Origin of the sequence: Hydrogenovibrio sp. JE_KL2 (assembly GCF_009296185.1) — a bacterium.
In the GTDB taxonomy this organism is placed as follows: Bacteria; Pseudomonadota; Gammaproteobacteria; order Thiomicrospirales; family Thiomicrospiraceae; genus Hydrogenovibrio.
On the sequence record NZ_WBJR01000003.1, the window covers coordinates 230,687 to 288,357 of the forward strand.

A 57,671-nucleotide genomic window follows, 5' to 3' on the forward strand; every position below is an offset into this window, starting at 1 on the left:
TTTTTAGTGTAGAACTTGGTGGATTTCATCCATTAATCGCTGTAACGCGCCGGTCTGTTTTTTGAAACATTGATAAGCTTTTTCGGCGGCTTCACTTCTCTGCTCGCCATTTTCCGCCAGTGCAATAAGCTGTTGTCCAAGTTCTTCTGCATCGTTTGAAATGATGACCGCATCATCTTGTTTGAAAGAGTCATATAGTGCTTGAAGGTTTTTGTGATATTGGCCGGATAGCACAGGCTTTTTAAGCGCAGCAGGTTCCAATATATTATGCCCGCCAAAGTCGACAAGACTCCCGCCAACGAACGAAACATCCGACACTTGAAACCACAGCATTAATTCACCAATAGTATCAGCCAAATACACTTGCGTGCTTTCGGTAATCGTTTCATTCTTGGAGCGTATGGCTGTGGTGGTTGGGTCAAGAAGTTGTGCGACTTCCGCAAAACGGTCGGTGTGACGTGGTACCAGAATCAGTAAAGCATCCGGTTGATGTTTTAGCAGAGCTTGATGTGCTTGTAGCATCAGCTCTTCTTCATGTTTGTGCGTGCTGGCCGCGACCCAAATGAAGCGTTGCTCAGCTTGGTTTTCCTCGCGCCAGAATTGAGCTTTTTCTGCCAAATCATTCGGCACTTCAATATCAAATTTGAGGTTGCCTAGCACTTTGATTTTAGCCGAATCCGTGCCTAATGCTTTAAGGTTGTTTTTGTCCTGCTCGAACTGCGCTGCGATGAGGTGGGTTTGATTCAAGGCATTTTTGACCAGTGATCCGCCATATTTTTGATAGGCTAGAAAGGACTTGTCTTTGAGACGGGCATTAGCCAGAATTAAAGGGATGTGTTTGTCGGCACAAGCCTGGTAGAGGTTTGGCCAGATTTCCGTTTCAATCATAATGACCAGCTTTGGCTGAATCTGATTTAAAAATCGGTTAACGGCAAAAGGATAGTCGTAAGGAATCATTTGGTGCTGTAGCTCAACAGGCGCAAATTTCAATGCCTGAATGGCTCCCTGTGTTGAACCACTGGTCAGGGTGATTGGTAGTTCAGGGTAAGTTTCCTTAAGAGATTTTAGCAGCGGAAAAATTGAGCGGGTTTCGCCTACCGATACTGCATGAATCCAAATGCCGTTTTGTTTGAATGTGGTTGGGTTGAACCCAAAGCGTGCTGAAAGGCAGTGAGGAATACTTGGGGTTTGTTCGTCTCGAGTTCGTTCGGCTTTCCTGCATCGCTTGGCGGCCTTATAAAGTACCAGTGGAAAGGCCAACCAAAGTAACAAGCGATAAAGCAGAGCGTTCATAATCGACAGAGAGCTTTAATGAGGATTTAGGTCGTAAATTTGAATGACGCCTGCAACCTGATCGTTTTCTTTGACCAGCAGAGATGTGATCTTTTTTTGATTCATCATGTCTTCAGCATCGGATAGACGGGCATCGGCATCAATGTTTTTCGGGTTCAGGTTCATGATGTCGGCAGCCGTTTTTTCCATCAAGCCAATCAAGTCAGCTTCCATATGACGTCGCAAATCACCATCAGTGATAATGCCTTTGCCATTATCCACAATACATAATCCCAAACGACCTTCTGTCATGGTGTGAATGACGGTTTTAATATTATCGGAACCTTTTACGAAAGGTAGGTTTTCCGATTTCATTTCATGGCGAACACGGGTTAAAAGCTTGCGGCCTAGACTGCCACCCGGATGGAAGCGGGCGAAGTCATGTGGTTGGAAGTTTCTAGACTCCATTAGTGCCACGGCAAGTGCATCGCCCATCACTAAAGTCGCGGTGGTCGATGAAGTCGGCGCTAATTGAAGAGGGCAGGCTTCCTGTGGTACAGCGATATTAAGGTGAAAATGGGAGTTTTGTGCCAGTGTTGATTCAGGCTTACCGGTAATTGAGATAATGACATTGCCATTGTCTTTCAGGAAAGGCAACAGCTTGATAACTTCCTCTGTTTCGCCTGAGTTTGAAAGCGCAATAAAGACATCATTTGGCGTCACCATCCCCAAGTCGCCATGAAAGGCTTCACCTGGGTGCATGAAAAAGCATGGCGTTCCGGTACTGGCAAGCGTAGCCATGATTTTCTTACCGACCAAGCCGGATTTTCCCATGCCGCAAATCACGACACGACCTTTGGCAGCAAGAATGGCCTTTACGGAACCATCAAATTGGTCGTCTAATAAGGATTCGAGATGTTTGATGGCGTCCGCTTCGATTTGGAATACGCGTTTGGCAGTTGAAATCGTGTCCATAGTATTTGTCCAATGACTCCTGATTGACTAGAACTTGTAACCTATGTGGAGGTTATGGAAATCAAGTCCCGGGTTAGGGACTTCAATGTTTGCGTTTGAAATATGTAAATAGCGGTAACCCACTTCAAAATGTTTTGTGGTAAAACCAATCCCCAGAATATCACCAAATTGGAACTGAGTTGATTTGTATTCGTCTTCAACGTTGATGTCAGATATAAAATGTGGTCCCGCACCGGTTTCAATGTATGGGGTAAAACCATCTAATTTCCAGTTGTAATGGAAAATAGGGGTAAGCCCAATAATCCAACCACTTTTGTTTTTGGGATGTTTACGCGTTGAATGCCATTCATTGGCGCTGACTTCCCAGCGACCATTAATGCTGAATCGATCACTATCGTATAGCGCATTGTTCCAATCTGCTCCTAACCCAATGCGGGTTTGCTTGAGCGTATCGTCAGCGCCAGAGTCTAGAGAGAGTGTTGTGCGAGAAGTGTCAATATCTGGATGCAATGAGCAAGGTGCTTGACCTTCGTAGCAGGCAAATCCTATGGATGCAATCGCAGACACGATCGTTAAGTTCATGAGAGCACTATTGGTCGAATCAGCCTTAGCGTAGGGTGATGAAAATACTACGCAGATCGTTAAAAGTGCTGAGAAAACTGTATTTTTTGGATGTTTTATTGGGGAATTGGTCATATTTTTAAAATTACGGGTTTGCTAACGATTGCGCCGGCCTGTGATAGAATAGGCAGTCGTTAAAATTTGAAATTACCGTATTCTAATCCAATCACGGAATGAATGAAAATCGAATTCAATTAAATCCATTGTTCTAGAGCTTTTTATGCACGATTTTTCTAATGCCAAAATTCTAGTCGTCGGGGATGTGATGTTAGACCAATATTGGTCTGGTTCTGCTCGACGCATCTCTCCAGAAGCCCCTGTTCCAGTTGTAAAAGTCAATAAAGATGAAGTCCGCGCCGGTGGTGCAGCGAACGTTGCGATGAATATTGCGGCACTGGGTGCTCAAGTGACTTTGATTGGAACCATTGGTAATGATGCGTTTGGCGATCAGTTAACACAAGTGGTTTCTGATGCTGGCGTTCGACCAGTGTGGGTAAATTCCGAGAGTGGTACGATTTGTAAGTTGAGAGTGCTGAGCCATCATCAACAGTTGATTCGTATGGACTTTGAAAACGCCATTCCTGAAGCTACAGCTCAGGGCGTAGTGGAAAAGGTTGCTGCCGAGGTTGCTAATTTTGATGTTTTGGTGATTTCCGACTACGCCAAAGGTACGCTGCAATTTGTTGAGCAGATCATTGCAAAAGCAAAACAAGGCAAAGTTCCCGTTTTGGTTGATCCTAAAGGATTGGACTTTTCACGCTATCATGGCGCGACTTTAATTAAACCCAATCAACATGAGTTCGAGCAGATTGTTGGCGAGTGTGCCGATACGACGGATTTGATTACCAAAGCGGAAGAACTGATTAAAGCACTAGGATTGGACGCGCTATTGGTGACACGTAGTGAAAATGGGATGGCATTGGTTGAGACCGATAGCAAGCCTTTCCTGTTAAAGTCAAAAGCCCAAGAAGTGTTTGATGTTACTGGTGCAGGTGATACTGTTATGGCGGCACTCGCAACAGCGTTCGCCAGTGGGTTAGGGCTAAAAAAAGCCATGCAATTGGCGAATGAAGCGGCCAGTATTGTTGTGAGAAAGGTTGGCACTTCAACCGTCACCAAGGCGGAATTGGATGAGCAATTGAATGCTGCAATGCGCCACCAGGGCTATGTCGCCATGAGTGCCGAAGAAGTTAAATCCTTGGTTGAGCTTTCTCAAGAGAAGGGAGAGCGCGTTGTTATGACTAATGGCTGTTTTGATATATTGCATAGTGGGCATGTCCGTTATTTGAATGAAGCCGCAAAACAAGGTAACCGCCTCATTGTCGCCGTTAACTCAGATGATTCTGTCAAACGTCTTAAGGGTGCGTCGCGTCCGATTGTTCCATTGGATAGCCGTATGGAGCTTTTGTCTGCGTTGAGCTGCGTGGACTGGGTGGTGCCATTTGATGAAGACACGCCGGAAAACCTTATTTGTTTCCTGAAGCCCGATGTTCTAGTGAAAGGGGGCGATTATCGCCCTGAAGATATTGCAGGTTCAAAGTGCGTTTGGGAAAATGGTGGGGAGGTTGCGGTGCTTTCTTTTTGGGAAGGGTATTCAACCACAAAGCTTGTCGAAAAAATTCAAGAAGATTAACGTCTCAAAAAGGAATTGCATGGATATCGAAGCCGCCTATCACGAGCATCAAAAAGCGATTGAATCAGTACTGAAGTCCGGTGACCTATTGAAAGAAGTGGTAGAAAAGATGGTCGCAGCGCTGGAATCGGGCGCTAAAGTCTTGTGGATGGGGAATGGCGGTAGTGCGGCAGAAGCACAACATATGGCTGCGGAACTGATGGTACGTTATGTCATCAATCGCCAGCCGTTGGCATCCATCGCTTTGACAACAGATACTTCCCTATTGACCGCGCACTCCAATGACTTTGAATTTGAAACAATCTTTTCCCGCCAAGTTGAAGCGCTTGCTCAACCGGGTGATGTGGTGATTGGTATGAGTACTTCCGGTACCAGTGCCAATGTGCTAAAGGCTATGGAAGTGGCGCAACAAAAGGGCTGTTTGACGATTGCTTTGATCGGAAGCAGGCCTTCACCATTGTCGCAAACGGCAGACTATTGTTTCCCTATTCATTCTCAACAAACTGCGCGTATTCAAGAAGCGCATACTTTCTTAAATCATTTAATCTGTGAAGGCTTGGATGCCCATTTCGCGGGCTAAATATCAGCTCACAGAACATTTTTTAGGAAAATATAAATCAGTGAGACTGTCGCTGACGATAATTTTTTAGATGTAAGTTGTGATGATTACTTAATAGAGAGTATAGCGTTATTATATTCAGCTGCGTCTTCCAAGCGTGTAGAGATACACACGAGAGCTTCAATTTCTAGGTTAAATTAAATAAAAGGCCGCTGAAAAGCGGCCATTTTACGACCTTCCAGAAATTTAAATTATTGTTTGTGGTCAAACTCCGGATAAGCTTCCATGCCACATTCTTGAACATCCATTCCTTCGATCTCTTCTTCTTCAGAAGGACGCAAGCCCATTACTTTGTCAATGATGAATAAAACAATCAGCGAAGCAACGAACATCCAGATAAAGATTGCCGCCGAACCAATTAACTGTCCCATGAAGGTTGCATCATTGTTACTGAATAATACGGCGAAAATCCCCCAGATACCAGCGGTACCGTGGACAGAGACGGCTCCGACCGGGTCATCCAGTTTTACTTTATCCATCAAAACAACTGATAGAACAACAATGACACCACCAACAGCACCGATAAATAGGGCTAAGCCAGCTGAAGGTGCTAGTGGTTCCGCTGTGATAGAAACTAGGCCGGCTAAAGCGCCGTTAATGACCATTGTCAAATCAGTTTTTCCAAACATAAATTTGCTTAACAATGCGGCAGCAATCATACCGGCAGCGGCAGCGGCATTGGTGTTAACAAAAATCTTGGAAACCGAATTGGCTTCACTGACGTTTGAGACCATGAGTTCTGAACCGCCGTTAAATCCAAACCAGCCCATCCACAAGATAAACATTCCCAAGGTTGCCATTGGCAAATTTGCTCCAGGTATGGCGCGGATTTCACCATTTAAACCATATCTACCGATGCGCGGTCCAACCATGATGACTGCTGCAAGAGCGGCAGCTGCACCAGCCATATGAACGACAACCGAACCGGCGAAGTCTTGAAAACCAAGCTGATCTAACCAGCCTCCACCCCATTTCCAGTAACCTTCCATAGGATAAATGAATGCAGTTGTAACAACAGCAAAAACCAAGAATGGCCATAGCTTCATTCGTTCAGCAATCGCCCCTGAAACAATAGACATAGTTGCCGCCGCAAAAACAGCCTGGAAAAAAAAGTCAGACATTCCTGAATAGTAAGGGGCATTATCGCCACCAGCAGTAACAGCTGCTACCGTGTTGTCAGCGCCTAAAAAGAAACTTAAGTTAGGTAAATAAGCGTTAATTGGGTCGCCAGGGTACATAATGTTGTAGCCAACAATTAGGTACATTGTGCAAGCGATACTGTATAAAAGTGCATTTTTAGTTAAGATTTCGACCGTGTTTTTGCTTCTGACAAGACCTGCCTCGAGCATTGCGAAACCAGCAGCCATCCACATCACAAGTACCGCGCTGACTAGAAAATAAAAAGTATCTAGAGCGTAAGATAATTGTAGTAAGTTACCTTCCATAAAATTTTCCTCAAATGATTGTTTTCGTCGTGTTCATTTTTTAGAGAGCTGTATCGTCCTCCTCAGCTGTTCTAATACGAATAGCCTGTTCAACTGTTGAAATAAAGATTTTCCCATCTCCAATTTTGCCAGTACGAACAGTATCAGAGATGCAGCTGACTACCTCTTCTAACTTGTCATCAGCGATAACGAGTTCCAAAGATAATTTAGGAACGAAGCTAATCTGGTATTCTGCGCCGCGATAAATTTCTTTGTGACCTTTTTGACGACCATAACCTTTAACTTCAGTGACTGTTAAACCGTAATCACCTAAGTTAGATAGGGCTTCTCTCAAATCAGTTAGCCTGTATGGGTTGATGATCGCATTGACTAATTTCATAAGCGATTTCCTTGAATTATTTGAAAGAACAAACTGCCAACTAAAAATTGACAGTTTGAAGGGTGGAATGGAACAAATTCCGGATAAACAAAAGAATGTTTAATGCCAGGAAAAAAAGATTCTTATAAAACAGTGATATAGCTAACTTATTTCAATTTAGTTTCTTTTAAAGAACTAAAGTCGCACCAAGATAAAATAAATAGATTTTTATTATGGTGCATTTTTTCATCAATCATGAAGTTCGGAATTTGGTAGGTACTTGTTGTAGCGTTTCGATATTTGAGTGAGGTAGATAAAGGCGCCTCCAAGCTTCATAAAGTATTTGGGTTTGCCGTAGCGATAAACCATTGCATCTCCATTAGTTTACTAAGAGTGTTCAGTGTTATTAATGATGATAAAAAGGGCTAGATGAGAAACTGGTACCACAAATGGAAGTCAGTCTTTTAGAGGATTTAGGCAAAATATTTCCCCATTTTTAAGAAGATACACTTTGTATTATTTTGTTTGCGGGAAGAATGATAATTAAATTGAGGGTTGTGGATGCGCATTTTGCCGATGGCAACGCGTGATGGATAAGCTTTAGAAAAGATTCAATTGGTCGGGACAGTAGGATTTGAACCTACGACCCCCGCCACCCCATGACGGATTTTTGGATTTAAGATCTAGTTTTTTACTTAAAAAACAAATAGTTACATATTATGTTTTTTCTTGTCAGCTATTTGTCAGCAAGAATTTGTACGTATATATACTAAAATAAACAAGAATAAACCGAATTCTATAGGTTAAATTTAGTCATGACTGATCATGCTTGGAGCAAAGAGGTAGCGGTATTTCTCATTCCCACCCCATCGCTGAGTAAAGAAGAAAAAATTGTGGCAATGGATTTCAATATGAAAGACGGGATATTAAATATTTGGAGCAATCAAGCATTGCTACTTTATACACTTTATTTTTGGTGACAAATTTCTCTAAAACCCCTCCAAGAAACCAGCTTTTAGCAATTGAAAATACAGATTCAGTGGCGAAGTTTTTACCTCAAAATTTATGAAGATTAGATTACTTCTGTCGTTTAGAAGGAGTTTTTTTGGTAGGATTGCTTGTGGCGCATTATGTATAGTTAGAAGTTAAGTGTGGGTATTGGAATGCTAGGATTATTGGGGTTAATCTTTTCTGTAGGTGGTCTAGCATTTGCGGTTTATGACCATTGGCCCGCGTCATATAATGAACTAATGCATAAAGACTTTTGGTTGGCCGTATCCGGTTGGTTGGCAGCACTTTTCTATTGCGCTTATTCATGTTATTTAAAATACTGTATTGAGAAAAAAAATATGACGATCAATTCTCTCAATAATCAAGGCCTAGAGATTGAAAGAAAATTAGCTTCAAAGCAAGAAGAATTGCATAGGTCAAATGGAACTATAGATTATTTGCATAGTTGCTTGAAGAAAGAGCTGAAGACAGAGTCCCCAAAACCTAGAACACCAAGTGGAGAATAAGATGAAATATGAAGATTATTGTTATTTCCCAAAAATTAGAACACGTCAGGCGGAATTACTAGGTTTTGAGCAGTTAGAAGAGGGGACGAGAGCATCGATTTTACCATTGTTTTCTGTAACAACTTTGGGGCAGAGAAAAACAGTTTCTTCAGTTTTGGATGGGGTTAAAGAAAAATTTTTTGAACGACTAGATTATTTTTTACTCGAATTTGAAAGTAATAAACACGTTAAGTGTGAAGATCTTGATTATTACTTATCTGAAGAAAATAATTTTGAAAAGTGGGTTTCTTTGCATAAGGAAATTGATGCGAAATCGAATCTTATTCCTGGATTAATTCCTGCAAGCTTTATCAATAATAGACGCCAGTATGTAAAACACATTCAAACGATGGAAGAGAATTTTGATCATTTTTTCATAAAAATTGATCCAATGAGAAAAAGAGATGTAACTGCAGCCGTTACAGTAGCTAGTATTTGTAACAAGCTTGAAAACAAGCTTTTTATTATAGATGTTGGTCAGATAGATAAGTCAAGAATAAGTGTTATTGAGCAAGCTATTATTTTTGTTATTAATGAAATAAGAGAAATAGATTCGTCAATTAATATTGTGGTTCAGGGGAGTAGTTTTCCAAGAAGTTTTGCTGATTATGGAAGAGAAGCAGGAACTATCCCTATGTTAGAGTGGGACTTGTTTTCTCGACTTGGTGGAACAGAAGTTTGTTTTTATGGTGATTATGCTTCAATTCATGGGGAGTTTTATGAGGGAAGCTATGCTTCTTTTGTGGCGAGAGTGGATTTGCCTGCCGAGAAGATGTGGGTTTTTGAAAGAAGAACAGCTCCTGATCAAGAAAACATAAATAGAGAGCAGTTGTACATTTCAGCGGCTAAGGCAATAAAAGAAAACGATTTTTGGGATCCAGAATTGGATTGCTGGGGGAAAAAGATTGTTGATGTTGTGGCCTCTGGAAGAGTTGAAGGATTTAAATCCCCTGCAAAGTGGATTAGTGTCAGGTTAAACCTTCATATAGAAAGAATGCGGCAGTATATAGAGGCCGGTTTGCTGGATGGAGGTTCTTCTATAAATACTGACGATGAATTCTTAGATGAAGTTGATGATGATGCTTGGTAATACTTACTTAAAGTTAGGGGTACGCTTAATTGGTCGCATTTTGTTTTGTGTTGACTGAGCTAGTATATTCGCTATAAACATATCATCTTCTTTTTTTGCATTTGTTAGTGTGTTGTCTTGCGTTTTACTAGAAGATGCGGATAAGTGGTGAAGGCAACTAGGTTTGTAACCATTATTCTTGATGCTTTTCATAAAAGCATTATGGCGAGAACGATAGTTTTGCTTTAATGTTTCTATGGACAAGGTTCTGATGTCCTTGATAGATAGCACATTACTACAGAGCTCATAAAGCTCAGATCTAGATAAACTGTTTTTTACATTTACTTTTTTTTGTTTAAGTTTACTTAATATTTCTTTTTGGTTCACAAAAGAAAGTAAGTCGTTAGCACTCTTTTTGAGGGTTATTTTCCCTTTTTGAGCAACTTTGAATCGTAATTTCTGGCCATCATTTTCGAACTCAATTACAGACGTGCTCGGTGAGGCAATCTCTAAGACTTTACTTGTGAATTTGGGTGCGCAAACTACGAAGACTTTATCAAAACGTTTATGGTAAAGTTTTAGTTGGCCTTCTAAGCGATCTAGAGAGTCATATTCACTTTTAATTTCAAATCCTAATAATTTTCCATTAGCGACAGCAATATCAATTCTTCGTGCGAAAGAAGTTCTGCTTCGGTCTGCAACGGGTAGCTCATTAATAACTACAGCATCATTTAAATAACCGTTTTCTTCAAGCCATTCAATTAAATGCAGTTTTATTGTTGATTCTGTATGTCGCATAGAATTTAGTTGGATTTTCATTTTTAAATTATAAAAAAAAAATTGGTTATTTTCTTCTATTTTAGAAAATTAAAATTAATACAGGGCGGATTTCAAGTTGAAATGAAGAGTGTGGAGCTAAAGGCCTTACCAAACTACTCTGGCAATACAAGATAAAACAAAGTCTAAGTAGAAAAGGTAGCTCTTGGGACAATAATTCAATGGAACGCTTCTTTATAAGCTTGAAAACCAAATGGGTTCCGACCTCAGGCTATCAAAACCTACAGGAGCGAGAAGTCATATTGGAAATTATATTCTGGGGTATTACTCACAAGTAGGGCCTAATGTATTTACGGTGGTAAAGCACCAAACAAAGCAGAGCAGATTTATTGGAAAAATTGCTCCAAAGACGTGGTCAAATTTACTTGACCACTACACAAATTAAAAGGAGTGTGTGTCTTTTTCAACAAAGGAGAGAGCAGCCGCAAAAAAATTACTAGAAATGAAATTTAAAAGAAAAATAAAAGATTACGAAATTAGCAAACTTCTTTCAAAAATCTAAGGCTGTTTACTTTTTTCTCGTAAGCTTATATCCTGAACATATTGGTATAGTTTTTTTAATTTAAAAAACTTACAATACGGAAAAATAAATTTCCAAGCAAAAGAAGTAAGCTTAATGTTACAGAATAAAACAGTGCTATAGAATGGTTAATAACTCGTTCAAGATATTTCCTGAAAAACCGTCTTCTATAGAAGATTGGATGGGATTCAAATCAGATGGTACTTATCAAAGAGTAATAAGTAGTGTTCCGTTTTCTCGTTTAAACGACATCTCATTTCTTGGGGCGCTTGACTATACACAACAAACACAAATAAGCAAAAATGAACGAAATCGAGCAGTTCATTCTTTGTATGTTGCTGCATTAGCAAACTATATCTCAACAAAAAGAAACTACTCTGAAGACCTAAAAAAACATTTAATTATTGCTGCACTACTGCATGATATTGGTCACCCTCCTTTGTCGCACAGTGTCGAACCATACACAAAGCAATTTTTAGGTCTTGGACATCACGAATTAAGTGAAAACATAATTCGAGGTCTTGCGCCAAAAAGCAAACCTTTAAATAGTTACTTGAACAAAATTGTAGATATTAATTTTGTACTGGACTTAATTAACCAAAATTCAACTGAAGAAGGCTCTGACTTATTTAACAGTCCAATAAATATTGACACAATTGATGGTATTACAAGAGCTTACGCATATCTGAAAAACACCCAAAAAGTCGATATGGCAGAGAGTCGTTTAAAAATCGCAGAAGCATCTTTTTTGCATAATAGTTCATGTAATAATCAAAATATCCTTGATGAATTTTGGAGCAAAAAAGATCAGGTCTACAGGCTTTTAATTAATAGCAATGAAGGTTTACTATCAGATAAGGCAAGTGAACTATTTTTCCATACCCTCTCTTGCTCAGAGACGATTTCTGAAGGTGATCTTTATTCTTCTGAGCATTCATGGAGAAAGCAATATAAGAAGCTATTTTCTTCATTATTTGAAATAAGAGCTCGTGGTAGAAATGAAATCCCGTCTTGGCTAGAAAATAAAACAATTGATTACAAAGCACGTGTTTATAAAGTTGAAAATGTTCAGGAACAATTTAATCGTTACTCTTGTGTTAAACAAACCAAAGAACATAATTTTGGAAGAAAGAATATTTCTAAAAAGCTAACTGCAACTCCATTATTTCAGTGAGTAAAACATGGATTTTTTACAATTCACAAAGCCATTTGAAATTATACACGCACACAATAATTTCACTATTGAAAAACTAAGCGAGATTAGAGATGCTTTAGCTGTCGCACTAAACAGCAGCGCCTATAAAGATAATTTCACGATAGTCACTACTGGTTCATATGGAAGAGGAGAAGCGTCTCAGGAATCAGACATTGATTTAATTATTCTTGTTAATGACGAAAATATAGTTGAAGACAATTCAATCATCCAATCAGAGCTAAAACAAATAGCGGACATAATTTCGACTCTTGTCCCTGCTCCTACAGGATCAACAGGAACATTTGGAACTGATGAAATCCATTCGTATGATGAATTGACTAAAAATATTGGCGGAAACAAAGATACCAATATCACCATGACTCACCGTGTTTTATTACTGCTAGAAGGAACATGGCTTTTTAATGAAAATGGCTTCAAAGAGCTTCGAGCAAACTTATTATCAAAATATATTGCAGATGAGCAACCTGCAGGACAAATAACTAGCTTTCTGCTGAATGACATTATTAGATTTTATAGAACGATGACAACCGACTTTGCAAACAAAGTGTTTGAACGTGGTCAGTCATGGGGCTTAAGAAGCGTCAAACTGAGTTATTCAAGAAAGCTACTATATTTTGGTGGCATAATAGCTGTCGCCGAAGCAGTGAATCATGAAAAACGCTCAGAAAAAATAGCCGCCATATCAGATCTTCTAGATGTATCTCCACTTGAAAGGATATGTCGAATCAATAATTCCAATGAACATACGAAAGAAGTATTTGAGGCATATGAGTATTTTCTAAAAATAATTTCTGATGCCGAAAAGAGAAAGCAGTTAAGTGAATTAAAAAAAATTGACAGAAATGAATCACCCGCATATCTAGAAATACGTGAAACTAGAAAAGAGTTTTCACAAAAGCTCTCTTCATGGTTGTGCAATCATTATCAGGACGACCACCCGATTCACAATGCACTACTTTTCTGATTTTGATGAACAAACTACTGTTTATAAGACACGCAGAAACAGACTTTAATAAACAAAATCTCTGGATGGGCTGCACAGACCACCCTCTCAATCAAACAGGAATGCTCCAAGCTCAATACACTGCGCTTGAACTTTCATCTACTAGATTAGATGCAATATACTCTAGCCCTCTTTCAAGAGCAGTTACCTCTGCAGAAACAATACAAAAGCACAACCTATCAAACCCTCCAATTTTCATACTGGATGGTCTAAAAGAACGCAACTTCGGTAAATTTGAAGGAAGAAAAAAGAGCGAGAAGAATAGAGAATTGCTGGAACTTTCAGATAGTGTAGAAACCGTCGATAATGTCAAAAAACGTGTAAAAGAAGCTCTTGCACAAATACCAAGACATGGTAATTACCTTATTGTCTCACACTCTGCCATATACAGAATTATACGTTCTGAGCTTGGCTTTCAATCTGCTCCAGACGTCCACAGTTTGCTGAATATGCAGTGCGTAGAGATTGTAGCGGTAAAATGAAGCACGCCAAGACATTTTTGATTACATCGAAATGTTTTACAATCCTAAACGACGTCATTCTTCTAACAATCAACTCTCACCGGTTGAATACGAGAAGCAGTACGAAATGAGGCTAAAAAGTCTCTAGGTTTTTAGTGGCGATTCATCATATAGTTTTAGAAGCCAATCTAAAACGCCTTTATCCTTTATCTGTTAGTTTCTTCATGTTTGTCAGCAACTTTGTCAGCAAATGAGTGAAACAGAATTATCTTACAATAAACACGAATAAACAAAAGGACAGAATGGGAAATGGACGGGTTTAGTGTAAAGTGTTGAAAAACAAGATATTTTGTTGTTTTTTATTGTTTATATTGATTTATTCAATTGGTCGGGACAGTAGGATTTGAACCTACGACCCCCGCCACCCCATGACGGTGCTCTACCAGGCTGAGCCATGCCCCGAGAATTGAAGACTGTATTATAGGGTTCGGCTGGAAATTATCAAGTTTTTGTCTGCTACCGACGGCGAATTAATTGCTGCCGCGAAGATGGCTTGGTGGTTTACCTGTCCAACGTTTGTAGGCGCGGGAAAAAGAGCTGATATTTCCAAACCCAAGTAAGAATGAAATCTCACTCAAAGACAGGTTGCTGTCCTTGATATAGGTTGCCGCTAAATCTTCCCGCACTTCGTTCATTAACGTTTTAAAAGTGGTGTTTTGCTCTTTTAAACGTCTCTGTAGGGTTCTGTCGTTGATATGTAATGCTTGTCCAACCGTTGTATCGGTGACATTACCATTAGGCAGTTGTTTGATGATCTCGGACTTCACTTGCTCGACAATGTTCTTGCGATCCATTTTCGCTAGGTATTCAATCATCACTTGGTCATGAAGTTTTGCCAGTTGTGGCTGTGCACCTTCAGACATTTCCAGCGCATCCTTCATGTGGATGACGAAACGATTGTCTTTAGCGCCAAAGAAAACTGGGCATTTGAAAAGTGTTTCAAACGCGGAAGTATCTTCTGGTGCACTATGCTTAAGGTGAATTTCCGCAGGTTGAAAATGTTTGCCAAAGTTCGCGCGACACATGGCGAGCATAATCGCCATGAAACCATCCGTGCGATAGGGCAACTGTCTCGCAACACTTCGATAGTGCAAAACCAAACTTAAGTATTTTGGCGTTTCTTCAAGCTCAAAATATGCGCCTTCAGTGACAACACGGGAGTAACGTTGAAAACGTCCGACGGCATTTTTAAGATTTTCGCTCGAAAGCCATGCATAGCCTAACGCACCCATTTGAGAAGGGTGCCAGCATTCTACAGCTTTTAAACCAAATGCAGGGTCTTGGATTTGCGTTGCGGCTTCCGCCCAGATATCGTCCAGCGTCGAATAAGGCAATCGGGCATTGGGGTCATTCAATCTTTTGGGATCAATCTGTAACTTCTTCAAAATCTCTACGGGGTTAATGCCATAGGATTCGATCAGTTTTAGAGAAAGCTTGGATGTTTGAGCGGAAAAGGTTAGCGCCATGTTGGACTCATTTTTAATGCATAGATTTTATTTTAGAGTTTTTTACCCAAAAAGAAAAGAGAGGTGTCGCGTTTTGTTTAGCAGCTGAACTAAGAGTGGGTGTGACGGACGGAAAATGCCCAAACCAGAAAGCGTTTGATATAGGGAAAGTAGCCAATCAAAACATAAAAGATTGAGCCGAAAACAACACCCAGCATTACGTTCCCAAGAAAGAAGGGCTGCCAGATAGTTGGGAAGACGTCACTAAACCATTGTGATGAGGCGATAGGAATGTTCTGAGCATGACCTGCCAATTCCGCTGATGAAGGTGTGTTCAGCACCCAGCTACCAAAGCGATAGCCGCCATACCAAATGGGTCCCATGGTAAGTGGATTGGTAATCCAAGCCAAAGCGGTCGCCAGTGGAATGTTGGCGCGAGCATAATAGGCAATGATTGAACCCAGCAGCATTTGGAAGGGAATCGGCAGCATCATACAAAACGCGCCGACAAAGCCTGCCCGTGCAAAAGACATACGGTCACCTGCCCAATAGACGGGGTCTTTAAACTTCGGGAAGTACTTGTTGAGGAAAGGCGAGCGTTTGACTTTGCGTCCGATTTGCACGACTTTTAAATGCAGGTAACGTTTCATGATTTCATTATATCGCAGGCGGTGGATTCAAACCGTGAAGTAAAGAGTAAGTTAGGAAATGTTGCAGACCCCAACCTGGCAGATTTTTAACAAAATCTACCAGGTTGGGGGGCGTGGTTTAGTGGGCTGTGGTGCCGAAGATACGATCAATATCTTCTTTGGTGAGTCGTAGGTGGAAGTTGCACATTTCGTTGTGCACGACGATTTCACCTTGTTCTTCCAGAAGCTTTCTGGCATCAGCTTCGCCAAGAGAGCGAATCATCATTTCAATGCGCTCAGGGTCTTGGGGACAGTTGTACTCGACCGTGTTAGGTTTAAATAGCTCAATGACTTCTTCATGGAACAGTCGGTGGAGTAAGGTTTCGGAATCAAGCGAAACCAACTCTTCGGTGGTCAGGGTTTCGGTCAGGGTGCTGATACGATTCCAGCCATCGCCATCTATATCTTCTTCGGTTTTGCCCGATGAAGGAGGCATTTGCTGGATGAGAACGCCGCCAATCCCTTTTTCGTTAGCGGCCAGCCAAAGCTTGGAAGGAAGCTGTTCAGACTGTGTCAGGAAGGCTTCAAACGCTTCGGTCACCGTGCTACCTTCACGATCAACATAGGATTGGAAAAGGGAGTCGGTGAGCGTGTTCTCCATTGTCATCAGGATTTGACCATCACCCAGCAACTCATCCAATGTGCTTTCATTCGTCAATACTGCGTTAGTTTTGGCAACGCCTCGGATCTGCAGTTCATGAGTGGCTTCAACCACCAACAGGTTGACTGGACCTTGACCTTGGATTTGAATAATGACTTTTCCGGGGTGTTTGAGACCGTTTGCCATCATGATTGTCATGGCGGTCAACTCGCCCAGCACTTCAATTAAAGCTGGGGTGTAGTGGCGGTCTTCAATCATCTTTTGCCAAACATCGTCTAATTGCAGGTGTTGACCACGAATGTCCAAGTCTTTAAACAAAAAACGTTTAATGGTGTTCATTGTGGATAATATTGCTCTGTTGTACTGGGTTGCATTATTTTCTCTCATTTCTGACAACGCTATTTTGTACTGTGGTTTAATGTTTATGGTTGAGTCAGAACTTTCACACAATTATTTTGTACTGGATGAAAAGTTATATGCCTGCTAGAACTATTCCTAAAAACTATCGAAATGTGACGGGAATTCATGCATCCGTCAAATCTGAAGAGCAGGCGATGTTTGAGTCAACTCTTGAGAGAGATTTTATCACACTACTCGAATTCGATAATTCCATAATTAGCTTTAAGGTTCAGCCTGTCGAAGTTAAGTGGACAGACCAAAACGGTAAAAACCGCTCCTATTTTCCAGATATGTTGTTTAAGCGAAAGACCAAAGCTGGTGTTGAAGAAGTACTGGTCGAGGTGAAATATCGTTCAGACCTCAAAGAAGACTGGAACGAACTTAAACCAAAGTTGAAAGCTGGTTTGCGGTATGCCAAACAACATGGCTGGAAATTCAAAATTATGACGGAGGTTGAAATTCGAACCACTCTGCTAAAAAACGCTAAGTTTTTAAGGTCGTTTATTAGACGAGGCGCAGATCGCGAAGGTGATATGGAACTGATAGATTCAAAGTTACATGAACTGAAGAGAACCACGCCAAAAGCACTGTTGGAAAAGTTGGCTTATAGCGATTGGGATAAAGCGGCGTTGCTTCCGACGCTATGGTATTTGGTCGGCACACGACAAATCGGTTGTGACCTTCAGGGTGAACAACTCAATATGAATACTCCTATATATTGGAAACCTTAAAGGAAATTGCTGTGGCTGATGCTGGAATGCTGAAATTAACTCCTGGAGAATCCGTTACATACGAAGGTGAAGAGTACTTCATAAAACAAGTTGCGGATCTGACTCATATTGTGTTGATTCATCCGACTACCAAAAAACTAAAGGAAGTCGCTATTTCAGATCTTGGTATCGTCAATAGTGGAGATGCAAAGAAGACACCTGATTTAGCCTTAATTGCTGATGCAAAATGGGATGAAGCGATTAAGCGATTTAACATCATTAAGCCTTTGCTGGTGAACGGTCGAACGCGAGCAATGGTAACAGCTAGAGCGAATGAATACGGTTTTTCGACGAATAGTCTATATGGTTGGATCCGAAAGTATGAAGCAACCGGCAAGGTAACAGACCTATTAACGGATCAAAGAGCGGATAAAGGTGAATCTAAGTTAACTCAAGAGCTTCAAGACCTTATTAATGATGTCATTAAAACCGAATATAAAACCAAGCAAAAAAAGTCACTTACCAAAGTGCATAGGGAATTAAGAATCAGGTGCAAAGATTTAGGTTTAAAGGCACCTCATTACAATACGCTAAGAGCTTGGATTAAAAAAGAGCACCCAAAAGATATAGAAAGACTACGCGAAGGCAATAAAAAAGCAGCCGAGAAATACAGTCCTATTCGAGGAGCGTTTCCCGGTGCCGACTGGCCGTTTTCATACGTTCAGGTGGATCATACGAGAATGGATATCCAGTTATGTGACGATTATTGGCGTAAGCCTGTCGGTAGGCCTTGGATTACGGTGGTTTTTGATGTCTTCTCCAGAATGGTGCTGGGTTTTAGGGTTGGCTTTGATGATCCTTCCGGGCTAGTGACAGGGTTGGCGATTACTCATGCTGCACTTCCGAAAGAAGACTGGCTGGCAAAGTATAACGTCAATGGAGAGTGGCCTTGTTGGGGAATTTCTTGGGGGGCCGTCCATATGGACAATGCTCGTGAATTTCGCGGGAAACTGATTCAAAGAGCTTGTGATCAATACGGTATTAATGTCGAATGGCGCCCGGTTGCCAGGCCTCAATATGGCGCACATATAGAACGTTATTTGGGAACTTTAGCGGAAGAGCTTAAAGGTGTTTCCGGTGCGACGTTTTCCAATATTCAAGAAAAAGGTACATACGACAGCGAAGGTAATGCGGTATTTACTCTGTCTGATTTGGAAGAGTGGCTAACGGTACAGATTGTCGGCATGTATCACAATAGCATTCACTCAGCGTTAGGCATGTCTCCGTTAGATAGGTTTCGACAAGGAATACTGGGTGATGACCAACAGCCTGGTATAGGACTGCCGGCAAGAATTCATGACGTAAGGCGCTTTCGTTTGGATTTTTTGCCTTTTATGGAAAGAACCGTTCAAAGGGTAGGCGTTTCAATAGACGAAATCGTTTATTTTGCCGATGTTCTACGCCGTTGGGTTAATGCACCTGATCCGGAGTCACCGAAGCATAAGCGTAAATTCATTTTCAGACGCGACCCGAGAGACATCAGTACTATATGGTTTTTTGACCCGGAAGATAATGAGTACTATCCAATACCTTATCGTAATACCTCCCATCCGGCAGTGAGTATTTGGGAGTGGAAAGCTGCTCAATCCAGGTTGAAGGAAGAGAGAGAAGGCCGACAAAACGAAGATGAAATCTTTGCTACGGTTAAGCGGATGCGAGAGATTGAAGAAAGAGCGGCTAGAGATACCAAAAAAGCTAGGCGTACTTTTGAGCGTAAAAAAGTTGTTTCCATGCCGCCAGTTAAATCGAAAGAGAAAAAGGTTGAGCAGGTCGATGTGCAGAAAGAACGTTTGGACTCGGAACCCAAGAAAGTTATTAAGCCATTCGACGACTTGGATGAAATGCTATGAACTTGGATCATTTGACGCCTAAAACTCAAGAGCTGATGTTGCTAAGTGACGAGGAACGGATTCAAGTTATTCGGTCGTCTCGATGGGTAGGGTATCCTCGTGCAAAACAGGTTTTACATAAGCTGGAGGAGTTATTCAACTATCCGAAAAACGATCGTATGCCGAACTTGTTGATAATTGGCGATACCAATAACGGAAAGACCGCTTTGGTAAAACGTTTTTACAGCATGCATCTTCCTGAAGATAACCCCGAAGGCGACGCAATCATTCTTCCGGTTTTGTATATCGAGTGTCCGCCTAAACCGGACGAAGGACGTCTGTATGATGAAATTCTCGGCAAGCTCTATCAGAAATTCAAAGAACGGGACAATGCCGGCAAGAAACTTTCTCAGGTGCTAAAGGTATGCGAGACAATCGGAGTCAAGATGATCATTCTTGATGAGGTTCAGCATATCCTTGCAGGAAGCGGTAATCAACAAAGGCTGTTTTTGAATGTTTTGAAATCACTGGGAAACAAGTTGAAAGTGCCGATTGTCGGCGTCGGTATTCGAGAAGCCTTTAATGCTATCCAGTCTGATGCGCAATTGGCAAATCGCTTTGAACTGGCTCCTTTGCCGAGGTGGAGGCTTGGTGACGAAGATTACGAGAGATTGTTGGCGAGTTTTGAAGCTTTGTTGCCGTTAAAAGAACCTTCCTATCTATATGAGGATCAGCTTGCAAATAAACTGTTTTCTATGACGGAAGGTTTCATTGGTGAATTGTCGAGATTGCTATCCAAGGCCGCTGAAGAGTCTATCCGAAATGGAGACGAAAAAATTACCTTAAATCTGTTGGATAGCCTAGATTGGGTTGCACCATCTGACAGAAAACGTCAGATGGATAAGATACTGGGGATTTGACGATGTATTCGGGTAAGCTTTGGCCAGTTCATCCTCATCCTTATCCGAATGAATTATTGTCTTCCTGGTTGGTTCGTATTGCCCATGCGAACGGGGAAAAAGTTCAAACCTTTACGCATCAAGAGTTTGGTCTTAATAAGCAGGTGTGGAATAGGGATATTGATCGTTTAGCACCTGAATGGTTGTTGGAGCGACTATCGGAAAAAACCGCGACGCCTATTGATGTAGTAAGGCAGACTACTCTAAAACGATATGAAGGAGTGTTGTTTTACCACTCAACAGAAGCTGGTGTAGAGGCTTGGGTAACGCCGCTAGGAATGTATCACAGGAAGCGCAAAGGTTTTGGCATACAGTTTTGTCCTTTGTGTTTGAAGGAGGGGGATGAGCCTTATTTCAGAACAACTTGGAGAGTTGCTTTTCAAACTTTTTGTCCAATTCATCTGGTGATGTTGCATGATCGTTGTCCTGAATGCTTTGAACCCATAGCTTTTCACCGGATAGAAGTAGGAAAAGATGCAGAGGCTGTTGAACAGAAGCTTTGTATTTGTTCCAATTGCCAGTTTGATTTTAGAAATGCCGAGGTTCGCAGAACCAGTTTTATTGAATGTGCTATTGAGGATAAATGGAGTGAAATTTTAGCAGCCATTGCAATTCAGGAAAAAAACAGAAGAAACAAAGAGACTCTGGAAGTATTGCATCATTTTTCTAAATTACTTTGCTCGAGAGAAGCTTCAAAAAAGTTATTTTTATTTTTTGAAAGTTTGTTTGACATTAAGCTCACAATTCCGAATGGAAAAAATAGAACTATTGAGTCATATGGCGTATTATTTCGCCATCAAACAATATCTCTTGCTCTTTGGTTACTAAATGATTGGCCTCAAAACCTGTTTTTGGCTTGGCTGGATGGTGCAGTTAGATACAACTTTTTATTAAAAGATTTTACAAATCCTCCAAAGTGGTACACACGAGAAGTCGCCAAAATGAATGTTAATTACAAAAAACGGTTGATTTTAAAACAAAAGTATATGAGCAACAGAAGGTTTAACAGTTAAATGAGTGCAATCGATTTATTTGCGGGTGCCGGCGGTTTTAGCCTTGCTGCGTATGAAGCCGGGTTGGATGTGTTGGCTGCAATTGAGTTGGACCCGGCAGCGGCTAATACATATAAAGAAAACCTTATTGAACGATTGGGTGTTGATACGAATTTTATTGAAGGTGATATCCTGAAAATAAATCCTGTCGAACTTAGAGAGTCGCTAAACCTTGAAAGAGGCGAATTACAATTAATTTTAGGTGGTCCACCTTGCCAAGGCTTTTCAACGCATCGTATCAATAATGCAGGAGTCGATGATCCTCGGAACCAATTATTGCTCCGTTATTTTGACTTTGTTGAAGAGTTTCAGCCGCAAGCATTCTTGGTGGAAAATGTCACGGGGTTGCTTTGGTCTCGCCATGCTGATTATTTGGAAAGATTCAAAAGATTAGCTGAAGACAATGATTACACAATACATTTTTGCGGAGTGGTTAATGCTAAGGATTATGGAGTTCCGCAAAATAGGAAGCGTGTTTTTATTCTAGGAGTAAGAAATGACTTAAACCTACAAAGTATAGTTTTTCCTCCTGCCAAAACACATTTTTCACCAAATTCAGTTGAAGTGAAAGTGAAAGGGTTGCCTAGTTGGAAGACAGCGTCTTCTGTTTTTGAGCCATGCCCAGCAGATACTCTTGATCAATTTGTTAATGATTATTTTTTGAGGAAAACAAATTTATCAGAAGAAGAGGCAAGGGAATTACTAAATAATTTGGAGTTTGGTGCTCCAGTTGATCCAAGGGATCCATGCAATTTCCACATGATACCAACCCGGAAGTCGGTGGAGAAGTATCAAGCTACACCGCTTAATGGAAGTAGAGAGGATGCAGGTGAAGAGTTTCGCTTACCTTGTCACTCTAATGATTATGCTGGTCATAAAGATGTGTATGGAAGGATCTTTATTCACTTGCCTGCTAACACTATCACCACAGGCTGTAATAATCCGTCAAAAGGTCGCTTTGTGCACCCATGGGAAAATCATGGCATTACTTTAAGGCATGCCGCTCGTATTCAAACCTTTCCTGATGATTTTGTTTTTATAGGAACTAGCACTTCACAGGCTAAACAGGTTGGCAATGCTGTACCTGTTGAACTTGGAAGAGTTCTCATAGCTTCAATACTACAAGGACTAAACTGAACTAGTACAAGTTTAAACTAAAATTCTCGTTACAATTCAGTTCTAAATTTGTAATATCATTTAATCCATGCTGCTCTAAAGGGACAAGGAATTTATACTCAGTATTGTCTCGATTAGTTGCGTTGTTTGGGCAGTTTTTTTTGTCGCGTTGAAAAACTAATTCTTTGACTTCTGTAGGAATTTCAACACATTTTAATGTTGTAAATGATGTGAAAAATTTTTTTTCATATTCCGGGATTCGGTTTGATTCGAAGTATTTTCTCATGTATTTAGCTACAGTTTGATTGAACATTTTTAAAATATCTCTTTCTTCAAAGACTTTTAAAAAAACTTTTTCAGTTAAGCTCGAAACTAAGTCTTGATATGCGCTACTACTCAAGTAAAGATCGTTCATGTAATCTAACGCGGCATCTTCGAATTGCGTTGAAGCCAGATTAAAATCATTAACGTAATCTTTAAAGCTCTCATGTTCTAATTTATTTTCAACCAAGGCCACTTCAATGGGTAATTTTTTATCTAAAGTTTGATTTCTATTTTCGCTAATATGTAAATCTGTCTCTTCGTCTATAAGACGGTGAATCAAAAGGGTAATAAAAATATGGATGGCGGATTGTTTTTGGTATGGTTGAATAAATTGTAAGAAATTGTCATCACCGAAGATTTGCTCTAATTCTTCCGAGTATCCTAAATGGTCGTTTAACACGTTTTTTAAAACGCTAATGATTGTATCCGTGTTGGAAAAAGCAACTTTATTATTCATATTCAATAGTACATTTTTAAGAGAAAATAAATTATTTCTGATCGGGTCTATTATTCTTGCTCAGGTAAACTTAAATCTACGGTCGCGTAATCGACGCCAATTCTTCCCAAATGATGGCTTTGAATAGCTTGTAAGCGTGCCGCATAGTCTGGTTTTAATTGTGCTACGGGAAAGAGAGTACATTTTTTGAAAATTAATGTCCCTTTATTCTTTTTCTTTTGAACAGTAGTAATGGCGGTTACGTTCTTACCCTGATTGGTCAATGGAGATGCATGATCCTCCACAATTAACTCGACTAAATAAGGCTGTTTTGTGAATTCATTGATAGCCCTTAAAGCTATTCTTTTTCCCTCCAGATCTTTCACAAAAATATGAGATGATTGTGCCGCTACTTTTAGTCCATTAGATAGTGTGTCTTCCTTGATCAATTTAATAAATGTTAACTGGCGATGCGGTGACATTGCGCGAACATGGTCGTTTGCCATTTGTTCAGGGACTGTATCACAGCTTGGAGTGACACACACAAACCAGTCTTTTTTGTTATCCGAAACTAAAATAGTTCCTGTTGTGATGTGTCTAGGTAGTTCGTCTTGTGTCGAAATCAGTTCGTTAAATGCGTGAGCTATATTTTGACAGTACTCTAAATCGAATGGTTCTAAACTTTCTCTAAAGTTGGTTTTGGCAATTTGGATTATAGTTTTTATGAACTTATTGTGTGGCTCAGGGTCACTCTTTTTCCATGCAATGTAATCAGGAATATTTTCCGATACGCTATTGGCAACGTCTTTCAAAAACTTTGACGCTGCATTGTCGTCTCTACGTAATAACTCTTTGGAAATATCTTGTAAAAGATGGCTTAACATTCCTTCTGAGATGTTAAGTTGGTTGTCTGGATTTTCTTTCAATATAGACCATAAAAGGGCAATTTGTTCATGCTGTGCTTTATTCAAAGCTTTAGACATTGCGAAATTAGAATCTTCAATTCTATTTTGTAATTCGGATAATGCTACTCTGTAGAAACTTGGATACCAATCATGGAGAGCAGCACTCAGTTTATCCCATACAGTACGGGGTTCCTGAGCTATTTCCTCCGCTGTTTCTCCTTTTTTCTCACATAGAGTAATAAATACTTCTCCGGACTGAATCCATAATTCGTCGGAGCCGTGTATTTGAGCATTTTTAAAGTCATTTGGAAGCTTATTGTTCTTTCTGATATCCAGCTCACAGAAATATCGCAAGATTTGATCTGTCGGTTCTTTATGAAGGTTGGCATCAAAGTCATCGGAGTTTTGGATATCTGACCAAAACAGCTCCTTAACTACATGAATTATTTCTTCCTCATGCCCCAGGATATAACGTATTTGATGATCTCTGGATAGAGGTGTCCAGTTGTCTTGGAAGACATCATCTGCATCATCCCAAATAGCTAATGACTGCTCATCAAAAAAATCAGCGGTGTTAATTGACTTAGAACTTCGCAAAGTTGAGGCAATTTCTAACCATACGTTATTCAGCGGTTGGTTTGTATATACGACAACTAAATTAAGGTGTTTGTTAGTGCTCAACTCTCGTAAGAGTTCTAACGACTTTGTTGCATCAGTACCTGAGAGACAATAGTCCAATATAATTAAGTCACTTTTTCGTACTTTTTCCGGGTTTAAATTTTGAGTTTGCTTTTCTACATCGCATATACATTGTTCGCCATGAAAGAATTTTACAAACTGTTCTGCAACATGAGTTCGTTTAAAGCTATCAAACGAGTTTTTTGTCAAATTTTTTAGATTGTTAAAATCAGCAACCATCTTTCGGATATTGTCATTGTTTTGAGTATTATTGTCCGATTCAGAAACTTCCAGATAACGGTTGGAAATCTCATACAACTTATCTAGAAGATGTTTTTGATGAGATGCTAACTCTGGGTAAGGAGAGTAGTCATCGTCAATTAGTAATACTGAACGGATAGCATTGTCACGAAATGTTTTGGTAATTTGGTTTCTATAAGCTATTGGCATTACTTTACTTCCATTCCTCTAAACTGAATTACAAAGTTTGCTCCATCCTTAAAGAGCCTTTCTTCAGGTTTCTCTGCATACCAAATTTTATGATGTGCCACAGAAAGGTTTTGTTTTGATAGGTATAAGCCTACGCCGTTACCGCTTGGTCGTCGGCTATAGAAAAGCTGAAATAAGTTATCAATATCATCTTGATCTACTGCTGGACCATTATTCGCAATAATAACTAAGTCATTAATTACATCGATCTTTATGTGACGCTCTGTTACAGAAAGTCCAACCCAATACATAGCGTTGTTTAATAGGTTTACAAAAACCGGGATGATTCGTGATTTAACGTCAACTATTTTCATGCGCTTAAATTTATCGCTAAACTCAAGGTTAATATTTTGTTGAACAAATAAGTCTCGGAAAAATGTACGAATATCTTTCACAATATCTTCGCCAGAAATTACATCTCGATTTTGGTAGCCAGATATTTTAAGGGGGGATAAAAACCTTAAATATTCTGTGAACTGCTTGTGTGATCGCATGGCATTTTTAAAACCGATTTCCTGCTTGGCTTCTGTGCTCATAGAGTTAAGAGAGCGAGTTACGGCTTTATCTTGGGCATGTAACTCATGTTGTAAAATTTCAAAGCTAATGCCCAACTGGGCCAAGCTTCGAATTTGGCTGATTTCTTCTTCGGCCATAGCTCTCTCTTCTTCCGCTATAGCAAAGGCTGAATCAAGGTCTAAGCCTTGCTCTAATTTATTTAAAGCTTGTAAGAATGATTCATATTTGTAAATAAAATCATTTTCCATTTCTCGGTAAATGACATCAAAATTATTAAGTACATGGACTGTGTTGCTGTCATCGGTAACGGCATCTAAGACAGGTAAGGCTCTTTCTTCAAATGCTAAGCGATCTGTTTTGGTTTGTGTCTGCCACTGTTCACCTAGCCGTTCTAATGTTTTATCAATGGAATTACCATAGCGATTTAATAATGCATTTAGTGAAGATTTAACTTTAGAAAATTTTTTCTCGGCACTTTCAATTGGAGATAAATTCTGAATCTGAGCTTCTAGCGAGTTTAGTTTTTCTCGACAGGTCACTAAAAGCTCATTGAGTTCTGCGAATAAGTCACGATAAAGGCGATATTGGTCTTCAAGCGAATCATCTAATTTAGATGGTTTATTTGGAGTTTTAAATTGAGATTTAATAGCCTCTAGCTTGCTAATATCCTCTACTAATTCATCTAAATAATTTATTGAGATATCATTTTCTGATGCTAACTTGTCCTCTAAATTACGTGCTTTTTCGACTTCTTCGATTAAGGTTGGGAGGTTATTTCCTATAGTCTCGATGAACTGCTTTTTCATGGCTCTTGCGGAAGATTTCTGAGCTTTCTTTTTCTTTTTCTTTTCCTCATCCCAAATCTTCATTTTTTCCTGTCGAATATCCGAGTTTCTTCCGAAGTATTTGTCAGCAAGGGTTTGCAGTAGTACTTTAACTATAGACTTTAACTCTCTTGCCGCTTGGTTGATTATAAAACCTTCACGTCCGGCCTTATCTTTAAGGCGATAGTTCTCTTCTTGTTTGAGGGAGATTTGACCGAATAATCTTCTAGCGGACCAGTAAGCCGATCCAGCATTCTTTGCTCTTTTTTCTTCAATTTCAAAGAAATCATTATCAACGCGACCATATGGTAAAACGCGCAAGCCATCTCTAAAAATCATAAAGCCTGCGTATTTGTCAGCTTGTTCTTTAAAGAAGTCGTATTCAGTTTCACTATGTGTACTTTTTGCTTCTTCAAACTCAAAGGTACCTAGCTTAATATCAAAAGCACCCGGCTGTGTTAAAGAGGACATACCAGGGATACGGCATGGAATATTTACCTCTGGGTAATCGATACCAAAGGCCGTAACTGAACCACGAAACCAACCTTTATCGTCAATGTGGCCTATAACCTTGTGTTCTAGGCTTTCAAAGTCTGAATATTTAAAAACGTCATTGTAATCAAGGATGTCATAGCGATTACCCGATAAGCATCCGTTTCGATCAAAAACTATAATTTCATAACGGAAGTCAATATTCTCATCTCCTTCGTCACGATTAAATGGGTCGACAAAAGCTCGAAGTGTATCCACCAAATCTTTTTTTACTGCCTGATATTCGTCTGATTCACGATTCATATCTCCGCGGTTTGTCAATAACTCTAAGTCGCGATTTACATCGAGCAAAAAAAGAGCTGTTCCATGAGGCTCACCGTCGAGTACTTCAACTTTCTCTAATATAGGCCTCCAGCTATCAATATATGCTTGGTTAAACTGAAAACTTTCACAAAGTCCATGAATTTGGGATTCGGTTGAAATAAAGCTTTCTTGAATATTGGATTTTTTGTGAACTTCAAATGCGTCATATTCGTCTTGGGAAAAACGCTCCCAGGCACCTCGTATGAATTCTTCATCATTGTTTGAAGGGTTAAGTGCTAAGTTATTCAGCATCGTCTTTTGAAGTTTTGCACATGCGGAAGGAAGCTCTTCTAAATCATCAAATTGCTCGAGAGGAACTTTTATATCGTGCAGCCCAAGGTACGTATTCTCAAACAATCTCCAATCAATTAGGGCAGCTGAAAATTTTGTATTTTTCTTTTTAGTTACCAGGAGCGTAACAGGAGCCAGAAAGGCGGTAGATAAACGCCCAATTCCCTTTTCACCTTGAGTAGAGCGATCTGATAAGCCAAACCTGTCCTCTTCGGGGAGTAGCTTTTTCTTTGATTTAGACGCTGTTCCGATAGTGAGCCAGCTGTCACCGAGCTGTTCAAATGTCATTCCGCATCCGTTATCAATAATGACACCGCATTTAATATCACCATCAAATAAATGCAGTGCTACATCGCGTGCGTAGGCATCATAAGAATTTTTCCACAATTCACTGATTGCAGTAGGGGCGTCCGCAATTTGACCTTTCCCTAAGTGATCTATAGTTCTAGCGGTTGCTTTGAATGAAATGGATGACATTAGTAATCTGCTTTTCTGTTTTATTACATTTTTTGAACGTACTTTTTCATATGAAGTTGATAATATCAAGAAATTACATTTATTGTGGTATTTCTATTGTCTTTGACGAGCTTTTTAGCCAAGTACTTAATTTTCTAATTGCCTCTTCTAGGCCTATCGATCCTTTACCACGTATTGAGCACTCCCAAAGGATTGCTACACGCCAGTTTAGATCCATTAATTTGTAATTATTATTCTTGTCCCTATTAATATTCTGGTTTATTTTTGATAGCCAGAACTCATTATTAGCCTGAGGTAATTTACCTCTTTTACAGTGATGTCCGTGCCAAAAACAACCGTTCACAAAAATTACAGCTTTGTATTTTGGTAATACAATATCTGGTGACCCTGGCAAATTTTTGTCATTAATTTTGTAGCGGAAGCCTTTTGCGAATAGAGCTTTTCTTACTTTGACTTCGATATTTGTATTCTTGTTTCTAACACGAGACATCATTTTACTTCTTGTTTGAGAGTCTACCTTATCAACCATGATGCATTTTCCTGTGATTATGCGGACACCTTTTGTTTGATTATGCCTGCTAGCTTGGTCGAAGAGTCCCAAGTGTGCAGAACCTTGTCTAGCTTGATGTGTTCGATGTCCGAAACGGCGCTGCCATTTGAACCTTCCCAAATACCTTTCAAGCGAGATAGGTTTTTCAAAATCAATAGCAAAGTTTCATCCCCAATTTCCTGTTTACCGCTAAGGAGCCCGACAGTACATTCACCTTTTCTTCGTTGCTCAATATCGATCCAACAATAGTGCGTATTGCCTTGCTTAACATCAATTGCAATGTACTTTCGTTTGGCTTCAAAGAACGAGTCTAAGTATGCCCACTGTCTTTTACTTTTTGGAGCGGATAGAGGCATTTCGGACACATGCCGAATTTTTATATTCATTCCCTCAGCGGATAGTTGATTGACAGCTTCCGTCAGCATTTGTAAATCGGCACCGACTCCTATAGTTCTTCTGATTTTTGCTCTTTCATTGGTAGAGTCATTTCGATAATCCCCTTGTCCGGTACCTAAGCCTGTCGGCTCTGGAGTATCAGGCTTGTTTGGAACTGATTTGTATTCGTTAAATTCTTTATCCTTTACCTTAATGATTTCCTCACCTTCAATGAAATCGAATTGCGCGGACTTATTTAGGACATTTGTTACGGGTAGATAAATGTGAGGTTCGCTATCTCTGTTGAGTTGACCGTTTTTATTGCCGCTGCCCGTATTTCGAGGGCTATTTGTTCTTCGTATAGGTTTTTTTTCTTTATCGGGTTTGTCTGTTCCAGGGTCGGCTAAGCTAGAGTCGTTGTCACGACTAACCTGCAATTCTGAAAAAGGGAAAGGGTGAGAGCATTTTAGTAACTCAAGAATTAGGTATCTAGGATGTTCTTTTGTTCCCATTTGAATACCTTTTGCTTTCCAACGAGTAGTGCCCATAAAGGGAATTTTGCAGTTGAAGAAGCCGGATGTCTCAGTATCTAAGTTAAGTAGTAGGCTGTTATGGATTTCTTGAACGCCTTTTTTAGCTGTGTCGCTAAAGAGTATGCGCCCAATTGTCCAAGCGTCTAAGTCTGCAAATTTTTGTCTTAAATGGACTACGGCTCGATCATTTTCTTCATCGTATAGAGTTTTATTAGGATTTACTATTTTGTCGCGCGCAAAGCTGTATTCTCCCCAAAATGCACTATGAGCAAGATCTGTTGAGTTGCAATAGTAAAAACGGGCAATCTCGGAAGCGGGAATGATTATTCCGTATGGATCGTTATTGTATTTAATGGCAAGGCATTTGGATTTTGCAGCAGCAAACGGAATTTTCAACTTATTGGGATTTATAGCATAGTTCGATTCTGCAATTTTGTCCCATGCTTCTATCTCACGTAAATTGTCAGGTGTGATAAAAATGTCCGGTAAATTAAAGTTTTCGATTTTTGATGCAGTGCTAGTTGTTAATCTGCCGTCATTCCAGAAAGTGCCAATTTTAAATAAAGGAAATTGTCCGCTACCAACACGAATGACTTTGTCAGCATGATGAGAGCGAATGTGTAATTCAATTGTGGGTTCGGATGCAATGTCGGAATTTCTTGAAACCCTGCCATGCCAGATAATCGACCAGCCGCCTGCAGGAAACTCTCGTACTTGAGGTATGTCGTGATATTGAAACTCTGAATCGTTAGCCATACAAAACACCATCGTGATTAATGTTGGTGTGGCTAATTCAACTTATACAAAGCAAAAAGCCCTGATAAACAGGGCTATTCTTCACGTTTTTCCACTTAGTTATTCCGGCTCGGCCAGGAACCATCCAAAAGATGGTGGGGCAGTCACCTTTGATTTCTCAAAGTCCGTATGTGATCTGTCTAACTACTTGGAATTATAAGCTATTAGCCACATTTTATAAAAAACATTTTCACTTCATCAAAACACAGGCAGTGTTCAGTAACTTTTGGACGTTAATGTCATTTATTGCTTTCAGTACAAAATAGCAATGTTAAGTACAAAATAATTATGTTAAGTCCAAATTAGCGATGTTACTGTCATTCATTAAAATGTTCCTTGAGCCTGTAAATCTGCATGGTAAGAGGAGCGCACCATCGGTCCGGATGCCACATGGGTGAAGCCCATTTTATAGCCGGCTTCCTCAACAGCTTTGAACTCATCCGGTGTCCAATATTTCTTAACCGCCAAGTGGAAGTTGGATGGCTGTAAATATTGACCAACAGTGAGCATTTCTACATCATGCGCACGTAAATCACGCATGACTCCCAGTAATTCTTCCATGGTTTCGCCTAGCCCAACCATCAAGCCGGATTTGGTCGTGGTTTCAGGCTTCATTTGCTTGAAACGTTTGAGCAAATCAAGAGAGGCTTGGTAGTCTGCTCCTGGACGCGCTTCTTCGTAGAGACGAGGAATGGTTTCTAGGTTATGGTTCAGTACGTCCGGTGCTTGCGTGCTCAGGACTTCCAGTGCAGTAGTCAGTCTGCCACGGAAGTCGGGTACGAGGGTTTCGATTTTCACTTCGGGGGTGCGCTGACGAATTTCGGCGATGCAGTTACGGAAGTGTGTTGCGCCACCATCTCTTAGGTCATCTCGGTCTACAGAGGTAATGACGACATAGTTTAGTTTCATCGCTTCAATCGTCTCTGCAAGGTGTTGAGGCTCGCTTTTATCCAAAGGTTTTGGTCTACCATGTGTGACATCGCAGAAAGGGCATTTGCGCGTGCAGATGTGACCCATAATCATAAAGGTCGCAGTACCATGCCCGAAACATTCGCCAAGGTTTGGGCATGAGGCTTCTTCACAGACGGTATTGAGTCCTTGTTCGCGTAAAATGTTTTTCAGTTCTTTAACGCGACCAATGTGACGTGCGGCTGGAAGCTTGGCTTTAATCCAGCTTGGTTTCTTCAGTTTTGGCGCACTAGGGTCAGGCTTGTGCTTAAGGGATTTTGTTTTGTATTCGCCCTTGGACATTTCTTCTCGGCGTTGTTTTAGATCCGAAGCAGTTTCGCCAGATGTTTTGGTTAATCCGGTAATTTGGTTGACAGGAATTTCTTGAAATTTGGGTGCGCTCATAAGCCAGGTTCTGTGTTAATTTTGGGTATTATACAATAATGACGATTACGGGACATTGATTGCGGAATCAGTTGGTGTTGCTAAGGTGTAAGCGCAACATATCAATGGCTTGGTTTTCCAGGTCTGCATAGTTGATTTCGTTTGCATGTTCCGATAGTTGTGTCATTTCCATGCCGACCAACCCGCAGGGATTAATCCAGTGGAAAGGTTCCAAATCCATATCCACATTGAGTGCCAAACCATGATAAGAACGAAATTGTCGAATCTTGAGACCAAGAGAGGCGATTTTTCTGCCATCAACGTAGACCCCTGGCGCATCGACTCGGGCTTCTGCCGAAAGTTGGTAGTGCTCTCTCAGTAATGCAATCAAAGCATTTTCAATACGATGAACAAAGTCTTTTGCCCCCAACCTGGCACGTTTTAGATCCATCAAAATGTAGATGATAAGCTGCCCCGGCGCGTGATAAGTCACTTGTCCACCTCGATCTGTTTGTACGAGGGGAATGCTGGGGTGGGTGTTGAGCAAATGTTCGGCTTTGCCGTTCAAACCCTGTGTGAAAACTGGAGGGTGTTGTACGATCCAAAGTTCGTCTTGGGTATCTGGAGTACGATTGTTGGTGAAGGCTTGCATAGCATTCCACGTGGTGTCGTAGGGTTGCAAGCCGAGGTGTTTGATGACGAAAGGCATGGTCACGCAGTTTTAGAGTGTCATCAACACTTCAGGATGTTGCTTGAGCTCACCGTAGATGGCATGTAACTGTGCCAAGCTGGTCGCGTGAAAAGTAATATTCACCGACACAAAGCGATTGGCTTTGGAGTCTTTTAGGTGGATGTCCTCTCTGGTAACATCTGGCGCATGTTTCTTGGTGATTTCAAAAACTGTGTCAATGAATGTCTCTGAGGCACGTCCCATGGCTTTAAGCTGATAGTCGCATGGAAATTCAATCAGACTCTCGTTATCGGGAGTATGTAAATCAACCGTCATCTAGTTATCCTTTTTTATTGTCGGTCAGTGTTCGGCTTGCATGAGCGAATGTTTGGCTTGGTCGAAATAAGACTGCATTTTAAGCCAAATAGGACCGGGTTTTCCACTGCCTACAGGGGTATTGTTCAGTAAACAAACGGGCAAAGCATCTTTGGTTGAGCTGGTCAGCCAGATTTCGTCGGCCACTTCAAGGTCTGCCAATGTGAGTGTTTTCTCAATGACTTTAATACTATGGTCATTTGCGATTTTTTCAATGATCATGCGAGTAATGCCAGGGAGAATGCGATTGCTTAACGGTGGAGTGAGTAGCACGCCATCTTTGACCATGAATACATTGCCGGCCGTTCCCTCTGAGATCAATCCGTCTCTGCCGATAAGAATGGCATCATCAGCACCTTGTTCTTTTGCGGCGATTTTCATCATGACATTCGGTAATAAGGTGGTGGCTTTTATGTCGCATCTTAGCCAACGGATGTCCTCTAGGGTGATAACCTTGATGCCGTTTTTTAAGATAGTTTCCGAGACAGGCTTAAGCGGATTGCTGTAAGCATAGACGGTAGGCATAAGGTCTTTATCGGGGGTGTGGTCTCGAATCCATTGAATGCCACGAGTAACCTGTAAATAAATGAACTGGTCGTCCCAGGGATGTTTATGTACCAAATCATTTAAAAGGGCTTTCCATTGCGCATACGAGTGGGGGTCTTGTATGGAAATGGCGGTAAGACTTTTGTGCAATCTATCTAGATGGGCATCAAGCTGGAACAGTTTTTTTTGGAAGACAGGGATGACTTCGTAGATGCCATCCCCAAATAGAAAACCACGATCCTGCGTCGAAATTTTTGCCTCTTCTAGAGGCAAAAAATCGCCATTTAAGTAGGCGATTTGTTCCGACATGGTTACAAGCCGATGAAATTCAACAGGGCTTGGAAAAGTAGTTTGATTTGATCGATAAGTTTCTTGAAGAAAGAACCTTCGTCAACTTCGCTGGTTGCGACCAAAGGTCTCTCAGCAACCACTTTCCCGTTCAAGGAAACGTGTAGGTCTCCAAGTACCTGACCTTTTTTGATTGGCGCACGAATGTCTGACTTAATAGACGTTTCGATTTTTAGGTTTTTATACTGACCACGAGGGATGGTGATGTATAGATCATTTGCCAGGCTCAAGCCAACGGTGTTTTGCTTGCCTTCCCATACACGTGCGTCATGCAAACGCTGATCAGCGGAGTACAGCTTGTGTGTTTCAAAGAAACGGAATGCATAGTTGATCAATTTTTGGCTTTCAGAAACGCGTTTTGCTGCCGATGGCGTACCGACCACAACCGAGACAATTCGCATACCATTACGGTGAGCAGATGAAACCAAGCAATACCCTGCAGACTCAGTATGCCCGGTTTTCAAACCATCAACGGAAGGATCTTGCCACAATAGTTTGTTGCGGTTGTATTGGGTGATGCCGTTGAAAGTAAATTTCTTTTGGTCATACCATTTGTAGTCTTCTGGAAACTTTTGAATCAGTGCTTTGGCAACTTTCGCTAGGTCAGTCGCAGTGCTGTAATGATCTGGGTTGGGTAAGCCAGTTGCATTCGCAAAATGGGTGCCTGTCATGCCCAGCATTTGAGCATATTTGTTCATGATCTCGACAAAGACGCTTTCACTCCCGGCGACATGTTCAGCCAAGGCAACGGTTGCATCATTCCCCGATTGAACGACCATTCCCTTAATCAAGTTGCTGACGGATACTTTTTGACCCACTTCAATAAACATTTTCGAGCCAGGCATTTTCCAAGCCTTTGGTGAAATGGTCACCATGTCATTAAGAGACATATTGCCGTTTTTCAGCTCGCTAAGAATGACATAGCCTGACATGATTTTTGTCAAACTGGCAGGTTCGATGCGCTCATCCGCATTGTAGCTGGCAAGGACGGCGCCGCTATTGAAGTCGACCACCAAATAGGCTTTGGCATCCAGTTTCGGTGGAGACGGGATGACATAAGGCATCGGAGGCGATACGGTCGTCGTTGGTGTTGGTTCTGGTGCGTCAGCCCAACTGGTAGTTGAAACAAACAAGAGTGCAAGGAAAATACTAAAAAGCTTTGTCATGGGGAATCTTTTAAAGTTGAGTATGAATACAAAAGTCATAGTGACAATTTGAGGCATAATTTAACACAAAACAACCTACGCTTAAAGGTTAGTAAGGTTTGAAATAGGCTTAAGTTTTTACAGAATAAATTTCTTCGCCGCATTAAGAAGTCAGCAGTTTTTTGTGGGTGTGGATAGACATCAATATACCGAAACTGATCATGAGTGTGACCAGCGAGCTACCACCATAACTGATTAATGGCAGCGGAAGCCCCACTACCGGTAAAAGTCCACTCACCATCCCGATATTGACGAACACATAAACAAACAGTGTCATTACCAAACTTGAAGCGGCGAGTCGTGCGAAGTTGTCTTGTGCTTGTGATGCGATATAGAGTCCTCTGCCAATAATGAGTGTGTAGAGAATTAAAAGCGAAGTGACCCCAACTAACCCAAATTCTTCGGCTAGTACGGAAAAAATAAAGTCGGTGGTTGACTCAGGTAAAAAGTCTAAGTGAGCTTGAGTACTGCCCATAAAGCCTTTTCCTTCCAATCCGCCGGAACCGATGGCGATTTTCGATTGGATAATGTGGTAGCCACTGCCCAACGGGTCAGATTCCGGGTTTAAGAATGTCATGACTCGTTGTTTTTGATAGTCGTACATATAAAAGTGCCAGACGATAGGTAGAGAGGCAGCAACCACGCCTATGGCGGACAATATTAGGCGCCAGGACAGTCCCGCGAAAAAGATAACGAAAAGTCCACTCATGGCAATCAGGATTGATGTCCCTAAATCGGGCTCAACAATAATCAGACCTGCGGTAAACAGAACGATGATAATTCCCACCAGCATTTTACGATTGGGCGGTGGCAAGGTGTCGTGTGCGAATAACCAAGCAATGGTGAGCGGCAGTACCAGTTTCATCAGCTCAGATGGTTGAAAACGGAAGAAACCAAGATCAAGCCAGCGTCGGGCACCTTTGCCGATTTCTCCAAACAGCAACACACTTGCCAGCATGATTGTGCCGATCAAAAACAGCCAAGGCGTGTAGACGCGCATCAAGTTTGGAGGGATTTGTGCAAACAACAGCATTAACAAAAAGGCAAAGCCATCGCGAGCTAAGTGGCGATGCAGTACTTCCGCATCACCGCTGGATGCACTATAGACAATCATGCTACTGGCGAGCATGAGAAGTAGGATGCCCCCCAGTAACCAGCCGTCAAGGTGAAATGATTCCAACCAGCCTTTGTTGCGGCGATAAACTTTTTCTCTAACGTCCAGTTCAATTTTCATCAGGATTCATCTTTGTGCAGTTGTGTGAGGTAGTAGCGTGCAATATCAACAGCTACTGGGGCAGCCTTCACACTTGAGTTTTCGATAATAACACTGATCGCAATTTTAGGCTTTTTCACCGGAGCGAAGCCGATAAATAACGAGTGGTCGCGAAGTGTTTTTTTGATATTCTCTTCGTCATAGTCTTCACCACCAAGGCTGAATACTTGTGCAGTACCTGTTTTACCTGCCATGGTAAATGGAAGCCCTCTTGCATAGCGGTAAGCCGTACCATGGTAGCTATTCATGACGTTCATCATTCCTTTGATGACTTTTTCCCAGTTGGAGATCTTTTCAATTGGGATTTGTGGTTGAGGCTCAATGTCTTTACCTTTTAGCAAATGTGGGGTAATGATTTTGCCTCGGTTTGCCATGATTGCGACTGCTTTTGCTAATTGTATCGGTGTTGCTAGAAAGTAACCTTGCCCAACTGCAGCAATGATGGTTTCCCCTTTGAACCAAGGTTTGTTTTTGGTTTCTCGTTTCCATTCTTTAGAGGGCAGGATTCCGCTGGACTCACCATGAAGGTCGATACCTGTTGTGTGCCCGAAACCAAAAGGGTACAGGTCGTCGTGAATCATTTGAATACCCATTTTCAAGCTGAGTTCATAAAAATAGGTGTCGCAAGACTCGGTGATGGCTTTGTTCATGTCAACCAAGCCATGGCCGCCACGTTTCCAGTCGCGGTAACGATGGTTTTTGAAGTCAAAATACCCCGGGTCAGAAATCTTGGTGTGAGGCGAGATAACGCCATTTTCAATCGCAGACAGTGCGACGAAGGGTTTAATGGTCGACCCCGGTGGATACTGGCCATTAATGACACGGTTGATTAGTGGTCTGTAGGGGTTGTGGAGTAGTGCAGAATAGTTTTTGCTACTGATTCCGTCCACAAAAAGATTGGGGTCATAGCCTGGAGAGCTGACGTAAGCTAAGATTTCACCAGTTTTTGGCTCGATAACAACCACCGCCGCTTTTTTATTGCCCAGATATTCCTCAATAAACTTTTGAAGCCTAATATCGATTGTGAGTTGGATATCTTTTCCTGGGGTAGCGGGTTCTGTTTCCAGTTTACGGATGACCTTACCTCTAGCATTGGTTTCAACTTGCTGTAGGCCTGGTTTTCCATGCAGTACAGATTCGTAAGTGCGCTCAACGCCCGTCTTTCCGATAACATCAGTGCCTTGATATTCGGCTTCATTTAGGGTTTTGAGTTCTGAAGGGTTGATTTTGCCGACATAACCTATGGCATGGACAGCAACTGGACCAAAAGGATAAATGCGTTTGAGCTTGCCGGTTAGAGTGACGCCTGAAAACTGGTAGCTATTAGCTGCAAAGATAGAGGCTTCACTTTCACTTAAACTGTAAGGCAAATAGATTGGGCGATATTTGCTGGCAACTTTTAAGCGGTTGTAGAACTTTTCCAATTTACCGTCGGGGATGTCCGGCAGCAGCTTTTTCAAAAGGTTAATCGTCGCGTCAATGTTGTCGATTTTATCCTTGGAAAACTTGAGCGCGAAAACAGGTTGATTGTCAGCAAGTAGAACATTGTTTCGATCATAGATTTTGCCCCTTACCGGTGGTAGCGCTTCAACCGAAATGCGGTTACCTTCCGACATGGCATGGTAGTGGTCATAGTTCAACCATTGCAGATAAACCATTCTCCCAAAAAGGACGAGAAAGAAGACGATAACAAAGCCTAGGGCGAAGTAAAGTCGCCCCCTAAAAAGCAATTTTTGCTGATTGACTTCGTTTTCTGATTGATAGTTATTGCGTCTTGGTTGCATGAGAGCTTACCTGAATAAAGCCCTCTGGGTCAGAGACTGCATGACGTTGGAAACCACTGGCCACAGTGCAATGGCAAAAATCGGCTCTAACCAGTAATAGAATACGGTGTTCCCAGCGAGTGTCGGGTGAAAAATAAACCAGCCAGCAACTTGGAAAAACAGGATGTAGAAAGCAACGATAATGGACTGTTGCCACATGGGGTAACCTCTGAATCTAAGGCGGATGCGTAGCATGAAGAAGGTAACCGTTAAGAACAACAAAGCATGAGCACCTAACGGCGTATTCAGTGAGGCATCATTCAATAGTCCGAGCACAAATGCCGTAAAAAGGTGTGTCTGGTTTAAGATTTGTGAGCTCCAGAACAATAGCAGTAGCAGTGTAATCGGCGGCGCAAAGTGCAGTGCAAAACTGAAGTTCAATGCACTGTCAATGACCAGTCCAGCTAGATAACTGAAGAGCAAGAGCCATTTAACATGGGAAAAGTTAAGAGAAAAGACCTTATCACTCATCTGCAGTTCCATTCAGTTTGGTGTCGATATGAACATCGATGCTTGGGTTTTTAACCGGAGAAAGGATCAGAACTTTATCAGCCAGATTAATATCGGCAACCGGATCCGCCATGATTTCGTAGTAGGGTTGGTCTTTCAGGGTGCTGATGCTACTGACTGTGGCGACAGGGTAGCCGTTTGGATAGACGTTACCGAGTCCAGAGGTCTCGATGATGTCTCCGATTTTAATGGAGCTTGTGTTAGGGATGAATTGTAGTGACAGCTGGGTTTGCCCCATTCCTGTTAAAATGCCTCGTTGCCCAGTTCGCTGTATGCGCACGGGAATCTGAATATCCGAGTCGGTAATGAGTTGCACTCTGGATGTTGTCGGTGTCACAGAGGTGATTTGGCCGATAAGCCCTTTGGCGTCAATCACCGCTTGATGCAGCTTTACGCCATCAAGAGAGCCTTTGTCCAGAGTGAAGAACTGGGAGTAGGGAGATAGGTTGTAGTATTTGATATTGGCAATCTGAACATCTGAAGTAGACATTTGACTGGCTGTTCCTAGTAGTAGATTCAATCGTGAGACTTCATGCTGAAGTTTGTTCAATTGTTGTTGCCTTGCTTTTAAGAGCAGGTTTTCAGTCGCCAGTTGTTGGTTGCGTTTCTTAAGCTCTTCTACCGTTTTGAAGTCTTGTTGGAAATACTGGTAAGTGCTAAGAGGAATGGTTGCTGCCCGTTCAATAGGGTCAATGGTCGTTAACAGTAGGGCACGGAAATTAATGAGGAAATGGCTGTAGTGATCCATAACCATCAGCGCGATGCACAGGACAAAAAATAAGAGGTACTGAGACCCTTCTTTTTGTGGTGATGTGGTGCTGAGGTTAATGATTCGACTCCTTGATTATCGTTGCGTTAAATCGAATCGATTTAAATTAAACAAATACATTGAGCCGAACCTTGTTAGTTGTTAAGCGGAGAAATCAGTCAAAAGAGAATACGTCGATACCTTTTTCATCCATTAATTCTAGTGCGCGTCCGCCACCACGAGCAACACAGGTCAATGGGTCGTCAGCAATAATGACAGGTACACCTGTTTCTTCAGAAAGTAATGTGTTCAGGTTTCTCAATAGAGCACCGCCACCAGTTAGCACGATACCGTGTTCTGCAATGTCGGCACCCAATTCCGGTGGCGTGTGTTCTAGAGCAGTACGTACGGCACTAACGATAGCAGCCAATGGCTCTTGCAGTGCTTCAAGGACTTCGTTACTGTTTAGCGTGAAGCGACGAGGAACGGCTTCAGCAATGTTACTACCGTGAACTTCTAAAGTGTCAGGGTCAATCTCGTGGTAAGCCGTACCAATTTCTTTTTTGATTTTTTCAGCAGTAGCTTCACCGATGATCATGCCGTAGTTGCGGCGAACATACTTGATGATAGCGTCATCAAAGCGGTCACCACCGACTTTAACTGAATCAGACCAAACAATCCCGTTTAGAGACAGTGTTGCAACTTCGGTTGTACCACCACCGATATCCACAACCATTGAGCCGGTCGCTTCACTTACCGGCATGCCAGCACCAATTGCGGCAGCCATTGGTTCTTCAATCAAGTAAACTTCGCGAGCACCTGCACCGGCGGCAGATTCGCGAATGGCGCGCCTTTCTACCTGAGTTGATCCGCAAGGAACACAAACCAATACACGAGGGCTTGGTTGGAAGAAGCGGGCTTCATGTACTTTTCGGATAAATGCTTGAAGCATTTTTTCAGTGACTTCGAAGTCGGCGATAACACCATCTTTTAGAGGGCGAACCGTTTCGATGTTTTGGTTCTCTTTTCCTAGCATTTGTTTCGCGCCTTCACCGACGGCGACGATGGAACGTGAGTTACCGCTCTGACGGTTAGTTCGAATTGCAACCACTGAAGGCTCGTTTAGAACCATGCCTTTACCACGAACATAAATCAATGTGTTTGCTGTGCCTAAATCAATAGATAAGTCGTTAGAAAAAAGTCCGATGATTTTGCGTAACATGTATTGCAATTCCTTAAGCTAGAAACGAAGGGATATTAGGGTATTAAATGTATTTATGTGTACCCTAAAAGACCGGCAATCCTGTCCGGCTGTCCCACTAAACGAGATTGAGCCATTTTATAACAAACTCACTAAAAAAAGTCATCATTTTATATCTGATTTTTTTATAGAAAAGAGGGGGTGTCTCTTTTTAGAAAAGCCGAAATGTGGTAATTTAATAGGAATTTTTTTCAGTGAAATTTTTTGTGTGCGTGCTTTTGGGTTCGCGCACTTGTCGTGAGGAGTTTTATCAGTGTCCATCGGGAAAGATGATGTCAACAAAATCTCGCGTTTAGCGGCCATTTCTGTTTCAGAGCAGGAAGTTGATCAGGTTGCTGATAAGTTGAGTAATATTTTGGATCTTTTTGCGCAGATGCAAGCGGTTAATACAGATGGTATTGAACCTATGTCTCATCCATTAGATCAAGTGCAGCGTTTACGTGAAGACGTAATAACGGAAAACAACCATCGAGATAAGTATCAAAAAATAGCACCTTCAGCAGAAGGTGGAATGTATTTAGTACCGCAGGTGATCGAGTAAGCTATGCATAGACTTTCCATTAAACAAATGAGCGAGAAGCTCCGAACCCGAGAGATTACCAGTGTTGCTTTGACCCAGCACTATTTGGATCGTATTGAAAAGTATGATGGTGATTTGAATGCCTATATCACCGTTACACCTGAGTTGGCGATTGAGATGGCTAGGAAAGCCGATGAAATGCTGGATAAGGGTGAAGGTTCATTGCTAACGGGGATTCCTGTTGCGCATAAAGATATTTTCTGTATCGATGGTGTGAAGACATCTTGTGGCTCTAAGATGCTTCATAACTTTGTTGCCCCCTATGATGCGACCGTTGTTGAAAAACTTAAATCGGTTGGGATGCCTATTTTGGGTAAAACCAACATGGATGAATTTGCGATGGGGTCATCTTCTGAAAGCAGTTACTATGGCCCAACCAAAAACCCATGGAAGTTAAATGCGGTTCCGGGGGGGTCATCCGGTGGTTCTGCTGCGGTAATTGCTGCCGGGCTTGCGCCTTTTGCAACAGGAACCGATACAGGCGGGTCTATTCGACAACCGGCTTCATTCTGCGGAATTACGGGTATCAAGCCGACTTACGGTGCGGTGTCTCGTTATGGGATGATTGCTTATGCTTCCAGTTTTGACCAAGGTGGTCCTATGTCACGTAGTGCTGAGGATGCTGCTTGGTTGTTGGATGCCATGTCTGGATTTGATGCAAAAGATTCCACAAGCCTTGAACAAGAAAAGTCTGACTACACAGCTCAACTGGAAGAGTCGTTGAAAGGTTTGAGAGTAGGGGTGCCGAAAGAATACTTTGGCGAGGGGCTTTCAGAGTCTGTCTCCAATACCGTTAAAGAGGCCATTGAAGTCTTGCGTCAACAAGGTGCAGACATTGTTGAAGTCAGTTTACCGAATAAAGATTTAGCGGTGCCTGCTTACTATGTTTTGGCGCCAGCGGAAGCCTCTTCGAACCTGTCTCGCTTTGATGGAGTGCGCTATGGCTACCGTTGTGAGAATCCACAAGACCTGAGCGATTTGTACATGCGTTCCCGCTCCGAAGGGTTTGGTACTGAAGTGAAGCGACGTATCATGGTTGGCGCTTATGCCTTGTCGGAAGGGTATTACGATGCTTATTACTTAAAGGCACAAAAATTACGTCGTATGGTTCGTGATGACTTTGTTAACGCTTTCGAGCAATGTGATGTCATCGTTGGGCCTGTCGCACCGACAACGGCCTTCAATATTGGCGAAAAATCCGATGATCCGATTAGTATGTATTTGGAAGATTTATACACGATTCCAGTGAACTTGGCTGGTTTGCCTGCCATGTCTGTGCCTGCTGGGTTTGCAGAAGGCATGCCTGTCGGGTTGCATTTGATTGGTACTTATCATAGTGAAGCAAAGCTGCTTAATGTTGCTCATCAATTTCAACAAGTGACTTCCTGGCATGAGCAAATGCCGGAAGCATATCAATAGGAGGTGGTCATGACTTGGGAAGTGGTTATCGGTCTTGAGATTCATGCTCAGCTCAATACAAACACTAAGATTTTTTCAGGCTCTTCCATTGCTTATGGTGCGGAGCCAAATACTCAGGCTAACTTATTGGATTTAGGAATGCCGGGTCAATTGCCTGTTTTGAACAAAGCGGTGTTGCCTAAAGCGATTCGTTTTGGTTTGGCGGTTGGTGCGACGATTGGTCGCAAATCGGTTTTTGACCGTAAGAACTATTTTTATCCAGACTTGCCGAAAGGGTATCAGACCTCGCAGTTTAGCTATCCTATCGTTGATAAAGGCGGCTTTTTAGAAATAGAAGTGGATGGCGAAATCAAAAAAATCGGTATCACACGTGCGCACTTGGAAGAAGATGCCGGTAAGTCGGTTCACGATGCGTTTCCTGGTCAAACAGGCATTGACTTGAACCGTGCAGGAACACCATTGTTGGAAATTGTTTCCGAGCCAGATATGCGTTCAGCGCAGGAAGCGGTGGCTTATGCCCGCAAGATGCATGAGTTGGTTCAGTATCTTGGTATCTGTGATGGCAACATGCAGGAAGGTTCGTTCCGTGTTGACTCGAACGTATCTATCCATAAGCCTGGAACGCCTTTCGGAACCCGTGCTGAGTTGAAAAATATCAACTCATTCAAGTTCATCGAGCAGGCGATTGAGTTTGAGATTGCTCGTCAAATCGAAATCCTTGAATCTGGCGGTAAAGTGGTTCAGGAAACGCGTTTGTACGACTCTGAAAAGAATGAAACGCGCTCCATGCGAGCTAAAGAAGAGGCGAACGATTACCGTTACTTCCCATGTCCAGATTTGTTGCCAGTGGTCGTGACGGATGAGGATATCGAAGCGATTCGTGCGGAAATGCCGGAACTGCCAAGTGCTAAACGTGCGCGTTATGTATTCGAGTTTGGATTGTCTGATTATGATGCCAGCTTCTTGACGGGTTCAAGAGCGATGGCAGAGTATTTCGAAGCTGTGGTTTCGCATTCTAAGGATGCGAAAATGAGCGCAAACTGGGTCATGGGAGAATTGTCTAAATCCTTGAATCAGCAAGGTATTGATATTAATGAATCTCCAGTGTCCGCTGAAGCTTTGGCTGGTTTGCTAGCGCGTATTCAAGATAACACCATTTCTGGAAAAATCGCCAAGCAAGTGTTTGATGCGATGTGGAATCAAGAAGGCTCCGCGGATGAAATCATTGCGGCAAAAGGATTGAAGCAAATCACGGATTCGTCTGCAATCGAAGCTTTGGTTGATGAGGTTTTGGCGGCAAATGCTGCGCAGGTGGAAGCCTATCGAAATGGCCAAGATAAGATGTTTGGCTATTTTGTCGGGCAAGTGATGAAAGTATCTCAAGGTCAGGCGAACCCTGGTCAGGTGAATGAGATATTGAAGCGCAAACTGTCCTAACTTTTCACGCATTATGCCAACCCCAACCTGGTAGATTTTTACCAGGTTGGCGTGCTTGGTTAAACCCTAGGGTTTAATTCTTAAAAAAGTCTGACTCTTTCTTCTTTTTCTCTTGAAAGAGCATAAAAAAACCTTATAGTAGCCATTAAATACGCTTTGAATAACAAGTTCACAGTGTCTAATAAAGTGGACGTTTGTAGTCTAATGGAGGTTTCGATGAAACGTATTGGTCTGTTTTTATTAATGAACTTTGCCGTCATTGCGGTGGCAATGATTACCCTCAACCTATTGGGTGTCAAAGGCTATATGAATAGCCAGGGCTTGGATCTGAAAAACCTTTTCATCTTTGCATTGGTGTTTGGTTTTGCGGGTTCTTTTATCTCTTTGGCAATGTCAAAATGGCTGGCAAAAATGTCTGTGGGCGCTCAAGTTATCGAACAACCACGTAATGCTGATGAGCAATGGTTGGTTGAAACGGTTCGTGAGTTTGCACAAAAAGCGAATATCGGTATGCCGGAAGTGGCTATTTATGACTCGCCGGAACCTAACGCTTTCGCGACAGGGATGACAAAGAACTCATCAATGGTTGCGGTATCTACCGGCTTGATGCGTAACATGCAGAAGAATGAAGTCAGAGCGGTTCTTGGGCATGAGGTAGCGCACGTTGCAAATGGTGATATGGTAACCATGGCTTTGTTGCAGGGTGTGTTGAACACGTTTGTCATCTTCTTCGCGAAAGTCGTGGCTTACATTGTTGACCGCGTAATTCTTAAAAATGAAGAAGAAGGCATGAGCTTTACATTTATTGCCGTTGATTTCATTGCGCAGATTCTATTCGGTATTTTGGCAAGTATCGTTGCGATGTGGTTCTCACGTGTTAGAGAGTTCCATGCGGATAACGGTGGTGCCTACTTGGCTGGTAAGGAAAACATGATTGCAGCCCTACGTAGATTGCAGACCATGCATCCAGGTGAGTTGCCAGATCAAATGGCAGCGTTCGGTATTTCTGCTGGTGGATCGAAATTTGGACAATTGTTTATGTCTCACCCACCTTTAGAAGAGCGTATCGCTGTTTTGGAAAACACAACGCAAGGGCAATTGAAAATCGCATAACTTTCATTAAATAGTTAGTGACAAAAAAACCGGCATCATGCCGGTTTTTTTATGAGAGAGCCTAAAAAGTCTATATTCTTGATTGTGCTTCGGATTGTATGCGCTTAATCATGTGATATAGCCCGGTGGAGCGGTTGGCAGATAGGTGTTGTATCAGACCAATTTCTGCCAAGAAGCCAAGAGGCGCTTCACTAATTTCCTGAGGCGTTCTGCCTTGGTACACTTTAAGTAGTAAGGCGATTAGCCCGGCAACGATGGCGGCATCTGATGTAGCTTGCATATAGAGGTGCCCGTCGTGCTCCTCAATGTAAATCCATACTTGGGACTGACAGCCGTGAATTCGATTTTCTTCGGTTTTAAACTCGTCTGGCATACCTTGAAGGGTTTTACCCATGTCGATGAGGTATTTGTAGCGATCCTTCCAGTTGTCGAAGTGGGTGAAGCGCTTAACCAAATCGGCTTGTATATCAGTAATGCTTTTTTCTGCGGGTTGATAGTTCATAGGGAAATTGAATGTAGTTTTTCAAAATGGCTATTCTATCAAAAAGTAGAAATGGATGTGCCGTACTGGCTTTGCTGGTTGGTTTTTGATTTGCGCAAAATAAATAAGATTGATTTAAAAATAGATGAAAAATGTTTTATCGTTTCATCTGAAATTAAAAATAAAAACAACAAGAAAGAAATGAAAGTTTCTAAGGAGAAAAACATGGAACAAATGTCACGTCGTAATCTTCTGAAAAAAACGTTATGGGGAAGTGCTTCATTGGTAGGTTTGTCCGCAATGACCCCCCTTTACGTTCATGCCAGCATGGAATTTAAAGGGCCTAGAGTGCCTGATGTTGATGCTGTGAAAGTATCTGAACACTGCTATTACATTCCAGCACTGGGATCTTCACCTTCGCCTGAAAACTATGGAATGTTTAGTAACCCAGGTTTCGTGGTAACGCCAAAAGGGGTTGTGGTGATTGATACTGGTAGTTCTGTTCAGATCGGTGAAATGATTTTACGACAAATCAAAAAAGTGACCGACAAGCCTGTTGTCATGGTGATTAACACCCATTATCACGGAGACCATTGGTTGGGGAACCATGCATTCGTCGCAGCTAATCAAGATGTTAAGCTTTACTCTCATGAAGCGGTGCAAAAAGTATTGAAAACAGATGGTGGGAAGTTCTGGTTTGATTTCATGCAAAGAAACACCGACAACAAAATTACCGGAACAGTGGTCACGATTCCGAACCAAACCCTTAAAGGTGATGAAGTGTTTGAGATGGGGGGCGTGACCTTGAAGGTTCATCACTTCGGTCGCATGCACACAGAGTCAGATGTGGCGGTTGAGGTAGTTGAAGATAAGACGATTTATATGGGGGATATGGTTATGCGCCGTATCGCCAATATGGAAGATGGCTCTTATAAAGGTACGATTGCCGGCTTGAACAGTGTTTTAAACCTGTCTGTGAATCAGTTTATTCCGGGTCATGGTAAGCATGAAGACAAGCAGCTGATTTTAGATGGAAAAGAATTTATGGAAACCATCTATAGCAGCACTGCTAAATACTATGATGAAGGTTTGTCGGATTTTGAAATGAAGCCAAAAATCATGGCAGAGCCGTTTATGAAAAACGTGGCGAGTCAATGGCCGGGTTATCAAAGTACTTTAGGTAAATTTATTGTGGTTTCTATTAAAGAGTATGAGCAATCGATGTTCTAAGGGTTGAATTTTTTGGTGTCACTTGTCGCGAGGCAGGCTGAGTCAGCCTGTCTCCGATTTGACGCGAAAAATAAATTCTCCTAGTCATTTTGGGGCAAAAAAAATGTCATAAAAGTGTAGTAAAAAGGCTGAAGGGGGTTTGCTAATATTCCCTCCGTTGAGTTAGTCGCCAATTAAGGGGACCAACAATTAAAGCCAATTCCTTTTAGGAGAATATCGTGAAAAAACTATTAGCGACTGCGGCATTAGCTGCAAGTATGACAACAACAGCTTTTGCTTCTACTATTGAAGGTACAGGAGCTTCTTTCCCATATCCGGTATACAAAGCGTGGATTTCAGAATACTATAATGCTACAGGCAATAAAGTAAATTATTCACCAACTGGTTCTGGTACTGGGATCAAAGAAATCACTGCTCGTCACGTTGATTTTGGTGGTTCTGATGCGCCTTTGAAGCCATCTCAACTTCACAAAAGCGGTCTTTACATGTACCCAACAGTTGTTGGTGCAATCACTTTCTCTTACAACATTCCTGGTGTTAACAACCTAAAACTTTCTGAAAAGTCTATTTCAGGTATCGTTATGGGTCACATCAAGTACTGGGATGACGCTTCTTTAAAGCATGACAACCCAAGTGCAAGCCTACCGCATAAGAAAATTCTTTTCGTTCACCGTTCTGACAAGTCTGGTACAACTTTCAACTTCTCTTACTACTTGGCGAAGATGAACAAAACTTGGAACAAAGAGTTTGGTGCGAAAAAAGCGATCAACTGGCCTATGGAAAACCGTATTGCTGGTAAAGGTAACTTCGGTGTTTCAACAGCAATCAAAACTAACCCTTACTCAATCGGTTATGTAGATTATGCTGATGCTAAGAAAAACGGGCTAGAAATGGCGACTGTTCAAGGTCAAGGTGGTAAATTCTACGCGCCTACAGTAGATAACTTTATCGCTGCTGCTGGTCATGCAAGTCTAGATCCTAAGAAAGATTTCTACTCTATCATTGCATATCCTGAAAATGCATACCCAATGGTAGCTGCAACTTTCATCTTGTTACCAAACGACTCTAAGAAAAACAAAGAAGTAACTGACTTCTTCAGATATTCTTATGAGCACGGTGATAAAGCGGCTGCAGATCTTGGTTACGTTCCACTTCCAAAAAGCGTAAAAGAAAAGATCTACGGTTACTGGGCTTCTAAAGGTATTAAGTAATATCTTAGTCCTCTAAGGCATGGTGCCCCTAAGTGGGCACTATGTTTATAGAGTCTTTGTAAAAGCGGTCAATATCTTCTTTTACAAGGGTTCTAAACAGATTTACCTTGCAGGCATTCATGGATGTTATGCCGCTCTTGGATGTTGACACGAAGGTTTTATCCTCTAGAATTTAAACACTTTTAAAGCCAAAGAAAAAATAGGGCGGTTATGGAAAAAATATTTGCAAGACTCTCCCAGGTTAGTGCGAGTCTGGTCTTTGTGGTTTTAGTCTCGACACTTGTGACTCTCTACATTTCGGCAAAACCAGCGATTGAAGAGTTTGGGGCGAAGTTTTTGATCGACGCTCGTTGGGGAGTTGATGTTCCGATTGAGCCCCCTTCTTCTGATCACAAACCAGCTCAGCAAGCTTCACAGTCTAGTGTCTCTAATGCTCATTTGGATAACGGTACCAATGCCGGTGATGAAGATGATGGTATTAATGTCGGTGACGACGACGACGGTATTAATGTCGGCGGAGATGGTGTTGTCAGTAATGCTCCTCATAAAGAAGTCTTTGGTGGAGCGGTTGCCATTGTTGGAACGGTTTTCTCAACTATTATTGCCTTGTTGTTTGCCGTTCCGCTTGCAATGGGGATTGCTATATTCTTGTCTGAAATTGCAGCGCCCGCTATTTCCAAGCCTGTAGGGATTGCCATTGAATTACTTGCAGCCATTCCGAGTATTATTTACGGCATGTGGGGCTTGTTCTACTTCGGTCCATTCATAGCCTCAATTTTTGGCGGTCACTCAGTGTCTTTGCTGGTAGCGGGTTTAGTACTTGGCGTAATGGTTATTCCGTTTATGGCTGCTTTGAGCCGTGATGCTATCAATACGACGCCTGATGTACTAAAAGAAGCAGCTTATGCAGTAGGTGCAACCAAGTTTGAAGTGATTAAGGATGTTGTGTTTCCTTATGCTAAGGCGGGCATAATCGGTTCAATTATTATTTCACTAGGCCGTGCGTTAGGTGAAACAATGGCGGTCGCCTTTGTAATCGGTGGGGTCTTCGAGTTTGCGAAATCTGTTACAGATCCAACGAACTCTATCCCGGTAGTCTTGGCAAATAACTTCTCAGAATCCAGTGGTTTGAGTTTGGCATCTCTGTTCTACTTGTCGTTGATTCTATTCGTTGTCAGCTTCATCGTAATCTTTACGGCGAAACACTACTTCTTGAGAAGAGGTAAATAACATGAGATTGTTGATAAATAAATTAGTTTTAGGTCTGTCTAGCCTTGCAGCGGTTATTGGATTGGTATTTCTTGGCTGGATATTGATTACGCTAATTATTAAGGGTTCCGAAGCGCTTTCGCCATATATCTTTACGCATGATTTGATTAACAATGGTATTCGTAACCTATTGTTTGGACAGTTTGTGTTAGCTGGTTTGGCGACGATTATCGGTATTCCAATCGGTATTATGGCTGGGATTTACCTGCAGGAATATAGCAACGGCAGCAAGTATGCCGATTTTATCCGTGACTTATCAGATGTTATGATGTCGGCACCATCCATTGTTATCGGTACCTTCGTTTACGCTGTTGTAGTTATGCCTACAGGTCATACGGCAGGTTGGGCGGGTGTGTTCGCTCTATTTGTGATGATGTTACCTATTGTAGTGCGTGCAACAGACGATATGCTGAGCTTAGTGCCTACTGAGCTAAGAGAGGCAGGGATTGCTATCGGGGCATCGAAGTACCATGTCATCGTAAATATTATCTTAAGAGCAGCAAAAGTTGGTATCGTCACAGGATTGATTCTGGCATTTGCCCGCGTAGTCGGTGAGACAGCACCTCTTTTGTATACCAGTGGTTCAAGTGTGTATTGGTCAACGGATTTGAGTGATACTTTCCCGTCAATAACGGTCTCGATTTATAACTTGGCTACCATGCCAGACGATAAGATGGTTCAGTTGGCTTGGGCAGCAGCACTGGTTCTAACATTCTTCGTATTGATTCTCAATTTGCTGGGTCGATACATTATTCGTGAAAAGCATCACTAAAAGGTTTTTAGCGTGAAAGATATTGCCAATATTATGGAAATTCAGGATTTCAGCTTTACTTATCCTAAAGCTGAAAATCCTTCATTGAAAAACATTAATCTTCCTATTAAAGAAAATCACATCACAGCTCTAATCGGCCCTAGTGGGTGCGGTAAATCAACATTGCTAAGAGCTATGAATCGGATTCATGATCTGTATCCAGGATGCCATTATGAAGGCGCTATTAAACTAAAGAATCAGGATGGTTCAATTGGAAATATTCTAGATATAAAAAAAGAAAACGATTTTATTGCATTGCGCCAAAGAGTTGGCATGATTTTCCAGAAGCCAACCCCTTTCCCAATGACGATTTATGAAAACATCGCTTATGGTTTACGTATCGCTGGAATCAAAAATAAGAATGATCTTGAAGAAATTATCGTTAAGTCTTTGCAGGATGCGGCGCTTTGGAATGAAGTAAAAGACAGATTGCATCAGGATGCTAGAGGCTTGTCTGGTGGACAGCAACAGCGCTTGTGTATTACGCGTGTTGTCGCTCTGAAACCCGATTTGATGCTGTTTGATGAACCAACATCTGCCCTTGATCCAATTTCAACTTTGGCAATTGAAGAAATGATTCTTGGTCTGAAAGAGAAGTACAGTATCGCGATCGTAACGCATAACATGCAACAGGCTTCTCGTATTTCTGACTACACAGCATTTATGTATCTAGGGGATTTGGTTGAGTTTAACGACACGGATGTGATGTTTACCAACCCTAAAGAGCAGCAAACTAATAACTATATTACAGGTAAGTTTGGTTAATAGACTTCTAAAGATTTGTGCTTTGAGCCCGCTTTTGCGGGCTTTTTTTATGGGCGTTAAACTTCTGCGTTGACGAAGTCTAGTACTTTGTCTAAACCACTGTAGTTAAGGCTTGTACTTGCTTTTTCCTGAACGGCAGGTTTGGCGTGATAAGCGATGCTTAGACCTGCTTCATTCATCATGAGTAAGTCATTTGCACCATCGCCAATAGCAATCGATTGGTTTAGATCAATACTTAGCACGTCACACAGTTCTTGAAGAAAAAAGGCTTTGGCTTCTGCACCAATGATGCTGCCAACTATTTTGCCAGTGAGTTGACCGTCAATGATTTCTAATTGATTCGAACGTGTAAACTCGATCCCTAGTTGTTCTTTGAGGCGGTCTGTAAAATAAGTGAATCCGCCTGATACCAAAGCAAAAGGTATTTTTCGCTCTTTTAAACCGTTAAGCCACACTTCTGCACCCGGGTTAAGAAATAGTCGTTCGTCATAAACTTTCTGCAAAGCGGATTCTGATAGGCCATTTAATAGCGCAACACGCTGTGTGAGAGAGCTTTCAAAATTCAGCTCACCACGCATTGCCGCTTCCGTAATGGCAGAAACCTGAGGCTTTAAGTTCACCATGTCGGCAATTTCATCAACACACTCTATGCCGATTAACGTTGAATCCATGTCACTAATGACTAGTTTTGCTGACGACGGAGTAAATCCTTTAGGCAAAAGATTAATGTCCATTTTTAGATTCTCACTTAATTGTCGAACAGATGTCATGTTCGGATCGTCGAGATCAACTTGGTAGTGATTCGCAACGGAGTAAGGTGTGGAGCCCAGTAAGGATTCAACTTCCTGTTTTTGGGTTTGACTAAGATGATTTGTGTGAATAATGAGCATGTAATCTTTGTCCGTAAATTTATGAATTTGTCTCTGAAGCTGAGGTAATTTGAGTTTTGGCAATCCTATCCTGCAACGTTTGACGGCTACTTGGCAGGAAGAGCCCAATCCAGCCAATAGGCCATAACAAGATGCCAGTGAGGAAGCGTAGGTTGGCTTCAGTTCTAGTGAGTAGGGTGTCGTTTTGCGTTATGAGTCTTAGCTTCCAGGTTCTGAGTCCCGGAGTCTGGCCTGACTGTGTCCAAAAGTACGTCAAGTACACATAGGTAATGGCGAGAAGGTAAACCTGAAAGCCGAGCATGGAAGAAGATGAGTTTTGTAGGTTTTCGCCTTGCCATACAACGAAAGGGATTGCTGCCACAAACCACACTGAGCAGAGTAGTAATAAATCATATAAAAAGGCAAAAAGTATTTTAAATGGCAACATATTCAAAGCTTGGTTTACGTTATATCAGGTGGCAAATAATAATCTATTTTGCTTCAAATCTCAGTAAGATATAAAAATAGAGTACAAAATTAACTCAGTTATTGAAAGGTGACGCTATTGAATTTATCTGATGGACATTTTTCTCCTTTATGGGTTGGCATTGGTTGGATACTTTTTGCACTGGCAATCATTTGGAGTATTCGAACAGCGCCATGGCATAAGATAAAGGGAGACTCCGAAGCTCAGCATGTTTTTATTGGAACAACGGTTATTCTGTTTTTTTTATGGATATCTAGTGCTTCAATTGGTGATGGGTTGAGTTTTCATGTGTTATTGGTTACGGCGGTTACCTTAATGTTTGGCCCCCAGTTTGCATTATTTGCAGCATCCTTGGCGTTGGTTGGTGTGACGTTAATGGGAAAATCCGGGGGGATGATGTTTGGTGTGAATGCGGTGCTGATGGCAGTTATTCCCGTATCCATCTCCTGGATTATGGCGGTGTTGGCATATCGATATCTAGAAAGGCATTTCTTTGTTTTTGTACTCTTTAATGCCTTCTTTGCCGCAGCAGCGAGCACTTTTGTTGCGCTTTTGTCAGCTGCAGCGGTCATGTGGCTGGGAGGTTTGCATGAAACGGAGAAGCTAACGCAATCGTTCTTGCCTTACATTCCAATGATGGTGATTCCTGAAGCCTTTGCCAATGGACTGGTTATCTTAACGTTGGTGATTCTAAAACCGCAGTGGGTGAGTTGTTTTGATGATGATGAGTTTTTGAAGGGGAAATAAAAAAACCGGCAAAAGCCGGTTTTTTTATTAATTTCTAACAATGATTACTTGTTAGGAATCCAAGCTGGTTGTAGATCAGCATATTTTTCCATCTGATTTACTTCAGCGTTAGCTGTTTTTAGTGCTTCTTGAGCAAGTTCCATTGCTTTTGCAGCATCACCTTTTTTCTTAGCTTCAGCAGCTTTAGCAAGGTAAGTGTCAACGTAAGGCAACTTCATTTTCTTTTGTTTCCAAACATTACCCATTTTTTTAGCTTTATCATGCTGAGCAGTTGCTTGAGCGACAACGTCATCATAAGACATTGATTTTGATGGCATGCTTGAACATGCACCTAGTGATAGTGTAGTGATGATAGCAGCACCAACAAATAGTTTTTTCATTCCGAATCCTCCAAGATAGATAGCTTAATTTATTTATTAAAAAGTTTTAAGCCGGTCTTATTCTAATCATAAATTTTCGTGATTTAAAGTAAAAATCATGAAATTTGCCCATAAAACATTTTTTAACAAATAAATGAATCTAATAACTTATTCAGTTTACCGGCAGGGTATCAACCCTATATAATGTACACTATTTTTTATTTAATAGTGTTGTCGCCTGGTTTTTGCCGACATTTTTGTATGATAAACCAAAGGATGGAGCTTTTCCTTATAAGGCTCTGGTTTTATCTATCAAATTTATATCGGCTGTTATAAATAGGTTCGATGACATAAAGGCACGTTCTGTTTTGACTTGTTTTTGAAACAGATTTAGAGGCTATATAAGTTGTAAGGTGAATTGGTATGCGTATTCTGCAAGAAGCACTGACATTTGATGATGTTCTATTGGTTCCGGCTCATTCAACGGTCTTACCTTCGGATGTAAGTCTAAAAACAAAATTGACAAGAAATATCGAACTGAGCATTCCATTTGTTTCAGCTGCGATGGATACGGTCACGGAAGCTAGATTGGCTATTTCAATGGCTCAAGAAGGTGGTATTGGTATTATTCATAAGAACATGACTGTTGAAGAGCAGGCGCATGTTGTAACCAAGGTTAAGAAATATGAGCATGGTGTTATCTTAGAGCCTATTACCGTTCAGCTAACAGATACTGTTGAGCAGGTTTTACAGAAAACTAAAGAAAACCGAGTATCAAGTGCCCCTGTTGTTGATGGAAATGACTTGGTTGGTATTGTTACCAGTCGTGATTTACGTTATGTCACCAATTTACAGAAACCAGTTTCTGAAATCATGACGCCAAAAGATCGTTTAGTCACCGTCAAGGAAAAAGAAGAACGTGAAGTGGTTATGGAGCTTCTTCATAAGCATCGTTTGGAGCGTTTGTTGGTCGTTGATGATGATTTCAATTTGAAAGGGATGATTACCGTTAAAGATATGGCGAAATCATCTGAGCACCCAAATGCTTCTAAGGACTCTAATGGTCGACTCAGAGTTGGTGCTGCAGTTGGTACTGGTGCTGACACTTCAGACAGAGTTGCAGCCTTGGTTAAAGCGGGTGTTGATGTGATTATTGTTGATACTGCTCATGGTCACTCACAAGGCGTACTTGATCGCGTTAAGTGGGTAAAAGAAAACTATCCTCAAGTTGATGTCATTGGTGGAAATATCGCAACAGCTGAAGCAGCTTTGGACTTGGTTAAGGCCGGTGCGGATGCGGTTAAAGTTGGTATCGGTCCTGGATCAATTTGTACTACTCGTATTGTTGCTGGTGTAGGGGTGCCTCAATTAAGTGCAATTTCCAATGTTGCAGAAGCTTTGGAGGGTACTGGTGTGCCTTTGATTGCTGATGGCGGTATTCGCTTCTCAGGTGATGTTGCCAAGGCGTTGGTCGCAGGCGCATCTGCTGTGATGCTAGGTAGTATGTTTGCTGGAACAGAAGAGTCTCCAGGTGAAGTGGAATACTATCAGGGCCGTGCTTATAAGTCTTACCGTGGTATGGGGTCGCTAGGAGCGATGTCTCAAAAGCAAGGTTCATCAGATCGTTATTTCCAATCTTCGAATGCTGCTGACAAGCTTGTGCCAGAAGGGATTGAAGGACGTGTTGCTTATAAAGGACCTTTGGCTCCAATTATCCACCAGTTGGTTGGTGGGGTGCGTTCTAGTATGGGGTATACTGGCTGCAAAGATATTGTAGAATTCAATACCAAGCCGCAATTTGTGCGTGTTACTGGCGCCGGTATGGCGGAAAGTCATGTTCATGATGTGACTATCACCAAAGAAGCACCTAATTACCGAGTGTAAACATTTTGGCAGCATCAAACTTCGGTTTGGCGCTGCTTTCAAATCTCAAACTCTTATCTCTTTATCGCTTAAGTGGAATTAATTACCTATGGCCGAACACAATATTCATTCAGACCGCATCTTAATCTTGGATTTTGGTTCTCAGTACACACAGTTAATCGCGCGTAGAATTCGTGAAATTGGTGTCTACTGTGAAGTGGAACCATGGGATGTTGATGATGAAGCGATTACCAGCTTCAATGCCAAAGGAATTATTCTTTCCGGCGGACCTGAAACCGTTATTGGTGATGATGCGCCAAAAGCACCAGAAGTTGTTTTTGAACTGGGGCTTCCGGTATTGGGTATTTGTTATGGTATGCAGACCATGGCAGAGCAATTAGGCGGTAAAGTGATTCATGCAGATGAACATGAATATGGCTATGCCCAAGTCAGAGCACGTGGTCATACCAAGCTGCTTAAAGATATTGAAGACCATGTCACGCCTGAAGGATATGGTATGTTGGATGTTTGGATGTCTCATGGCGATAGAGTGGATGTCATGCCGGAAGGGTTTGTTCTGATGGCTTCTACAGGCAACTGTCCAATTGCTGGAATGGCGAATGAATCTAAGAATTTCTATGGCATTCAATTCCATCCTGAAGTGACACATACCAAGCAGGGTGCGCGTATGCTTGAACGCTTTGTTGTTGATTTGTGTGGTTGTGAAAAACTATGGACAACGACAAACATTATCGAAGACAGTATCGCCCGCATTCGTGAGCAAGTTGGTGACGATGAAGTTTTATTGGGGCTTTCGGGGGGGGTAGATTCTTCAGTAGTTGCTGCGCTATTGCACAAAGCTATCGGCGACCAGCTGACTTGCGTTTTTGTGGATCATGGTCTGCTTCGTTACCAGGAAGGTGATCAGGTGATGGCAATGTTCGCTGAAAATATGGGTATCAAAGTTATCCGTGTTGGTGCTGAAGAGTATTTTATGAAGCAGCTTGAAGGCGAAGCGGATCCTGAAGCGAAGCGTAAAATTATTGGCCATGCGTTCATTGAGATGTTTGATCAGGAATCGGCGAAATTGACTTCTGTAAAATGGTTGGCTCAAGGCACGATTTATCCAGATGTAATTGAGTCGGCAGGTTCTAAAACAGGCAAAGCAAAAGTCATCAAGTCTCACCACAATGTGGGCGGTTTGCCTGAAGATATGAAGTTAGAGTTGCTTGAGCCTTTAAGAGAGCTTTTTAAAGATGAAGTTAGAAAGCTTGGTGTTGCGTTAGGATTGCCACATGACATGGTTTATCGCCATCCTTTCCCTGGTCCGGGTCTTGGTGTTCGTATTTTGGGTGAAGTGAAAAAAGAATATGCGGATATTTTGCGCTTGGCGGATCATATCTTTATCGAAGAGCTTCGCGCTGCAGATTTGTATGACAAAACCTCACAGGCATTTACAGTTTTCTTGCCTGTTAAATCGGTTGGGGTTGTTGGGGACGCAAGACGCTATGACTATGTCGTTGCATTGCGCGCAGTTGAAACGATTGATTTTATGACCGCTAGATGGGCGCACTTGCCTTACGATTTTCTGGAAAAGGTATCGAATCGTATCATTAATGAAATCCCTCGAATTACTCGAGTGACTTACGATATTTCAAGTAAGCCGCCGGCGACTATTGAGTGGGAATAATGCAAAGAGAAAGGATGTCTAACATCCTTTTTTTTCGCCAGTTAGAAAAGGTTAGTTTCATTGAGTGACAGTTTAGAACAAGACATTTTTTGGATGCACCGTGCATTAGAGCTAGCAAAGATAGCAGAGTCTCAAGGAGAGGTTCCTGTCGGCGCTGTTTTGGTTGATGACAATGGGTTGGTGGCTGAGGGTTGGAATCAAACAATACAATTACATGATCCTACAGCACATGCGGAAGTGGTCGCGCTACGTAACGCCGGTCAAAAAATTGAAAACTATCGAATGCCTGGCCTGACCTTGTATGTTACTTTGGAGCCTTGTCCCATGTGTGCAGGAGCGCTGGTTCATGGAAGAATCTCTCGTTTGGTGATTGCAACCGAAGACCCAAGGACCGGTGCAGCGGGTAGTTTGATGAATCTGGTTCAGCATCCTGAGCTCAACCATGAAGTGGAAGTTCAATTTGGTGTTTTAAAGGATGAAGCCAGTCAGCTGATAAAGCATTTTTTTAAGCAAAAAAGAGCGGCAGCTAAGGCGGAAAAACAAATCAACAAAAACGAATAGAGTTGCAACTAAGACTTGCCACCGCCGAGAATAAATGCGAGTATTGTCTTATAAAAATTTTAATTGTTTTCCATGACAAGATAGCCAAAAAATTCTATGCAAAAAAGCGTTGATCCAGCTGAAGGGATAACCACA

At 41.7% G+C, this 57,671-nt stretch carries 55 protein-coding genes, 1 tRNA gene and 2 pseudogenes (1 of these 58 cut by a window edge); 29 read left to right on the forward strand and 29 right to left on the reverse strand.

Annotation, left to right across the window (positions count from 1 at the left end):
• Window positions 1–3: 3 nt before the first annotated feature.
• From waaA to F8R13_RS07100, 3 genes are read right to left on the reverse strand one after another with little or no spacing between them, the layout of a single operon-like run.
• Window positions 4–1,293 carry a lipid IV(A) 3-deoxy-D-manno-octulosonic acid transferase gene (gene waaA, locus F8R13_RS07090; protein WP_152833016.1) on the reverse strand — a complete coding sequence of 430 codons (1,290 nt, stop codon included), beginning with the start codon at window positions 1,291–1,293 and terminating at the stop codon, window positions 4–6.
• A gap of 15 nt (window positions 1,294–1,308) precedes the next feature.
• Complete coding sequence (locus tag F8R13_RS07095) at window positions 1,309–2,247, reverse strand: SIS domain-containing protein (protein ID WP_152833018.1); 939 nt, start codon at window positions 2,245–2,247, stop codon at window positions 1,309–1,311.
• 27 nt (window positions 2,248–2,274) lie between these two features.
• On the reverse strand, window positions 2,275–2,829 hold the full coding sequence (locus F8R13_RS07100; protein WP_253806383.1) for an acyloxyacyl hydrolase: 555 nt from the start codon (window positions 2,827–2,829) through the stop codon (window positions 2,275–2,277).
• 259 nt (window positions 2,830–3,088) lie between these two features.
• On the opposite strand from F8R13_RS07100, the gene hldE reads away from it, so the two are divergent.
• Entirely contained in the window at window positions 3,089–4,501 is a 1,413-nt protein-coding gene (gene hldE, locus F8R13_RS07105) for a bifunctional D-glycero-beta-D-manno-heptose-7-phosphate kinase/D-glycero-beta-D-manno-heptose 1-phosphate adenylyltransferase HldE (RefSeq protein ID WP_152833022.1), read from the forward strand.
• 19 nt (window positions 4,502–4,520) lie between these two features.
• Window positions 4,521–5,081 (forward strand): SIS domain-containing protein, encoded by a 561-nt coding sequence (locus tag F8R13_RS07110; protein ID WP_152833024.1) that lies wholly within the window; start codon window positions 4,521–4,523, stop codon window positions 5,079–5,081.
• Window positions 5,082–5,311: 230 nt separating this feature from the next.
• Here the strand turns inward: F8R13_RS07110 and F8R13_RS07115 are convergent, their stop codons facing one another.
• Both F8R13_RS07115 and F8R13_RS07120 read right to left on the reverse strand, forming a co-directional pair.
• Window positions 5,312–6,565, reverse strand: a complete 1,254-nt coding sequence (locus F8R13_RS07115; RefSeq protein WP_152833026.1) for an ammonium transporter — start codon at window positions 6,563–6,565, stop codon at window positions 5,312–5,314.
• Window positions 6,566–6,605: 40 nt separating this feature from the next.
• Complete coding sequence (locus F8R13_RS07120) at window positions 6,606–6,944, reverse strand: P-II family nitrogen regulator (RefSeq protein WP_152833028.1); 339 nt, start codon at window positions 6,942–6,944, stop codon at window positions 6,606–6,608.
• 794 nt (window positions 6,945–7,738) lie between these two features.
• On the opposite strand from F8R13_RS07120, the gene F8R13_RS11480 reads away from it, so the two are divergent.
• From F8R13_RS11480 to F8R13_RS07130, 3 genes are all read left to right on the forward strand, one after another.
• Window positions 7,739–7,903, forward strand: coding sequence for a hypothetical protein (locus F8R13_RS11480; RefSeq protein WP_172967726.1), 165 nt, complete (start codon window positions 7,739–7,741; stop codon window positions 7,901–7,903).
• 171 nt (window positions 7,904–8,074) lie between these two features.
• Window positions 8,075–8,440 (forward strand): hypothetical protein, encoded by a 366-nt coding sequence (locus F8R13_RS07125; protein ID WP_152833030.1) that lies wholly within the window; start codon window positions 8,075–8,077, stop codon window positions 8,438–8,440.
• A gap of 1 nt (window position 8,441) precedes the next feature.
• Entirely contained in the window at window positions 8,442–9,569 is a 1,128-nt protein-coding gene (locus F8R13_RS07130; RefSeq protein ID WP_152833032.1) for a hypothetical protein, read from the forward strand.
• A gap of 3 nt (window positions 9,570–9,572) precedes the next feature.
• Here F8R13_RS07130 and F8R13_RS07135 read toward each other — a convergent pair whose 3' ends face one another.
• The gene (locus F8R13_RS07135; protein WP_152833034.1) at window positions 9,573–10,367 is read right to left on the reverse strand and encodes a sce7726 family protein; all 795 of its coding nucleotides are present in this window, start codon (window positions 10,365–10,367) and stop codon (window positions 9,573–9,575) included.
• A 116-nt stretch (window positions 10,368–10,483) separates the two neighbouring features.
• Between F8R13_RS07135 and F8R13_RS11835 the strand changes: the two are divergent.
• The 5 genes and pseudogenes from F8R13_RS11835 to F8R13_RS07155 form a co-directional block, all read left to right on the forward strand.
• Window positions 10,484–10,616: pseudogene (locus F8R13_RS11835) on the forward strand (IS3 family transposase); the annotation flags it as partial.
• A 413-nt stretch (window positions 10,617–11,029) separates the two neighbouring features.
• Window positions 11,030–12,079, forward strand: coding sequence for an HD domain-containing protein (locus tag F8R13_RS07140; RefSeq protein WP_152833036.1), 1,050 nt, complete (start codon window positions 11,030–11,032; stop codon window positions 12,077–12,079).
• A gap of 7 nt (window positions 12,080–12,086) precedes the next feature.
• Window positions 12,087–13,085, forward strand: a complete 999-nt coding sequence (locus tag F8R13_RS07145; protein WP_152833038.1) for a nucleotidyltransferase domain-containing protein — start codon at window positions 12,087–12,089, stop codon at window positions 13,083–13,085.
• Between the two features lie 5 nt (window positions 13,086–13,090).
• Window positions 13,091–13,606 (forward strand): histidine phosphatase family protein, encoded by a 516-nt coding sequence (locus F8R13_RS07150; protein ID WP_172967727.1) that lies wholly within the window; start codon window positions 13,091–13,093, stop codon window positions 13,604–13,606.
• Window positions 13,602–13,733, forward strand: a pseudogene (locus tag F8R13_RS07155) (IS3 family transposase); the annotation flags it as partial. The gene F8R13_RS07150 and the pseudogene F8R13_RS07155, both read left to right, overlap by 5 nt.
• A 237-nt stretch (window positions 13,734–13,970) precedes the next feature.
• Here F8R13_RS07155 and F8R13_RS07160 read toward each other — a convergent pair.
• The 4 genes from F8R13_RS07160 to F8R13_RS07175 all read right to left on the reverse strand — a co-directional run bounded on the left by F8R13_RS07160 (window position 13,971) and on the right by F8R13_RS07175 (window position 16,767).
• Window positions 13,971–14,047: transfer RNA gene (locus F8R13_RS07160), tRNA-Pro, on the reverse strand.
• 68 nt (window positions 14,048–14,115) lie between these two features.
• Window positions 14,116–15,111, reverse strand: coding sequence for an AraC family transcriptional regulator (locus F8R13_RS07165; RefSeq protein ID WP_152833042.1), 996 nt, complete (start codon window positions 15,109–15,111; stop codon window positions 14,116–14,118).
• 89 nt (window positions 15,112–15,200) lie between these two features.
• Window positions 15,201–15,740 carry a DUF2062 domain-containing protein gene (locus tag F8R13_RS07170; protein ID WP_152833044.1) on the reverse strand — a complete coding sequence of 180 codons (540 nt, stop codon included), beginning with the start codon at window positions 15,738–15,740 and terminating at the stop codon, window positions 15,201–15,203.
• 118 nt (window positions 15,741–15,858) lie between these two features.
• Window positions 15,859–16,767, reverse strand: coding sequence for an Hsp33 family molecular chaperone HslO (locus F8R13_RS07175; protein WP_253806384.1), 909 nt, complete (start codon window positions 16,765–16,767; stop codon window positions 15,859–15,861).
• Window positions 16,768–16,856: 89 nt separating this feature from the next.
• On the opposite strand from F8R13_RS07175, the gene F8R13_RS07180 reads away from it, so the two are divergent.
• The 5 genes from F8R13_RS07180 to F8R13_RS07200 are packed head-to-tail and all read left to right on the forward strand — an operon-like array spanning window position 16,857 to window position 22,526.
• Window positions 16,857–17,510: a TnsA endonuclease N-terminal domain-containing protein gene (locus F8R13_RS07180; RefSeq protein ID WP_152833045.1), complete on the forward strand. Its 654-nt coding sequence runs from the start codon at window positions 16,857–16,859 to the stop codon at window positions 17,508–17,510.
• Window positions 17,511–17,521: 11 nt separating this feature from the next.
• On the forward strand, window positions 17,522–19,399 hold the full coding sequence (locus tag F8R13_RS07185) for a Mu transposase C-terminal domain-containing protein (RefSeq protein WP_152833047.1): 1,878 nt from the start codon (window positions 17,522–17,524) through the stop codon (window positions 19,397–19,399).
• The gene (locus F8R13_RS07190; RefSeq protein WP_152833049.1) at window positions 19,396–20,298 is read left to right on the forward strand and encodes a TniB family NTP-binding protein; all 903 of its coding nucleotides are present in this window, start codon (window positions 19,396–19,398) and stop codon (window positions 20,296–20,298) included. The genes F8R13_RS07185 and F8R13_RS07190 overlap by 4 nt, the downstream gene beginning before the upstream one ends.
• Window positions 20,299–20,300: 2 nt before the next feature.
• Window positions 20,301–21,350 carry a TniQ family protein gene (locus F8R13_RS07195; protein ID WP_152833051.1) on the forward strand — a complete coding sequence of 350 codons (1,050 nt, stop codon included), beginning with the start codon at window positions 20,301–20,303 and terminating at the stop codon, window positions 21,348–21,350.
• Entirely contained in the window at window positions 21,351–22,526 is a 1,176-nt protein-coding gene (locus F8R13_RS07200; RefSeq protein WP_152833053.1) for a DNA cytosine methyltransferase, read from the forward strand. It begins immediately after the preceding gene.
• A gap of 1 nt (window position 22,527) precedes the next feature.
• Here the strand turns inward: F8R13_RS07200 and F8R13_RS07205 are convergent, their stop codons facing one another.
• The 15 genes from F8R13_RS07205 to F8R13_RS07275 all read right to left on the reverse strand — a co-directional run bounded on the left by F8R13_RS07205 (window position 22,528) and on the right by F8R13_RS07275 (window position 40,605).
• Complete coding sequence (locus tag F8R13_RS07205) at window positions 22,528–23,286, reverse strand: hypothetical protein (RefSeq protein ID WP_152833055.1); 759 nt, start codon at window positions 23,284–23,286, stop codon at window positions 22,528–22,530.
• Between the two features lie 50 nt (window positions 23,287–23,336).
• Entirely contained in the window at window positions 23,337–25,298 is a 1,962-nt protein-coding gene (locus F8R13_RS07210) for a response regulator receiver domain (RefSeq protein ID WP_152833057.1), read from the reverse strand.
• A complete protein-coding gene (locus F8R13_RS07215) occupies window positions 25,298–28,300 on the reverse strand; it encodes an ATP-binding protein (RefSeq protein ID WP_152833059.1) in 3,003 nt (1,000 codons plus the stop codon). Before F8R13_RS07215 ends, F8R13_RS07210 begins: the two co-directional genes overlap by 1 nt.
• Before the next feature lie 79 nt (window positions 28,301–28,379).
• Window positions 28,380–28,829 carry a very short patch repair endonuclease gene (locus F8R13_RS07220; RefSeq protein WP_152833061.1) on the reverse strand — a complete coding sequence of 150 codons (450 nt, stop codon included), beginning with the start codon at window positions 28,827–28,829 and terminating at the stop codon, window positions 28,380–28,382.
• 17 nt (window positions 28,830–28,846) lie between these two features.
• Window positions 28,847–30,514, reverse strand: a complete 1,668-nt coding sequence (locus F8R13_RS07225) for a hypothetical protein (RefSeq protein WP_152833063.1) — start codon at window positions 30,512–30,514, stop codon at window positions 28,847–28,849.
• Window positions 30,515–30,877: 363 nt separating this feature from the next.
• Window positions 30,878–31,906, reverse strand: coding sequence for a lipoyl synthase (lipA, locus tag F8R13_RS07230; protein ID WP_152833065.1), 1,029 nt, complete (start codon window positions 31,904–31,906; stop codon window positions 30,878–30,880).
• Window positions 31,907–31,973: 67 nt separating this feature from the next.
• On the reverse strand, window positions 31,974–32,594 hold the full coding sequence (gene lipB, locus F8R13_RS07235; protein ID WP_152833067.1) for a lipoyl(octanoyl) transferase LipB: 621 nt from the start codon (window positions 32,592–32,594) through the stop codon (window positions 31,974–31,976).
• Between the two features lie 12 nt (window positions 32,595–32,606).
• The gene (locus F8R13_RS07240; protein WP_152833069.1) at window positions 32,607–32,891 is read right to left on the reverse strand and encodes a YbeD family protein; all 285 of its coding nucleotides are present in this window, start codon (window positions 32,889–32,891) and stop codon (window positions 32,607–32,609) included.
• Between the two features lie 24 nt (window positions 32,892–32,915).
• Window positions 32,916–33,785 (reverse strand): D-amino acid aminotransferase, encoded by an 870-nt coding sequence (locus F8R13_RS07245; RefSeq protein ID WP_152833071.1) that lies wholly within the window; start codon window positions 33,783–33,785, stop codon window positions 32,916–32,918.
• 2 nt (window positions 33,786–33,787) lie between these two features.
• Entirely contained in the window at window positions 33,788–34,990 is a 1,203-nt protein-coding gene (locus F8R13_RS07250; protein ID WP_152833073.1) for a D-alanyl-D-alanine carboxypeptidase family protein, read from the reverse strand.
• Window positions 34,991–35,132: 142 nt separating this feature from the next.
• Entirely contained in the window at window positions 35,133–36,263 is a 1,131-nt protein-coding gene (rodA, locus tag F8R13_RS07255; RefSeq protein ID WP_152833075.1) for a rod shape-determining protein RodA, read from the reverse strand.
• Window positions 36,263–38,086 (reverse strand): penicillin-binding protein 2, encoded by a 1,824-nt coding sequence (mrdA, locus tag F8R13_RS07260; RefSeq protein WP_152833077.1) that lies wholly within the window; start codon window positions 38,084–38,086, stop codon window positions 36,263–36,265. Before mrdA ends, rodA begins: the two co-directional genes overlap by 1 nt.
• A 6-nt stretch (window positions 38,087–38,092) precedes the next feature.
• Window positions 38,093–38,596, reverse strand: a complete 504-nt coding sequence (gene mreD / locus F8R13_RS07265) for a rod shape-determining protein MreD (protein WP_152833079.1) — start codon at window positions 38,594–38,596, stop codon at window positions 38,093–38,095.
• On the reverse strand, window positions 38,589–39,467 hold the full coding sequence (mreC, locus tag F8R13_RS07270) for a rod shape-determining protein MreC (protein ID WP_371414928.1): 879 nt from the start codon (window positions 39,465–39,467) through the stop codon (window positions 38,589–38,591). Before mreC ends, mreD begins: the two co-directional genes overlap by 8 nt.
• A gap of 91 nt (window positions 39,468–39,558) precedes the next feature.
• On the reverse strand, window positions 39,559–40,605 hold the full coding sequence (locus F8R13_RS07275) for a rod shape-determining protein (protein WP_029912899.1): 1,047 nt from the start codon (window positions 40,603–40,605) through the stop codon (window positions 39,559–39,561).
• A 292-nt stretch (window positions 40,606–40,897) separates the two neighbouring features.
• Between F8R13_RS07275 and gatC the strand changes: the two genes are divergently transcribed.
• From gatC to htpX, 4 genes are all read left to right on the forward strand, one after another.
• Entirely contained in the window at window positions 40,898–41,185 is a 288-nt protein-coding gene (gene gatC, locus F8R13_RS07280) for an Asp-tRNA(Asn)/Glu-tRNA(Gln) amidotransferase subunit GatC (protein WP_371414920.1), read from the forward strand.
• 3 nt (window positions 41,186–41,188) lie between these two features.
• Entirely contained in the window at window positions 41,189–42,643 is a 1,455-nt protein-coding gene (gene gatA / locus F8R13_RS07285; protein ID WP_152833083.1) for an Asp-tRNA(Asn)/Glu-tRNA(Gln) amidotransferase subunit GatA, read from the forward strand.
• 9 nt (window positions 42,644–42,652) lie between these two features.
• The gene (gene gatB, locus F8R13_RS07290; RefSeq protein ID WP_152833084.1) at window positions 42,653–44,080 is read left to right on the forward strand and encodes an Asp-tRNA(Asn)/Glu-tRNA(Gln) amidotransferase subunit GatB; all 1,428 of its coding nucleotides are present in this window, start codon (window positions 42,653–42,655) and stop codon (window positions 44,078–44,080) included.
• Between the two features lie 216 nt (window positions 44,081–44,296).
• Complete coding sequence (gene htpX / locus F8R13_RS07295; RefSeq protein ID WP_152833086.1) at window positions 44,297–45,193, forward strand: protease HtpX; 897 nt, start codon at window positions 44,297–44,299, stop codon at window positions 45,191–45,193.
• Between the two features lie 70 nt (window positions 45,194–45,263).
• Here htpX and F8R13_RS07300 read toward each other — a convergent pair whose 3' ends face one another.
• Complete coding sequence (locus F8R13_RS07300; RefSeq protein WP_152833089.1) at window positions 45,264–45,695, reverse strand: SufE family protein; 432 nt, start codon at window positions 45,693–45,695, stop codon at window positions 45,264–45,266.
• A 204-nt stretch (window positions 45,696–45,899) separates the two neighbouring features.
• Here F8R13_RS07300 and F8R13_RS07305 point away from each other — a divergent pair, with 204 nt between their 5' ends.
• The 5 genes from F8R13_RS07305 to pstB all read left to right on the forward strand — a co-directional run bounded on the left by F8R13_RS07305 (window position 45,900) and on the right by pstB (window position 50,960).
• Window positions 45,900–46,904 carry an MBL fold metallo-hydrolase gene (locus F8R13_RS07305; RefSeq protein ID WP_152833091.1) on the forward strand — a complete coding sequence of 335 codons (1,005 nt, stop codon included), beginning with the start codon at window positions 45,900–45,902 and terminating at the stop codon, window positions 46,902–46,904.
• Between the two features lie 218 nt (window positions 46,905–47,122).
• Complete coding sequence (gene pstS, locus F8R13_RS07310) at window positions 47,123–48,115, forward strand: phosphate ABC transporter substrate-binding protein PstS (RefSeq protein WP_371414921.1); 993 nt, start codon at window positions 47,123–47,125, stop codon at window positions 48,113–48,115.
• Between the two features lie 210 nt (window positions 48,116–48,325).
• Complete coding sequence (gene pstC, locus F8R13_RS07315; RefSeq protein ID WP_152833093.1) at window positions 48,326–49,345, forward strand: phosphate ABC transporter permease subunit PstC; 1,020 nt, start codon at window positions 48,326–48,328, stop codon at window positions 49,343–49,345.
• A gap of 1 nt (window position 49,346) precedes the next feature.
• A complete protein-coding gene (gene pstA / locus F8R13_RS07320; protein ID WP_152833095.1) occupies window positions 49,347–50,156 on the forward strand; it encodes a phosphate ABC transporter permease PstA in 810 nt (269 codons plus the stop codon).
• A 21-nt stretch (window positions 50,157–50,177) separates the two neighbouring features.
• Window positions 50,178–50,960 (forward strand): phosphate ABC transporter ATP-binding protein PstB, encoded by a 783-nt coding sequence (pstB, locus tag F8R13_RS07325; RefSeq protein ID WP_371414929.1) that lies wholly within the window; start codon window positions 50,178–50,180, stop codon window positions 50,958–50,960.
• Window positions 50,961–51,016: 56 nt separating this feature from the next.
• On the opposite strand, the gene serB is transcribed toward pstB, so the two are convergent.
• Together serB and F8R13_RS07335 are read right to left on the reverse strand one after the other, a co-directional pair.
• Entirely contained in the window at window positions 51,017–51,850 is an 834-nt protein-coding gene (serB, locus tag F8R13_RS07330) for a phosphoserine phosphatase SerB (protein ID WP_152833097.1), read from the reverse strand.
• Window positions 51,851–51,869: 19 nt separating this feature from the next.
• The gene (locus F8R13_RS07335; protein WP_152833099.1) at window positions 51,870–52,277 is read right to left on the reverse strand and encodes an RDD family protein; all 408 of its coding nucleotides are present in this window, start codon (window positions 52,275–52,277) and stop codon (window positions 51,870–51,872) included.
• 108 nt (window positions 52,278–52,385) lie between these two features.
• Here F8R13_RS07335 and F8R13_RS07340 point away from each other — a divergent pair, with 108 nt between their 5' ends.
• Window positions 52,386–53,063, forward strand: coding sequence for an energy-coupling factor ABC transporter permease (locus tag F8R13_RS07340; protein ID WP_371414922.1), 678 nt, complete (start codon window positions 52,386–52,388; stop codon window positions 53,061–53,063).
• A gap of 44 nt (window positions 53,064–53,107) precedes the next feature.
• On the opposite strand, the gene F8R13_RS07345 is transcribed toward F8R13_RS07340, so the two are convergent.
• The gene (locus F8R13_RS07345; protein WP_152833103.1) at window positions 53,108–53,443 is read right to left on the reverse strand and encodes a hypothetical protein; all 336 of its coding nucleotides are present in this window, start codon (window positions 53,441–53,443) and stop codon (window positions 53,108–53,110) included.
• Between the two features lie 402 nt (window positions 53,444–53,845).
• On the opposite strand from F8R13_RS07345, the gene guaB reads away from it, so the two are divergent.
• The 4 genes from guaB to cheD form a co-directional block, all read left to right on the forward strand.
• Window positions 53,846–55,306, forward strand: a complete 1,461-nt coding sequence (guaB, locus tag F8R13_RS07350; RefSeq protein ID WP_152833105.1) for an IMP dehydrogenase — start codon at window positions 53,846–53,848, stop codon at window positions 55,304–55,306.
• An 88-nt stretch (window positions 55,307–55,394) separates the two neighbouring features.
• Window positions 55,395–56,975, forward strand: coding sequence for a glutamine-hydrolyzing GMP synthase (guaA, locus tag F8R13_RS07355; protein ID WP_152833107.1), 1,581 nt, complete (start codon window positions 55,395–55,397; stop codon window positions 56,973–56,975).
• 60 nt (window positions 56,976–57,035) lie between these two features.
• Window positions 57,036–57,536: a tRNA adenosine(34) deaminase TadA gene (gene tadA / locus F8R13_RS07360; RefSeq protein ID WP_256370044.1), complete on the forward strand. Its 501-nt coding sequence runs from the start codon at window positions 57,036–57,038 to the stop codon at window positions 57,534–57,536.
• A gap of 96 nt (window positions 57,537–57,632) precedes the next feature.
• Window positions 57,633–57,671, forward strand: the beginning of a protein-coding gene (cheD, locus tag F8R13_RS07365; protein ID WP_029912947.1) for a chemoreceptor glutamine deamidase CheD. Its footprint extends 537 nt past the window's final position; 39 of the gene's 576 nt are visible here — the first part of the coding sequence; its start codon is at window positions 57,633–57,635; its stop codon lies beyond the right edge, outside the window.

What these genes read in the sequence shown, in the direction of transcription:
- waaA (WP_152833016.1), bottom strand. Translation starts at nt 1,293, where the DNA reads ATGAACGCTCTGCTTTATCGCTTGTTACTTTGGTTGGCCTTTCCACTG.
- F8R13_RS07095 (WP_152833018.1), bottom strand. Translation starts at nt 2,247, where the DNA reads ATGGACACGATTTCAACTGCCAAACGCGTATTCCAAATCGAAGCGGAC.
- F8R13_RS07100 (WP_253806383.1), bottom strand. Translation starts at nt 2,829, where the DNA reads ATGAACTTAACGATCGTGTCTGCGATTGCATCCATAGGATTTGCCTGC.
- hldE (WP_152833022.1), top strand. Translation starts at nt 3,089, where the DNA reads ATGCACGATTTTTCTAATGCCAAAATTCTAGTCGTCGGGGATGTGATG.
- F8R13_RS07110 (WP_152833024.1), top strand. Translation starts at nt 4,521, where the DNA reads ATGGATATCGAAGCCGCCTATCACGAGCATCAAAAAGCGATTGAATCA.
- F8R13_RS07115 (WP_152833026.1), bottom strand. Translation starts at nt 6,565, where the DNA reads ATGGAAGGTAACTTACTACAATTATCTTACGCTCTAGATACTTTTTAT.
- F8R13_RS07120 (WP_152833028.1), bottom strand. Translation starts at nt 6,944, where the DNA reads ATGAAATTAGTCAATGCGATCATCAACCCATACAGGCTAACTGATTTG.
- F8R13_RS11480 (WP_172967726.1), top strand. Translation starts at nt 7,739, where the DNA reads ATGACTGATCATGCTTGGAGCAAAGAGGTAGCGGTATTTCTCATTCCC.
- F8R13_RS07130 (WP_152833032.1), top strand. Translation starts at nt 8,442, where the DNA reads ATGAAATATGAAGATTATTGTTATTTCCCAAAAATTAGAACACGTCAG.
- F8R13_RS07135 (WP_152833034.1), bottom strand. Translation starts at nt 10,367, where the DNA reads ATGAAAATCCAACTAAATTCTATGCGACATACAGAATCAACAATAAAA.
- F8R13_RS07140 (WP_152833036.1), top strand. Translation starts at nt 11,030, where the DNA reads ATGGTTAATAACTCGTTCAAGATATTTCCTGAAAAACCGTCTTCTATA.
- F8R13_RS07145 (WP_152833038.1), top strand. Translation starts at nt 12,087, where the DNA reads ATGGATTTTTTACAATTCACAAAGCCATTTGAAATTATACACGCACAC.
- F8R13_RS07150 (WP_172967727.1), top strand. Translation starts at nt 13,091, where the DNA reads ATGAACAAACTACTGTTTATAAGACACGCAGAAACAGACTTTAATAAA.
- F8R13_RS07165 (WP_152833042.1), bottom strand. Translation starts at nt 15,111, where the DNA reads ATGGCGCTAACCTTTTCCGCTCAAACATCCAAGCTTTCTCTAAAACTG.
- F8R13_RS07170 (WP_152833044.1), bottom strand. Translation starts at nt 15,740, where the DNA reads ATGAAACGTTACCTGCATTTAAAAGTCGTGCAAATCGGACGCAAAGTC.
- F8R13_RS07175 (WP_253806384.1), bottom strand. Translation starts at nt 16,767, where the DNA reads ATGAGAGAAAATAATGCAACCCAGTACAACAGAGCAATATTATCCACA.
- F8R13_RS07180 (WP_152833045.1), top strand. Translation starts at nt 16,857, where the DNA reads ATGCCTGCTAGAACTATTCCTAAAAACTATCGAAATGTGACGGGAATT.
- F8R13_RS07190 (WP_152833049.1), top strand. Translation starts at nt 19,396, where the DNA reads ATGAACTTGGATCATTTGACGCCTAAAACTCAAGAGCTGATGTTGCTA.
- F8R13_RS07195 (WP_152833051.1), top strand. Translation starts at nt 20,301, where the DNA reads ATGTATTCGGGTAAGCTTTGGCCAGTTCATCCTCATCCTTATCCGAAT.
- F8R13_RS07200 (WP_152833053.1), top strand. Translation starts at nt 21,351, where the DNA reads ATGAGTGCAATCGATTTATTTGCGGGTGCCGGCGGTTTTAGCCTTGCT.
- F8R13_RS07205 (WP_152833055.1), bottom strand. Translation starts at nt 23,286, where the DNA reads ATGAATAATAAAGTTGCTTTTTCCAACACGGATACAATCATTAGCGTT.
- F8R13_RS07210 (WP_152833057.1), bottom strand. Translation starts at nt 25,298, where the DNA reads ATGCCAATAGCTTATAGAAACCAAATTACCAAAACATTTCGTGACAAT.
- F8R13_RS07215 (WP_152833059.1), bottom strand. Translation starts at nt 28,300, where the DNA reads ATGTCATCCATTTCATTCAAAGCAACCGCTAGAACTATAGATCACTTA.
- F8R13_RS07220 (WP_152833061.1), bottom strand. Translation starts at nt 28,829, where the DNA reads ATGGTTGATAAGGTAGACTCTCAAACAAGAAGTAAAATGATGTCTCGT.
- F8R13_RS07225 (WP_152833063.1), bottom strand. Translation starts at nt 30,514, where the DNA reads ATGGCTAACGATTCAGAGTTTCAATATCACGACATACCTCAAGTACGA.
- lipA (WP_152833065.1), bottom strand. Translation starts at nt 31,906, where the DNA reads ATGAGCGCACCCAAATTTCAAGAAATTCCTGTCAACCAAATTACCGGA.
- lipB (WP_152833067.1), bottom strand. Translation starts at nt 32,594, where the DNA reads ATGCCTTTCGTCATCAAACACCTCGGCTTGCAACCCTACGACACCACG.
- F8R13_RS07240 (WP_152833069.1), bottom strand. Translation starts at nt 32,891, where the DNA reads ATGACGGTTGATTTACATACTCCCGATAACGAGAGTCTGATTGAATTT.
- F8R13_RS07245 (WP_152833071.1), bottom strand. Translation starts at nt 33,785, where the DNA reads ATGTCGGAACAAATCGCCTACTTAAATGGCGATTTTTTGCCTCTAGAA.
- F8R13_RS07250 (WP_152833073.1), bottom strand. Translation starts at nt 34,990, where the DNA reads ATGACAAAGCTTTTTAGTATTTTCCTTGCACTCTTGTTTGTTTCAACT.
- rodA (WP_152833075.1), bottom strand. Translation starts at nt 36,263, where the DNA reads ATGAAAATTGAACTGGACGTTAGAGAAAAAGTTTATCGCCGCAACAAA.
- mrdA (WP_152833077.1), bottom strand. Translation starts at nt 38,086, where the DNA reads ATGCAACCAAGACGCAATAACTATCAATCAGAAAACGAAGTCAATCAG.
- mreD (WP_152833079.1), bottom strand. Translation starts at nt 38,596, where the DNA reads ATGAGTGATAAGGTCTTTTCTCTTAACTTTTCCCATGTTAAATGGCTC.
- F8R13_RS07275 (WP_029912899.1), bottom strand. Translation starts at nt 40,605, where the DNA reads ATGTTACGCAAAATCATCGGACTTTTTTCTAACGACTTATCTATTGAT.
- gatA (WP_152833083.1), top strand. Translation starts at nt 41,189, where the DNA reads ATGCATAGACTTTCCATTAAACAAATGAGCGAGAAGCTCCGAACCCGA.
- gatB (WP_152833084.1), top strand. Translation starts at nt 42,653, where the DNA reads ATGACTTGGGAAGTGGTTATCGGTCTTGAGATTCATGCTCAGCTCAAT.
- htpX (WP_152833086.1), top strand. Translation starts at nt 44,297, where the DNA reads ATGAAACGTATTGGTCTGTTTTTATTAATGAACTTTGCCGTCATTGCG.
- F8R13_RS07300 (WP_152833089.1), bottom strand. Translation starts at nt 45,695, where the DNA reads ATGAACTATCAACCCGCAGAAAAAAGCATTACTGATATACAAGCCGAT.
- F8R13_RS07305 (WP_152833091.1), top strand. Translation starts at nt 45,900, where the DNA reads ATGGAACAAATGTCACGTCGTAATCTTCTGAAAAAAACGTTATGGGGA.
- pstC (WP_152833093.1), top strand. Translation starts at nt 48,326, where the DNA reads ATGGAAAAAATATTTGCAAGACTCTCCCAGGTTAGTGCGAGTCTGGTC.
- pstA (WP_152833095.1), top strand. Translation starts at nt 49,347, where the DNA reads ATGAGATTGTTGATAAATAAATTAGTTTTAGGTCTGTCTAGCCTTGCA.
- serB (WP_152833097.1), bottom strand. Translation starts at nt 51,850, where the DNA reads ATGCTCATTATTCACACAAATCATCTTAGTCAAACCCAAAAACAGGAA.
- F8R13_RS07335 (WP_152833099.1), bottom strand. Translation starts at nt 52,277, where the DNA reads ATGTTGCCATTTAAAATACTTTTTGCCTTTTTATATGATTTATTACTA.
- F8R13_RS07345 (WP_152833103.1), bottom strand. Translation starts at nt 53,443, where the DNA reads ATGAAAAAACTATTTGTTGGTGCTGCTATCATCACTACACTATCACTA.
- guaB (WP_152833105.1), top strand. Translation starts at nt 53,846, where the DNA reads ATGCGTATTCTGCAAGAAGCACTGACATTTGATGATGTTCTATTGGTT.
- guaA (WP_152833107.1), top strand. Translation starts at nt 55,395, where the DNA reads ATGGCCGAACACAATATTCATTCAGACCGCATCTTAATCTTGGATTTT.